Source organism: Marinobacter sp. tcs-11 (genome assembly GCF_002049515.1).
In the GTDB taxonomy this organism is placed as follows: Bacteria; Pseudomonadota; Gammaproteobacteria; order Pseudomonadales; family Oleiphilaceae; genus Marinobacter; species Marinobacter nauticus.
In genome coordinates, this window is the sequence record NZ_LLYU01000028.1 from 1 (window position 1) to 44,434 (window position 44,434).

At 57.3% G+C, this 44,434-nt stretch carries 48 protein-coding genes; 26 read left to right on the forward strand and 22 right to left on the reverse strand.

Annotation, left to right across the window (positions count from 1 at the left end; all coding sequences use genetic code 11):
• The first annotated feature begins 233 nt into the window (after positions 1-233).
• The 6 genes from ARC85_RS18285 to ARC85_RS18310 all read left to right on the forward strand — a co-directional run bounded on the left by ARC85_RS18285 (position 234) and on the right by ARC85_RS18310 (position 4,761).
• The gene (locus ARC85_RS18285) at positions 234-662 is read left to right on the forward strand and encodes an SRPBCC family protein (protein ID WP_022992924.1); all 429 of its coding nucleotides are present in this window, start codon (positions 234-236) and stop codon (positions 660-662) included.
• Between the two features lie 164 nt (positions 663-826).
• Positions 827-1,627, forward strand: coding sequence for an oxygen-binding di-iron domain-containing protein (locus tag ARC85_RS18290; protein WP_114433562.1), 801 nt, complete (start codon positions 827-829; stop codon positions 1,625-1,627).
• A gap of 120 nt (positions 1,628-1,747) precedes the next feature.
• Positions 1,748-2,473, forward strand: coding sequence for a YebC/PmpR family DNA-binding transcriptional regulator (locus ARC85_RS18295; RefSeq protein WP_011785624.1), 726 nt, complete (start codon positions 1,748-1,750; stop codon positions 2,471-2,473).
• A gap of 53 nt (positions 2,474-2,526) precedes the next feature.
• A complete protein-coding gene (locus ARC85_RS18300) occupies positions 2,527-3,258 on the forward strand; it encodes a glutamine amidotransferase (RefSeq protein ID WP_286715732.1) in 732 nt (243 codons plus the stop codon).
• Positions 3,259-3,354: 96 nt separating this feature from the next.
• Positions 3,355-3,756 carry a PA2779 family protein gene (locus ARC85_RS18305; protein ID WP_502688022.1) on the forward strand — a complete coding sequence of 134 codons (402 nt, stop codon included), beginning with the start codon at positions 3,355-3,357 and terminating at the stop codon, positions 3,754-3,756.
• A gap of 6 nt (positions 3,757-3,762) precedes the next feature.
• Positions 3,763-4,761: a PA2778 family cysteine peptidase gene (locus ARC85_RS18310; protein WP_278349970.1), complete on the forward strand. Its 999-nt coding sequence runs from the start codon at positions 3,763-3,765 to the stop codon at positions 4,759-4,761.
• A 7-nt stretch (positions 4,762-4,768) separates the two neighbouring features.
• Here ARC85_RS18310 and ARC85_RS18315 read toward each other — a convergent pair whose 3' ends face one another.
• Complete coding sequence (locus tag ARC85_RS18315) at positions 4,769-5,440, reverse strand: class I SAM-dependent methyltransferase (protein ID WP_278349969.1); 672 nt, start codon at positions 5,438-5,440, stop codon at positions 4,769-4,771.
• A 199-nt stretch (positions 5,441-5,639) separates the two neighbouring features.
• Here ARC85_RS18315 and ARC85_RS18320 point away from each other — a divergent pair, with 199 nt between their 5' ends.
• The 3 genes from ARC85_RS18320 (at position 5,640) to ARC85_RS18330 (ending at position 9,687) form a co-directional block, all read left to right on the forward strand.
• On the forward strand, positions 5,640-6,662 hold the full coding sequence (locus ARC85_RS18320) for a helix-turn-helix domain-containing protein (RefSeq protein ID WP_011785629.1): 1,023 nt from the start codon (positions 5,640-5,642) through the stop codon (positions 6,660-6,662).
• A gap of 243 nt (positions 6,663-6,905) precedes the next feature.
• Entirely contained in the window at positions 6,906-8,729 is a 1,824-nt protein-coding gene (locus tag ARC85_RS18325) for a choice-of-anchor D domain-containing protein (RefSeq protein WP_286715734.1), read from the forward strand.
• Between the two features lie 97 nt (positions 8,730-8,826).
• Positions 8,827-9,687 (forward strand): DUF6160 family protein, encoded by an 861-nt coding sequence (locus ARC85_RS18330; RefSeq protein ID WP_011785631.1) that lies wholly within the window; start codon positions 8,827-8,829, stop codon positions 9,685-9,687.
• Positions 9,688-9,712: 25 nt separating this feature from the next.
• Here ARC85_RS18330 and ARC85_RS18335 read toward each other — a convergent pair whose 3' ends face one another.
• A complete protein-coding gene (locus ARC85_RS18335) occupies positions 9,713-10,708 on the reverse strand; it encodes a CobW family GTP-binding protein (protein ID WP_153741261.1) in 996 nt (331 codons plus the stop codon).
• Between the two features lie 74 nt (positions 10,709-10,782).
• On the opposite strand from ARC85_RS18335, the gene thpR reads away from it, so the two are divergent.
• On the forward strand, positions 10,783-11,319 hold the full coding sequence (thpR, locus tag ARC85_RS18340; RefSeq protein WP_286715736.1) for an RNA 2',3'-cyclic phosphodiesterase: 537 nt from the start codon (positions 10,783-10,785) through the stop codon (positions 11,317-11,319).
• 4 nt (positions 11,320-11,323) lie between these two features.
• Here thpR and ARC85_RS18345 read toward each other — a convergent pair whose 3' ends face one another.
• Positions 11,324-11,548, reverse strand: a complete 225-nt coding sequence (locus ARC85_RS18345; protein WP_011785634.1) for a putative signal transducing protein — start codon at positions 11,546-11,548, stop codon at positions 11,324-11,326.
• An 81-nt stretch (positions 11,549-11,629) separates the two neighbouring features.
• On the opposite strand from ARC85_RS18345, the gene ARC85_RS18350 reads away from it, so the two are divergent.
• Positions 11,630-12,679: an alpha/beta hydrolase gene (locus ARC85_RS18350; RefSeq protein ID WP_286715737.1), complete on the forward strand. Its 1,050-nt coding sequence runs from the start codon at positions 11,630-11,632 to the stop codon at positions 12,677-12,679.
• Positions 12,680-12,694: 15 nt separating this feature from the next.
• On the opposite strand, the gene ARC85_RS18355 is transcribed toward ARC85_RS18350, so the two are convergent.
• The 3 genes from ARC85_RS18355 to ARC85_RS18365 form a co-directional block, all read right to left on the reverse strand.
• The gene (locus tag ARC85_RS18355) at positions 12,695-13,171 is read right to left on the reverse strand and encodes a DUF4442 domain-containing protein (protein ID WP_286715738.1); all 477 of its coding nucleotides are present in this window, start codon (positions 13,169-13,171) and stop codon (positions 12,695-12,697) included.
• Between the two features lie 120 nt (positions 13,172-13,291).
• Positions 13,292-13,873 carry a CPBP family intramembrane glutamic endopeptidase gene (locus tag ARC85_RS18360; RefSeq protein ID WP_286715740.1) on the reverse strand — a complete coding sequence of 194 codons (582 nt, stop codon included), beginning with the start codon at positions 13,871-13,873 and terminating at the stop codon, positions 13,292-13,294.
• A gap of 3 nt (positions 13,874-13,876) precedes the next feature.
• Positions 13,877-14,731 carry a crotonase/enoyl-CoA hydratase family protein gene (locus ARC85_RS18365; RefSeq protein WP_011785638.1) on the reverse strand — a complete coding sequence of 285 codons (855 nt, stop codon included), beginning with the start codon at positions 14,729-14,731 and terminating at the stop codon, positions 13,877-13,879.
• A 71-nt stretch (positions 14,732-14,802) separates the two neighbouring features.
• Between ARC85_RS18365 and ARC85_RS18370 the strand changes: the two genes are divergently transcribed.
• Positions 14,803-15,774 (forward strand): ribonuclease Z, encoded by a 972-nt coding sequence (locus ARC85_RS18370; protein ID WP_222179867.1) that lies wholly within the window; start codon positions 14,803-14,805, stop codon positions 15,772-15,774.
• Here the strand turns inward: ARC85_RS18370 and ARC85_RS18375 are convergent, their stop codons facing one another.
• Positions 15,775-16,098 (reverse strand): antibiotic biosynthesis monooxygenase family protein, encoded by a 324-nt coding sequence (locus ARC85_RS18375; RefSeq protein ID WP_022992939.1) that lies wholly within the window; start codon positions 16,096-16,098, stop codon positions 15,775-15,777.
• A gap of 82 nt (positions 16,099-16,180) precedes the next feature.
• Here ARC85_RS18375 and ARC85_RS18380 point away from each other — a divergent pair, with 82 nt between their 5' ends.
• Positions 16,181-17,014, forward strand: a complete 834-nt coding sequence (locus ARC85_RS18380; protein ID WP_286715741.1) for a M90 family metallopeptidase — start codon at positions 16,181-16,183, stop codon at positions 17,012-17,014.
• 3 nt (positions 17,015-17,017) lie between these two features.
• Here the strand turns inward: ARC85_RS18380 and ARC85_RS18385 are convergent, their stop codons facing one another.
• Positions 17,018-17,251, reverse strand: coding sequence for a hypothetical protein (locus ARC85_RS18385; RefSeq protein WP_114433582.1), 234 nt, complete (start codon positions 17,249-17,251; stop codon positions 17,018-17,020).
• A gap of 24 nt (positions 17,252-17,275) precedes the next feature.
• Between ARC85_RS18385 and ARC85_RS18390 the strand changes: the two genes are divergently transcribed.
• Entirely contained in the window at positions 17,276-19,468 is a 2,193-nt protein-coding gene (locus tag ARC85_RS18390; RefSeq protein WP_286715742.1) for an OsmC domain/YcaO domain-containing protein, read from the forward strand.
• On the opposite strand, the gene ARC85_RS18395 is transcribed toward ARC85_RS18390, so the two are convergent.
• A complete protein-coding gene (locus ARC85_RS18395) occupies positions 19,465-20,358 on the reverse strand; it encodes a diacylglycerol/lipid kinase family protein (RefSeq protein ID WP_286715744.1) in 894 nt (297 codons plus the stop codon). The genes ARC85_RS18390 and ARC85_RS18395 overlap by 4 nt on opposite strands.
• Before the next feature lie 82 nt (positions 20,359-20,440).
• Here ARC85_RS18395 and ARC85_RS18400 point away from each other — a divergent pair, with 82 nt between their 5' ends.
• Positions 20,441-20,719 carry an Rdx family protein gene (locus tag ARC85_RS18400; protein ID WP_114433588.1) on the forward strand — a complete coding sequence of 93 codons (279 nt, stop codon included), beginning with the start codon at positions 20,441-20,443 and terminating at the stop codon, positions 20,717-20,719.
• A gap of 141 nt (positions 20,720-20,860) precedes the next feature.
• Positions 20,861-21,604 carry a class I SAM-dependent DNA methyltransferase gene (locus ARC85_RS18405; protein WP_222197950.1) on the forward strand — a complete coding sequence of 248 codons (744 nt, stop codon included), beginning with the start codon at positions 20,861-20,863 and terminating at the stop codon, positions 21,602-21,604.
• 32 nt (positions 21,605-21,636) lie between these two features.
• Here the strand turns inward: ARC85_RS18405 and ARC85_RS18410 are convergent, their stop codons facing one another.
• Positions 21,637-22,140, reverse strand: coding sequence for a copper chaperone PCu(A)C (locus tag ARC85_RS18410; protein ID WP_278349953.1), 504 nt, complete (start codon positions 22,138-22,140; stop codon positions 21,637-21,639).
• A gap of 66 nt (positions 22,141-22,206) precedes the next feature.
• Positions 22,207-24,513 (reverse strand): putative bifunctional diguanylate cyclase/phosphodiesterase, encoded by a 2,307-nt coding sequence (locus tag ARC85_RS18415; RefSeq protein ID WP_273030282.1) that lies wholly within the window; start codon positions 24,511-24,513, stop codon positions 22,207-22,209.
• Between the two features lie 236 nt (positions 24,514-24,749).
• Between ARC85_RS18415 and ARC85_RS18420 the strand changes: the two genes are divergently transcribed.
• Positions 24,750-25,469, forward strand: coding sequence for a tellurite resistance TerB family protein (locus tag ARC85_RS18420; protein WP_273030284.1), 720 nt, complete (start codon positions 24,750-24,752; stop codon positions 25,467-25,469).
• A gap of 45 nt (positions 25,470-25,514) precedes the next feature.
• Here the strand turns inward: ARC85_RS18420 and ARC85_RS18425 are convergent, their stop codons facing one another.
• A complete protein-coding gene (locus ARC85_RS18425) occupies positions 25,515-25,853 on the reverse strand; it encodes a zinc ribbon domain-containing protein YjdM (RefSeq protein ID WP_222534707.1) in 339 nt (112 codons plus the stop codon).
• Between the two features lie 40 nt (positions 25,854-25,893).
• Entirely contained in the window at positions 25,894-26,175 is a 282-nt protein-coding gene (locus ARC85_RS18430; protein WP_502688023.1) for a histidine phosphatase family protein, read from the reverse strand.
• A gap of 298 nt (positions 26,176-26,473) precedes the next feature.
• Between ARC85_RS18430 and ARC85_RS18435 the strand changes: the two genes are divergently transcribed.
• From ARC85_RS18435 to ARC85_RS18460, 6 genes are all read left to right on the forward strand, one after another.
• Positions 26,474-26,926 carry a YaiI/YqxD family protein gene (locus ARC85_RS18435; RefSeq protein WP_286715746.1) on the forward strand — a complete coding sequence of 151 codons (453 nt, stop codon included), beginning with the start codon at positions 26,474-26,476 and terminating at the stop codon, positions 26,924-26,926.
• A 79-nt stretch (positions 26,927-27,005) separates the two neighbouring features.
• On the forward strand, positions 27,006-28,793 hold the full coding sequence (locus tag ARC85_RS18440) for an ABC transporter ATP-binding protein (RefSeq protein WP_286715747.1): 1,788 nt from the start codon (positions 27,006-27,008) through the stop codon (positions 28,791-28,793).
• Positions 28,794-28,876: 83 nt separating this feature from the next.
• The gene (locus ARC85_RS18445) at positions 28,877-29,650 is read left to right on the forward strand and encodes an ABC transporter ATP-binding protein (RefSeq protein ID WP_286715749.1); all 774 of its coding nucleotides are present in this window, start codon (positions 28,877-28,879) and stop codon (positions 29,648-29,650) included.
• Positions 29,640-30,566: an iron-siderophore ABC transporter substrate-binding protein gene (locus tag ARC85_RS18450; protein ID WP_273030291.1), complete on the forward strand. Its 927-nt coding sequence runs from the start codon at positions 29,640-29,642 to the stop codon at positions 30,564-30,566. Before ARC85_RS18445 ends, ARC85_RS18450 begins: the two co-directional genes overlap by 11 nt.
• A complete protein-coding gene (gene fhuB, locus ARC85_RS18455) occupies positions 30,556-32,586 on the forward strand; it encodes a Fe(3+)-hydroxamate ABC transporter permease FhuB (RefSeq protein WP_273030293.1) in 2,031 nt (676 codons plus the stop codon). The genes ARC85_RS18450 and fhuB overlap by 11 nt, the downstream gene beginning before the upstream one ends.
• A complete protein-coding gene (locus ARC85_RS18460; protein WP_273030294.1) occupies positions 32,573-33,334 on the forward strand; it encodes a (2Fe-2S)-binding protein in 762 nt (253 codons plus the stop codon). Before fhuB ends, ARC85_RS18460 begins: the two co-directional genes overlap by 14 nt.
• 178 nt (positions 33,335-33,512) lie before the next feature.
• Here the strand turns inward: ARC85_RS18460 and ARC85_RS18465 are convergent, their stop codons facing one another.
• Entirely contained in the window at positions 33,513-35,678 is a 2,166-nt protein-coding gene (locus ARC85_RS18465; RefSeq protein ID WP_286715751.1) for a TonB-dependent siderophore receptor, read from the reverse strand.
• A gap of 213 nt (positions 35,679-35,891) precedes the next feature.
• Here ARC85_RS18465 and ARC85_RS18470 point away from each other — a divergent pair, with 213 nt between their 5' ends.
• Positions 35,892-37,019 (forward strand): PQQ-dependent sugar dehydrogenase, encoded by a 1,128-nt coding sequence (locus ARC85_RS18470; RefSeq protein WP_286715753.1) that lies wholly within the window; start codon positions 35,892-35,894, stop codon positions 37,017-37,019.
• A 3-nt stretch (positions 37,020-37,022) separates the two neighbouring features.
• Here ARC85_RS18470 and ARC85_RS18475 read toward each other — a convergent pair whose 3' ends face one another.
• Positions 37,023-37,436, reverse strand: a complete 414-nt coding sequence (locus ARC85_RS18475; protein ID WP_226597818.1) for a GFA family protein — start codon at positions 37,434-37,436, stop codon at positions 37,023-37,025.
• 86 nt (positions 37,437-37,522) lie between these two features.
• Positions 37,523-38,290 (reverse strand): glutathione S-transferase N-terminal domain-containing protein, encoded by a 768-nt coding sequence (locus ARC85_RS18480; protein ID WP_286715754.1) that lies wholly within the window; start codon positions 38,288-38,290, stop codon positions 37,523-37,525.
• Between the two features lie 249 nt (positions 38,291-38,539).
• Between ARC85_RS18480 and dacB the strand changes: the two genes are divergently transcribed.
• Positions 38,540-40,111: a D-alanyl-D-alanine carboxypeptidase/D-alanyl-D-alanine endopeptidase gene (gene dacB / locus ARC85_RS18485; RefSeq protein ID WP_286715756.1), complete on the forward strand. Its 1,572-nt coding sequence runs from the start codon at positions 38,540-38,542 to the stop codon at positions 40,109-40,111.
• Between the two features lie 74 nt (positions 40,112-40,185).
• Here dacB and ARC85_RS18490 read toward each other — a convergent pair whose 3' ends face one another.
• The 3 genes from ARC85_RS18490 to ARC85_RS18500 form a co-directional block, all read right to left on the reverse strand.
• Positions 40,186-40,323 (reverse strand): fasciclin domain-containing protein, encoded by a 138-nt coding sequence (locus ARC85_RS18490; protein ID WP_286715758.1) that lies wholly within the window; start codon positions 40,321-40,323, stop codon positions 40,186-40,188.
• Between the two features lie 5 nt (positions 40,324-40,328).
• On the reverse strand, positions 40,329-40,478 hold the full coding sequence (locus ARC85_RS18495) for a hypothetical protein (protein WP_286715760.1): 150 nt from the start codon (positions 40,476-40,478) through the stop codon (positions 40,329-40,331).
• Positions 40,479-40,573: 95 nt separating this feature from the next.
• Positions 40,574-40,834, reverse strand: coding sequence for a DUF2798 domain-containing protein (locus ARC85_RS18500; protein WP_286715762.1), 261 nt, complete (start codon positions 40,832-40,834; stop codon positions 40,574-40,576).
• Positions 40,835-40,988: 154 nt separating this feature from the next.
• Between ARC85_RS18500 and ARC85_RS18505 the strand changes: the two genes are divergently transcribed.
• Positions 40,989-41,855 (forward strand): DUF6279 family lipoprotein, encoded by an 867-nt coding sequence (locus tag ARC85_RS18505; RefSeq protein WP_286715764.1) that lies wholly within the window; start codon positions 40,989-40,991, stop codon positions 41,853-41,855.
• Between the two features lie 72 nt (positions 41,856-41,927).
• Here ARC85_RS18505 and ARC85_RS18510 read toward each other — a convergent pair whose 3' ends face one another.
• The 3 genes from ARC85_RS18510 to ARC85_RS18520 form a co-directional block, all read right to left on the reverse strand.
• A complete protein-coding gene (locus ARC85_RS18510) occupies positions 41,928-42,698 on the reverse strand; it encodes an SDR family oxidoreductase (protein WP_286715765.1) in 771 nt (256 codons plus the stop codon).
• Positions 42,699-42,712: 14 nt separating this feature from the next.
• Complete coding sequence (locus ARC85_RS18515; RefSeq protein WP_286715766.1) at positions 42,713-43,402, reverse strand: histidine phosphatase family protein; 690 nt, start codon at positions 43,400-43,402, stop codon at positions 42,713-42,715.
• Positions 43,402-44,434 (reverse strand): phosphotransferase family protein (locus ARC85_RS18520; protein ID WP_286715768.1); only part of this gene is annotated, 1,033 nt, incomplete at its 5' end. The genes ARC85_RS18515 and ARC85_RS18520, both read right to left, overlap by 1 nt.

Consider the following 44,434-nt stretch of genomic DNA (forward strand, 5'->3'; position numbering starts at 1 on the left):
CGGGCGGTGAACTGCAATCCGCTTGCCTGGGGCATGACTTCGATCCCTGAAGATTATGTTGAACTGACTCATCCTGAGCAGTCCCGATTATAACCACCAGCCTCCGGAATACCAACCAACAAACCGGTGGCCTGTTTTAACCAGTTCTCAGTGATGAAAACCCGCGCCTGCGACTTTTGTTGAACCCGGTGAACGGTTAACCTTGAACACCGTCTAACAACAAGAGCAGCACCATGGCACAGTACACCATTGAAATTGATGAAACTTTCGATGTCCCCAGGCGCAAGGCTTTTGCCGTTTTTGCCGACCACCACCGCTTCGGCAAACTGGTCGGGGCACCGGTCAAGCGTATCAAGGACAGCGACCAGGCAGACCCCAACGGCATTGGCTCGGTTCGCAAGATCGGCATTGGCCCGCTGTCTCTTGAGGAAACCGTACTCGGTTTTGAACCCGACTCTCTGATTGAGTACACCATCAGCAGCATCAGCCCTTTGCGTAATCACCTGGGGCGTATTCTGTTCTCCGATGCAGGCGAAGGAAGAACCCGTATTCAGTACTCCATCCGTTTTGAGGATATTGTGCCGTTTACCGGCAAAGCGGTTCAGGTCGCGCTGGAAAAGGGATTACGCCGTGGTATCAAACGCCTGCCGTCAATGGCGTAAGCCTGTGGGAGCGCAGGCAACAATCGGTTACTTGATGAATATCAGATAATTGACCTGAGGCAATAATTCATATTTATCAATTCTGTACTCTCCCGCGCAGTTTGCAATATCCGGCCATCAGGCATGCCTGTGGCTGAACACCTACTGTTCTGCGGGAGACCGAAATGGCGGCAGCACCGATTGTTCTCTTCGACAACGGACACCACAAGTGCCTGATGTTCGATTCCCTGGTAACCGGCGAGGGCGTGCAGTCCAACCAGTTCCTGATTGTTGATGGCAAACACGAAGCCCTGATCGACCCCGGCGGAGACCTGACCTACACCCCACTCTCCGTCGCAGCGTCCAAGTACATGAACATCCGCGATATGGACTATGTCTTCGCGTCCCACCAGGACCCGGACATCATCGGCGCCATCGACCGCTGGATTGTTCACACCCGCGCAAAAATCGTTACCTCAAAGCTGTGGGCACGCTTTCTGCCTCACCTGGTGTCCAGCTACGTCACCAACCAACTCAGCGGCAGCGTCTACGACCGCATCGTCAGTATTCCTGACGGCGGCGCCAATGTGAGGTTCGGGGAGACTTATCTGCAGTGCCTGCCGGCGCATTTCATGCACTCGGTCGGTAACCTTCAATTCTACGATCCGGTCTCAAAAATCCTGTTCTCAGGTGACCTCGGCGCGTCCATGGGCGGAGAAGACGACCACCAGCCGGTGAAAGATTTCGACAAACACATCCCGAACATGATCGGCTTCCACCGCCGTTACATTGCTTCCAAGAAAGTCTGTCGTCTTTGGGCCAACATGGTTCGAGACATGGACGTGTCGATGATCGTGCCCCAGCATGGCAAGCGCTTTGAAGGCCCGGTTATGATTGATCGCTTCCTTAACTGGGTCAGCGATATGGATTGTGGCATTGATCTGGTATCCCAGGACAACTATCGCCAGCCGGTGGACTACGTGTAACAACCCGGTGCCGCAGGGACGCGGAACCACCTCCTGGCAAAAGCTGCGAAATCAGGCCTGTTGCAATCCGCTCAGGTTCAGTAAAATCCGCCTTTTCACTGAACCCTAGAGGCAGCGAATATGGGCAGAGCCTACCAAAACCGCAAAGAATCCATGGCCAAAACGGCCGCCGCGAAAACCAAGGTTTACAGCAAGTACGGCCGCGAGATCTACATGGCCGCCAAGGCTGGTGGCATCGACCCGCAAGCCAACCTTTCCCTGCGCGGGCTGATCGAGCGGGCCAAGAAAGACCAGGTGCCCACCCACGTTATTGAAAAAGCCATCGACAAAGCCAAGGGTGGTGCAGGCGAAGACTATGCGCCGGCCCGCTACGAAGGCTACGGCCCGGGCAACTGCATGGTCATCGTGGACTGCCTGACCGACAACCCGAACCGCACCTTTGGCGATGTTCGCCTGGCGTTCACCAAAACCAAGTGCAAGATCGGCACCCCGGGCGCCGTGGCCCACATGTTTGATCACTGCGCCATCTTTGCATTCGCCGGCCAGGATGAAGAAGCCGTACTGGAAGCCCTGATGGAAGCCGACGTGGACGTTACCGACATCGAAAGCGAAGACGGCAAAATCACGGTATTCACCCCGAACACCGAATACGCCAAAGCCAAACAGGCTCTGGAAGCCGCGTTTGAAGGCATTGAGTTCGATGTGGACGAGATCCAGTTCCTGCCAAAAACCACCACCGTGGTAGAAGGCGACGACATCCCGATGTTCGAGAAATTCCTCGACATGCTTAACGATCTGGACGACGTACAGAACGTATTCCACAACGCAGAACTGCCGCAGGAATAACCTCTGCTGGCAAAGTGTAGTCACAGCGGCGCGACAGGGCGGAGGTAGCAGGCGTGGAAAAGCCAAAGGTTATTATCCTGAAAACAGGCTCAACCTACCCGCAGATACGGGATCAGTTTGGTGATTTCGACGCCTGGTTCCTCCGCAACCTCAACGGTGATCTTGACGTTACCGTGCTGGATGCCGTGCAAACGCCACCCGCGTCTGCTCCCAGCGACTGGGCTGGCATCGTCATTACCGGCTCGCCGGCAATGGTCAGCGACAAAGCGCCCTGGAGCGAAGAAACCGCCCGCTGGATAAAACAGGCCGTCGAGGCCAAGGTTCCACTTCTCGGAGTCTGCTATGGCCACCAGTTGCTGGCCCATGCCATGGGTGGCAAGGCAGACTACCATCCGAAAGGCCGCGAGACCGGCACACACACCGTACGATTGCTCGACAGCGCCAGCTCAGACCCCCTGTTCAGTCAGTTGCCGGCAGAATTCCCCGCCCACCTGACCCACAAGCAATCCGCAATTGAGCTCCCTCCGGGCGCTGTACTGCTGGCCAATTCGGCCTTCGAGCCACACCAGGCGTTCAGGGTTGGCGAACATGCCTGGGGCGTGCAGTTTCATCCGGAATTCACCGATGCAATCATGAAAGCCTACCTCGAAGTCCAATACCCGGACATCGTTGCCGAAGGCCTGGACGCCCAGAGCCTGCTGCAGGGTGTTCGTCCTGCACCTGACGCCAATCACTTGCTGAAGCTTTTCGCTGAGTACCTGAACGCCCGCACAATGACCAAATAGTCATGGAACCCGCGCGGCTGTGTGAACGTTTTGTATGTTGAATGAGTACAGATCGCTATCTACTGTACTGGAATACAACTGAGAAAGGAGCCTCACATGAACGGTATCAGACAGCACTTAAGAAAGTTCTCACTGGCCATGGCCGTACTCCTCGCGTTTGCGACCACCTTCTCCATGTCCGCCAACGCAGGCATGGTGGGTACCGGCGAGCTGATCCAGCAGCAACAGGTGGATCTGGACAGGCAACAATTGCTGGAGATGCTTGACGACCGGGGCGTGAAGGCAAAACTCCAGGAACTCGGCGTGAATGAAGCCCAGGTTGAAGAGCGCATCCAGAATCTGACCCCGACGGAACTGGCCGAGTTTGAACAACAACTGGCCGAAGCACCAACCGGCGAAGGTGTTGTCGGTATCATTGTTCTGTTCCTGCTGGTGTTCATCATAACCGATATGCTCTGCGCGACGGATCTGTTCCCCTTCGTGAAATGCATTCGCTGATCCCCAATGCAGCAGATGAACAGCCGTCTTAAATTGACTATGGCCGTCGCTCTGACGGCCATAGTGCTTCTGGCCGGGTGTGCATCAACACCAGACTGGCCTGTCTCTGCCCGGGACAACACCAAACCGGTTTACCCGGAAAAGCTGCTGGAACAGGTGCCCTTCTATCCGCAGGAGAAGTACCAGTGCGGTCCCGCCTCTCTGGCCATGATGCTGAACGCACAGGGGCTGGCGACCAATCCGGACATTCTGAAAGAGCTGGTCTACCTGCCGGGCAAGGAAGGCTCCCTGCAAGTGGAAATGGTTGCCGGCGCACGGGCCCACGACATGCTGGTGTACCGTTTGGAACCGGAACCAGAGGCCATTCTGGCCGAGGTTGAGGCCGGAAATCCGGTCCTGGTTATGCAGAATCTTCGTCTGAGCTGGTGGCCGCAATGGCATTTTGCGGTGGTGGTGGGCTACGACAGCACGGAACAGGTCTTCATCCTGAACACGGATACACGGCGCCACTATGAAATGCCATACAAGGTGTTTTACAACACCTGGAGCAAGGCTGAGCGATGGGCTGCAGTCATTCTGCCCCCCGATCAAACACCCGCAAGTGCTGAAATGCTGCCCTACCTCCAGGCGGCCCACGATCTAGAGACAACAGGCCACACCCGGGCGGCCCAGCGAGCCTACCAAACTGCCATCACGAGATGGCCCGAGCAGCCCACACCGTTAATGGCAAACGCCAACCTGCAGTACCAGCTAGGTCATTTTCAGAATGCCGTGGGCAGTTTCCTGAGGGTGGTCGAGAAGTTCCCCGGGTTCTCCGAAGGCTGGAACAACCTCGCCATCGCACTCAACGATGCAGGCTGTCCGGCTAGAGCCAGACATGCCTCCGAGTGTGCGGCCAGGCTGGCACCGAAACGGTTTAAACCGCTACAGGATGAGGCCCGATCAAACGCGGCAGATGCCGCCGCCTGCCCCCAGATTCCTGCCTGCCCCTCAAACGCCCACTAACAGGCGGTCACAGGGATTTTCGCAGGAGCACAACGTCTTTCACGGGAATCTCCAGATCCCAGCCATAATGCTGGGCCAGCCAGCGGAATGTCTGCTCACGGTAGAACACCACATGGGTGGGATCGCGCCGATAGTGCCAGTTATCGAAACGGGCATCGTCGGTCTGGAAGCAAGTCATGATACCCAGGCAGCCTCCGGGCCGGAGCAGGCTGTCCAGCATGCGAAACACTTCGGCTGGATGATGCAGATGCTCCACAACCTCGGTACAGGTAATAACATCGTATTGCCGATCCAACGCGGCGGCGTCCGGGTAAAAGAACGGGTCATATAAAGTCATATGCAGTCCCGCTTCCTCAAGCATTCTGGCTAATGCCGGGCCAGGGCCACAGCCGAAGTCCAGCCCCTGCGCTCCGGGTTCAACATACCCCAGCAGAGGCTTGGCCAGCTTTGAAAGAAAACGCCGGTAGCCGGGATCGTCCGCATTGTTGTTGTGCAATTCATAGACGGCTCGCTCCCGGGAGCCGGACAGCCGACACTCGGAGGCCATCACCGTGGCTTCACACTGGCCACAACGGAAATACGTTTGCTGCCCCACTTCACGAAACGGCACCAGTTCAGCGTTTTCACACACCGGGCAGCGCGCTTCCTGCTGCGCGGACGATTGCGGTCTTTCGATCATGAACGTTTCAACCTGACAAAAGTTTCATTGTCATATCCGGCCATGCGGCGAATTTGTGACCGGATGCGTAAAAGCGCCCATCGTGCGCTGCCTATACTGGCGCCGAACAGAGAGGAGTCGGCTTGTACCTCTTGAATGATAACAACAGTTCAATTCAAGACTAAATGCCCGGGAACTGCCCCGGCTCAGAGACCGGAACATGGAAACGTCATCTGAACTCGCACTGGAAGTGCCGATCGTCTCGGCTCGCTATGCCCGCCGTTTTGTCCGTTTTATGGAACATCGCGGTGTAAAGCGGCATACCATTCTTGCCAATACCGGCATCACCGACGACATGCTGAATAACCCGGACGCCAGCTTGTCCATGCATCAGGTCATGGATTTGCTGCGCCAGGCGGATTGGCTGATGACCGACGAGCGCGCGGCGTTCGAATTTGGCCAGCAACTGGACCTGCCCAGTCACGGCCTGCTCGGGTTCGCCATGTTGGGCCAGGAAAATCCGCGACGCCTGGTGAGCATGATCGTGCAATACCTGCGCGTTGGCCTGCCACTGATGGACATGGAACTGGAATCGACCGGCTCTACATTCCGCATCCGGCTCATCGATACCTGGGGCGTAGAGGACTTGAGACCCTGCCTGACGAAGATCTATATGGGCAGCATTCACCGTATCTCCTGCCAGGTTTGCAGCCATTTCCACTTCCAGTTTGATTTTCCGTCGTCTGCCTCACTGGAAGACTGGCAGTTGCTGGCCCCCGGGTGCGAGTTCGAATTCGATGCACCGGTTGCTCAGGTAACCATGCCACTGAAAGGTTCACCAATTCCGAAAAGCGAGGCGAACCTGGAGTTCTTGGTAGCCCGTACCCGATGCCATCGAAAACCAGGCAATCTGGAAGCCGACGAGACCGCCATGCAGGTTCGCGAACTGATCATGAGCCAGCCCGGCCGTCCCTGCACCACCGAAAACATCGCCCGGCGCCTGGACATCAGCCCGCGCACCCTGCGCCAGCATCTTGCCAGCGCCGGCACCTCTTTCAGAGAACTGCGCAACGAAATTCGTGAAAGCTTCGCCACCCTTTATCTGAAAGACACCAACGTACCGTTGGAGTCGATCTCCGAGAAGCTGGGGTTCAGTGACCAGGCCGGTTTTACCAAAGCCTATCGGTCCTGGACGGGCAAAACCCCCGGCGACGTTCGGCGGCAAGCCCGCTCAAAAAAGTGAACACAGCTCACTTTTCGTTTTGACACCGTTCACGGTTTAGACAATCCCTTCGCCCCTCTCCGCTTTGAACAAAAACGGTGCCGCGACAAGCAATGACCCGCGGCACCCTCTCCCCGTCTAATAACGCTGCACTCATACGTGAACACGTATGGCAAAGGGATCTTTGCAAGTCCGATTGAGCAGTCCTTATCGGTGTTGTCTGCAACCCACTACAACAAATAACGACGTACAGAGGACGAACTCATGAAACTCAGGAACCTCAATACGAGTGTCCGCAAGCTCGGCCCCGCGATTGCCGCGGCGGCTTTGATGGCGGGAGGCGCAGGTAATGCCTCCGCCGAACAAGTGTCCACCGAGCTGGCATTTGAGTGCCCGTTTCCACTCATCGGTGATCAACCGATCCGTGCCACCATCAGTGCTGATATTCCTTCGGCAGCATCAGTGGGAGAAACGATACCGGCCTTCACCGTAGACGCGATCACCGTTGTCAACGACGATGCCCGCACCGGCCTGAAACTGGTTCAATCAGCCACTCTTGAAGGGGTTGCCACCAGCTTCAACAGCGTTACCACACCGGGCAGAACGGTAGAGCAGATCGTCACTCTTGATATACCACCGACACCGGTTCCGGAAACCTCCGGCGAATTCAATGTCCCGGCTACCGGCACTTCACCGGAATTCCTGGTTACCGCAGATGATGTCGGCGAACTGGAAATCAGGGTAGGCGCTCTGCGGCTGGACCTGATCGCGCGCACCGCCAACGGCGACATCGCACCCGCACCAATCGGCGAAATCACAACCGACTGTGTTCAGCTGCCGGATCAGAACAACCTGCTTCAGACAGTGACTGTAGGCGGAGACGTTGTTGAAACACCACGCATCAGTATTACCCCTGAAGACATCAGCTTTGGATCAGTACAGGCTGGCCTCAGTGCGCAGCAGAGTGTGACCATTACTAACACCGGCAACACCGGCCTTGGCCTCAGCAACATCTTCATTGATGGAACCGACGCCGATGTATTCACTGTCACCAATCAGTGCGGCTCCAGCCTGGCGCCCGAAGCTTCATGCGCTGTCGACGTAACCTTTGCTCCAAGCACCGAAGGTACTCGCAACGCTACTCTGACCATCGAATCTACCGATCCGGAGAACGAGTCTGTAAGCGTTCCGCTCTCTGGCAAGGGAACTCTGGCACCCACTCCGGAAATTTCGGTAACGCCGGAATCCGTTGATCTGGGTCGCGTTCTGTCAGGCACCAGCGCAACTGCACAGGTTACCGTAGACAACAACGGCAACGCTGCTCTGCAGATTGACAGCATCACCCTGACTGGCGCCAATGCGGCGGACTTCATTCAGACCAATGACTGTACAACGGTCGCCGCAGGTGAAAGCTGCACCGTTGATCTGAACTACACCGCCGGGGCACCGGGTGTAAGCAACGCAACGCTTGTCGTTCGCTCCAACGACCCGGAAACTGCGGAAACCTCTGTCAGCGTCACAGCCGAGTCTTACGAGGAACCGACCGGAGGTTCCGAGCTGGAGCTGCTGCTCGGTCTGCAGGGCTCTACTCTGATCAATGCAACCGGAGGCACCCTGCCGCTGAACGGTTCCATTGCCACACTGCTGGACATTGCCTCAGGCACCTTTGAAGCCGATCTGGAAGTACTGCCTACCTCTGGCAACTTCTCCATCAAACTGCTTTTCAGCAAGATCAATGCGGCAGCCAACGTGGAGTTTGAGCAGGCAGAGGTTACCACCGGCACACTTGTGAATGGCAAGTTGACCGCAAATTCCAAGCTGTATGTGAAAGTACCCAAGGTTGCCATCAAGCTTGGCTGGCTGCCAGTTCGCATCGGTGGCGGTTCCGAGTGCCAGACCCGTGAACCGATCAACATCGAACTCAAATCCGTTGAAGGCTCTAACTTCTCCCCGGCAACGGGCGGCGAGGTCAGCGGCGTCTACGAACTGGGCGCTCTGGAGAACTGCGGGCTGCTCACCAGCTTGCTCAACCAGTTCATGACTGGCCCGGGCAACACCATCAACCTTGAGCTCACTCCGCAATTCTGAGGAATTCCGGCATCGCCGGAAGCAGGTTCACGGCTGGCACTAGCTGGCCGTGAACCTTACACGCAGTAAAAACAAAATCAAAAAAAGGAACAATGCAATGAAAAGCCTGAAAAGAAATCTGCTAGCACTGGCTATCATCGGCGCGCCGTTTGCCGCGCAGGCAGAACTTAAACCAATCGACGATGCTCAGATGGGCAGCATCACCGGTCAGGCCGGTGTCACCATCGAGCTCGAAACCAAAGTAAACATTGGTGAATTCAGATATACCGATGAAGGCTCTCTCGCCATCAAGGACATCAGCATCGGCGGTGCTGGCGCCGGCTATGAGGATGAGATGTTCAAAGACATCGAGATTGGCAGAAGCCTGGCCTTCAAGGATTACACCGACCTGATCGACAATATCAAGATCGAGATCGACGTTGCCGCGGATGGCGACGCCATCATCAACGTACTGCCAATCACCGCAGCTCCTATCGATTTTGGCGTGACAACCGGTGAATGGAGCCTGCAGGGCAACACAGACTCCACGCTGCTGGCAAGCAACTTTTCAATGAGAGGTATCTTCAACAAGGTCGGCATCACCGTGGATACCGCGACCGACAAGCTGACCCTGGACACAAAGGTCGGTATTTCCGATCTGGATATCGATGTCGACTTCCTCGCGATCGGTATTCGTGACCTGCAGCTCACCAAGAATACCTATCTCGAAAAGGTTGCTGACAAAGCAACTGGCGGCAATGGCCCGACCATTCTGGATGCCGCCGCGGATATCGTTGTGGAGGTCTATAAAGACCAACGCTTCGGCAGCTCGGACGATTCCCTGGCGATTGATCTGCAACAGTTTGACGCAGACATGAAGATTGGCCAGGTTCTGGTGGGCGGAACCAGCATCGGTTCCCTGACACTGGACAACCTCTCAGTGCAGAACACCCGCATGAGAATCTACGGTCACCAGTAATGCACCGAGGGCCCGTTCCGGGCCCTCACTCTGCCAACCCGGCGGCGCGTTTCATTTCCAGATCCAGATCGCTCTCTGCCAAGGGCTCTGAACTGATCAATTCAATCCGCGATTGTTCTCCCGGCTCACAGGGCTGAACGGTCAACGCACCTTCCACCTGATTGATCACTCGCCAGCCATCCAGGGTATGCACAACGGCCTTGAACCGCACCAGGCGTTCGTCCATCGCCGTTGCCAGAAGAGACGCCTCCGAGAATTGAATTTCCGGGTGGATGCGCCAGCCCAGACTGTAATGCCCATGACCACGGTTGGTCATCCGCTGCCAGGGCTGGTCGTCCAGAGACGGTGCCGGGGGGCGAAGATCAAGCGCAGCCCGCTGTTGATGAGCATCCGGGCTGGATACCGGCTGACGCTCCATCTCACCGTCCAGCCACCCGGGCGCCAAATGTCCCTGGCTTGTCGTGTAAACGGCACGCTTCGTCAGGGGCAGCGTGGCAATCCAGTCCTCAAACGCCGAGAGTTGCTGTGCCGTGCACAGATCCGATTTGTTGGCGACCAGAATATCGGCAGCTTCGATCTGATCCCGGAACTGCACATTCTCAAGCACCTTCGGGTTCTCGAGCTTGCGTGGATCCACCAGAGTAATCACCGGCCCCAACGCCAGGACACCCTGATAATGCTCTCCGGTCAGGGTATCGAGAATCTGGGAAGGATGACCAAGGCCCGTGGGCTCAATCAGCAGACGATCCGGCTTGGCTCTGGCAATCAGCTGGTTCAGGCCGATCTGCATGGGCAGCCCCGCGACGCAGCACATGCAGCCACCCGGCACCTCGCGCACCACCGCCCCCTCGGTCTCCAGGATGGCACCGTCAATGCCCACCTCGCCGAACTCGTTCACCAGTACCGCCCAGGTTTCCCCTTCCGGCTTCTGGCGTAGCAGGTCCAGAATGGCAGTGGTTTTGCCAACGCCAAGAAACCCCAGAATCAGGTTGGTGGGAATCGGTCGGGAAATGCTGGACATAATTCGGGCCTCAAAAACGTTATACTATAACAACATTGACCAGACCGGGCTACGTCCCGACTAAGGAGGAGTTTATGCCAAGACTGTTCTTCGGGCTGGAAATTCCTGAGTCGATCAAGACCAGCGTCTTAACGGTAAAAACTGACATTAACGGTGCCCGCTGGCAAAGCGAAGCCCAGCTTCACCTAACCCTGGCGTTTCTGGGAGAGGTGGAGAGCGAACAGGTAACCCAGGCTCGGGATAACGCCAGAAAGGTGGCCCATACGCCTTTTGAGCTGGAAGCCGCCGGGCTGGGTTGCTTCGGCAAGGAGGAGAGCCCGAAAATCCTCTGGGCGGGGGTCTCTCACGAGGATGAACTGAGGGAACTGCAACGCACCCTTGCCCAAGGGCTCACCAACGACGGCTTCACTCTCCAGAATCCTTCATTCAAACCTCACATCACACTGAGCCGCTTTCGGGCTGGCGCAGGCTCGGTGGCCGGGCTGATCGAGCACTACCAGAGGACCCGGTTTGGCAGTTGGTCGGTTCAGGACTTTGCGCTGTTTGAAAGTACTCCAGGCCAGAGCGGCTCTGTCTATACCGTGCTGGAACGCTATCCGTTAAACGCCTGAAGCTTCAGGATTGCTCAAGCCGGTTTGCCTCGTAGTCCTCAATCAAGGCTCTGGCGAGAACCCAGTCCTCGTCAGCCACATGCACATTGGTAAAGCCGGCAGCGCCGATTTCGCCCAGTGCACCCTGCAGGTAATGCCCGCCAACGTGCGCCTCTATGTGATTGGCCCTCAGCAGGCCAGCTATGATGTGAGCTTCGGTAATATCCCGGGCCCGATAGGCTATTTGCAAAACGGCGTACTCCTATATGCTTAACGCTGTTTCGACTATAGTCGTCCCAATGCCCTGTGTCTCGCGCCCCAAGGATTGTCCATGCTCTGGTTTCTGCTCGCTGTCGTTACTCTTGTTGTCCTGATCACATTGCTGATCTTCCGGGTAAAGGATCTTTCCGAGTACGACGGCCAGGACTGGGTTATGAAGGAGGTTGCTCCAAACCCGGCTCATGATGAGGTCATAGAACGCATCAAGGACATGGGGCGCGCCTCCCGCGGCCTGAAAGGCAAAGCCCGGCTGATCGCCCTCCGCAATCACCTGGACAGCCTGGGTGAAGGCGTGGATATCGAATCGGACATCCGGCATCAGGATCATCCGCGTGGCGAATGGATACTGTCGCCCGGGGCAGATCCCCGCCGACGTGTGCTCTATATTCACGGCGGTGCCTGGGCTGCTGGCAGCCCTCGCAGTCACCGGGCGATTACCGACCGTTTTTCCCGGATTGCCAATGCTGCCGTTTTTGCGGTTGATTACCGGCTCATGCCCGAACACCGGTTCATGGATGGCATTCGGGACTGCCGCCAGGCCTATGCATGGTTGCTGAATCATGGCCCGGACGGCGAAGCGCCTGTCGACTTCATGGTGGTTGCCGGAGATTCAGCGGGCGGCAGCCATACCCTGTCTCTGCTGGCGTGGATTCGCGACAATGGCCTGCGGCAGGCCGATGCCGCCGTTGCCCTGTCACCCTCCACGGATCTCACTCTTACGGCGCCGAGCAATCGAGAGAATATCCGCACGGACCCACTGCTGGGCCCGGTGTTTGGTGGTTTGTCCAAAATCCCGCTGCCCGTGTTGTGGTGGGGCACACTTGCCGCGTTCAGAATCTCTCCTACCAATCCGGCTGCATCACCTCTGCGGGGTGAGCTTAACAAGCTGCCACCCGTGCTTATCCACGCAAGCACCACAGAAATGCTTCTGGACAACGCCACGCGTTACGCTGCCAAGGCAAAAGCCCAGGGTTCACCGGTGGAGCTTCACACCTGGCAGAACATGGTGCATGTATGGCACATCTTCACGCCACTTCTGCCCGAGGCAGACGAGGCGTTTGAAGACATCGCGGTGTTTCTTCAGAAAGTGGAACAGCAATAGCAGCTGGTGCCGGCGCTACTCAGCCGGCTTTCGCCTGACGTACAGCACCTTATGGACTCGGGCAACGACCGTTCCTGCCTCGTCCACAACCTCGACATACCACTCCGGCAGGTACTTGTCGCCGTCAGCGGTGGCTTCGCGTATTTCCTCGAGACGCGCATCGGTCAGCTCGAAGCGGGCCTTTACCAGGCCCTTGCCGGGGCGGATAAAATCAATACTCGCGGACTTGTCCCACACGATGTAATCGTTGCCCAGTCGGCGCATCAGTAACAGCATATACATTGGGTCAACCATGCTGTAGAGAGATCCGCCGAAGTGCGTGCCCACGTAGTTGGTGTTGTACCAGTGCTGACGCATTTCCACCGTTGCAGAGCTGAAGTCATCAGCAATGTGAGTGACTTTAATACCTGCCCCCAGATAAGGGGCGAAAGTTGAGAGCACTCGGCGCATGGCGCCGGCACTGGCAAACCAGCGGCGAATCGTCGAATTCATGGCAACATCCAAACGGTTGAGAATCAGTTTCACGACTGTGTAGCTGGCTATCTTCTTACAGCCACACCGCGTTTTCAACGAAAATTCATACGACCGTTTGAATTTTTTAGACTGGAAACATCAAGGCTTCACATCGAACCACTGGGGATAGTTCAGCAGGCAGTACAGCGCGAGCATGTCGTATACCGCATGCCAGACCATCACCAAGGGCAGGCTGCCCCAGAACTGGTAGGCACCACCAAGAATCAGTCCAAGACCCGTTGCCACCAGAAAATAGGTAAACGACACATAGTGCACCAACCCGAACAACACAGAGGCCGCCAGTAAGGCTGTCCAGGGCCCGGTGTGCTGCATTAGCCAGCCCTGCACTGCACCACGGAACAAGAGCTCTTCCCCCACCCCGGCGAGCAGGCACAAGGTCAGCAATACCGGCCAGCGATAACTCGCCGCGAAACGGTAAAGGGCCTGCATTTGCGAACCAAGATCATCAGGGAACAGCCAGGAGAGCTGAGTCAGCAGCAATAGCACAAGGTAGGTGGTGCCAGCGCCCAGGATCCCATACAGCAGGATTTCCAGCAGATTCAGGCCGTTCAGCATTAACGGAATATCGAACAGCCAGATCGCGATCCAGCCTACCAAACCAATACCGCCCTGAAACAGCAGGGCGGCGGTGGTGGATAGTTTGACGCGACCTTGGGCCATAACTCAGTTTTCGAACAGGCCCTTGACCGGGAACAGGTCGTCGTAGGCGGGCGCCTGCTTCTGGGCCTTGGCCTGGAAGGATTTCATCATGTCCGTGGGGCGGAACATGCCGGACTGCCATGTGGCCATGTAGCGGAGGCTGTCTTCTACGCTGTGATCGCGGCTGAAGTTGATCATTTCTTTGCAGCCGGTCACCGCCAGCGGCGAATTGGCAGCGATCTGGGCGGCAATGGACATCACGCCCTCAAGCATCGCTTCCTGAGTCTCGTATACCGAGTTCACGAAACCCAGGCGATGGGCTTCTTCAGCACCGAATTTGCGGCCCGTATAAGCCAGCTCACGCACCACGCCCTCAGGCATCAGTTTAGGCAGCCGCTGCAGCGTGCCCACATCAGCTGTCATGCCCAGCTCGGTTTCCTTGATGGTGAAATAGGCATCGGAGGTGCAATACCGGCTGTCAGCAGCGCACACCAGGTCCAGAGCCCCACCAATACAGCCCCCGTGCACGGCAGCCAGCACGGGCAGACGTACTTTCTCCAGAGAGCTCAGAGTATCCTGCAGCTGCAGTACGACTCTTCGCAGGTTCTCCGCCATACGGCCAGGGTCACCACTCATGGGCACGGATTTCGGATCCGAGAACACGCCCAGATCCATGCCTGCGGAAAAGTGCTTTCCAGTCGAGGAGATCACAATCACCCGGGCATCGGTATTGGCTTCAATGTCCTGAACGCAGCGCGGCAGCTCCAGCCAGAATGCCTTGTTCATGGTATTCAGCGCCTCGGGGCGACTGAACTGAACGTGGGCGATGTGGTCTTTTACTTCAATATTGAAACTTTCGTAGTTGGCGAGTTCAGACATGATGGATCCCGTATCATCTGAGAGCATGGTTTCGTATTATTAGGGTGCACATTACCGCGAAACGAGGCACGATGGAATTCACTTTCCTTGGCACATCGGCCGGAACACCAACCCGGTCACGCAACGTCACCGGCCTGGCGCTTTGCCTCTCGGGGCCCAAACCCTGGTATCTGGTGGACTGCGGTGAAGGCACCCAGCACCAGCTGATGCGCACACGGTATTCGGTGATGCAGTTGCGCGCCATTTTCATCACCCACATCCATGGTGACCACATCTTCGGGCTACCGGGCTTGCTTACCAGCGCTTCCATGCTGGGTCGCACCGAGCCTCTGGACATCATCGCGCCGCCACAGGTACGCCGGTTTATCGATGCGGTCATCGAAAACAGTGACTCCAGCCTGAGTTATCCGTTGAACTTCATCAACTCGGAAGCTCCGGGTTTTTACTGGCAGGATGACCATTTGGGTGTTACCAACGTGGCGCTTTCACACCGGGTACCTTGCCGGGCCTACGTATTCACAGAGCGCAACCTGGAACGTCAGCTGCAAAAGGAGAAACTGGTTGCTGATGGCATAGAGCCTGGCCCTCAATGGGGTGACCTGCAGAAAGGCAAAGATGTTCTACTGGATGATGGGCGCCTGCTGCGTAGCGACGATTACACTCACATTCCCAGAACCGCGCGAAAAATCATTGTCGGCGGTGACAACGACACCCCGGAACTGCTGAAAAATGCCTGCCAAGGCACCCACGTCTTGATTCACGAGGCCACCTACACCCAGGATGTCGCAGACCGGGTTGGCCCCTGGCCACAGCACAGCTCGGCGCAGCAGGTGGCCCGGTTCGCACAGGCAACGAAGCTGCCCAATCTGGTACTCACCCACTTCAGCTCCCGCTACCAGTCCGCCCCGGGTGGCACACCGCACATCAATCAGCTTGCCGCCGAGGCGTTGCAGCATTACAAGGGCCACCTTTTCCTGGCCCGGGATTTTGACACCTACCGTCTGGAGAAAGACTTCCAGCTACACAAAGGTGATCACAGCTAATCAGTCGCTATTCTGGCCTGGCGGCAGTACCACCCATTCAGGGTCTTCAAATTCACCCAAAGGCCGAATCTCCACAAACGGAGCAGCGCTTTTAATGATCTCCGCGATCCTCGGGTCCTTCCGGGCATCCATGGCATCGCGGTCGGCCTTGCTGTCCCAGCTGGCGATAGCGATCAACTTGTTCGGCTCACCAATCTTTCGGTGTAGTTCGGTACCACGGGCACCGGGCGCCTGCTGAATCAGCTCACTGGCCCGGACCCAGGCATCGGCATACTCCTCGGCAGAGTGCCCGTCTTTCACCGTGACCTCGAAAATATACTTCATCGCATTCTCCTCACTCCTATGGATCTTCGTGGTTCGCCGAAGCTTGCGGTAGACTGGCCGGACATTCACAGGGAAGTCACCAATGTCCGCACCGCTTGTTTTTGCAGTTATCGCCATCGCCCTCATTGGTGGTTCGCTGTTCTATTTGTTTTTCTACCGCAACTGGCGACGCCGGCGCGAACTGCAACAACCGTTCCCTGCACTCTGGAGGCACCACCTTCAGGAAAATGTGCCGCTCTATAATCGGCTCTCCGACAGCCACAAAACCCGGCTGGAGAATCTGGTTCAGCTCTTTATCTCGGAGAAGGAATTCTACGAATGTGCCGGTTTTGAAATCGATGACCGGGTGCGAGTGACCATTGCCGGTCATGCTTGCCTTTTACTGCTTGAACGCGGGTTTTACGAATACGATGACGTTAAAAGCATCCTGGTCTATCCCGATATTTACCGGGTACAGGACACCGAGAGCGATGGCCTCGTGGTCAGCACCAGTGACGAAACCCGGGCCGGAGAGGCCTGGTCCCACGGCCGGGTAATTCTGGCCTGGAGCCAGTGTGAACAAGCCATCGCCAATCCTCATGGCCCGCACAATGTGATTCTCCATGAATTCGCCCATCAGCTGGACTACCTGGATGGCACCGCGGACGGCGCGCCACCACTGAGCGGCGATGAGGCGGCGCACTGGCAGAAAACCATGACCGAGGCCTGGGACCACCTGCAACACCGGCTGGAACACCACCACAAACCCTGGCTGGACCCGTACGGCGCCACCGAACCGGCCGAGTTTTTCGCGGTGCTAACCGAGGCCTTCTATCAACAACCGCAGCACTTGAAGCGTGAACAACCTGACGTTTACGCTGCCCTGTGCCGATTTTACCGGATCGAACCGGAGCACATGCGCGCCCACAAGCCTTGACGATCAGCCGCCAAGGCCGTCTCCCTTGACGCCAAGACGATCCAGATACAGATGCAGCTCTTCCTCGCTGATATTCACGTATTCCAGTACCCGGCCATAGAGCATCACGGTAGGTACATTGCGCCCGCCTAACTCCTTCTGGGTTTCGCTCAGGACGTAAAGTATCGTCCGTTCCGTTTTTGTGAGACCATCCCGCGCATCGGGGATCACCTCGTCTATTCCGCGTAAACTGCTCATATTTCTGAATCCGGTAAACTGCCCATGGAAATCAAAGTCAATTATCTCGACAACCTGAGGCTTGAGGCCAAGTTTGACGATTTTACCGTCATCTCAGACCAGCCCGTCCGCTACAAAGGCGATGGCTCGGCGCCCGGCCCCTTTGACTACTTCCTGGCCTCATCCGCCATGTGCGCAGCCTACTTTGTGAAGGTTTACTGCAATGCCCGGGATATCCCCACAGACAACATCCGGCTGTCGCAAAATAACATTGTAGACCCGGAAAACCGCTACAAGCAGATTTTCAAGATTCAGGTGGAACTGCCGGAAGACATTTCCGACAAGGACCGCCAGGGCATCATCCGCTCGATCGACCGCTGCACCGTGAAAAAAGTGGTGCAAACCGGCCCGGACTTCCAGATCGAAGTGGTGGAGAACCTGGACGAAGACGCCCAGGCCCTGCTCACCGCAGCCCCGAGGGGCGACGGCAACACCTATATTGAGGGCAAGGATCTGCCCCTGGAGCAGACCATTGCCAACATGACCGGCATCCTCTCGGATCTCGGCATGAAGATCGAGATTGCCTCCTGGCGCAATATTGTGCCCCACGTGTGGTCCCTGCACGTGCGCGACACCGCGGCCCACATGTGCTTCACCAACGGCAAGGGCTCTACTAAAGAAGCGGCCCTGTGCTCGGCCCTGGGCGAGTTTATCGAGCGGCTGAACTGCAACTTCTTCTACAACGACCAGTACTTCGGCCAGGACATCGCCAACAGCGAGTTCGTGCACTACCCGAACGAGAAATGGTTCCAGCCAGGCCCGGAAGGCGAGTTGCCGGACGGCATTCTGGATGACTACTGCCTGGAGATTTTCAACCCGGAGGGCGAACTGCTGGGCACCCACCTGTTCGATACCAACTCCGGCACGCCGGAGCGCGGTATCTGCAGCATTCCCTATGTGCGCCAGTCAGATGGAGAAACGGTTTACTTCCCCTCCAACCTGATCGAGAACCTGTACCTGAGCAATGGCATGAGCGCCGGTAATACCTTGCAGGAAGCGCAGGTGCAGTGCCTGTCCGAGATCTTCGAGCGGGCAGTGAAAAAAGAAATCATCGAAAACGAAATCGCCCTGCCGGATGTGCCGGACAGCGTGCTGGCCAAGTACCCGGGGATTGTCGAGGGCATCAAGGCCCTGGAAGAACAGGGTTTTCCGGTACTGGTGAAGGATGCCTCTCTGGGCGGTCAGTTCCCGGTGATGTGCGTCACCCTGATGAACCCGAAAACCGGCGGTGTGTTTGCTTCCTTCGGTGCTCATCCCAGCTTCCACGTTGCCCTGGAACGCAGTCTGACCGAGCTGCTGCAAGGTCGCAGCTTTGAAGGTCTGAACGATCTGCCGGCGCCCACCTTCAACTCCATGGCGGTGACCGAGCCCAATAACTACGTTGAACACTTTATCGATTCCAGCGGCGTGGTGTCCTGGCGGTTCTTCAGCGCCAAATCCGACTACGATTTTGTCGAGTGGGATTTCTCCGGCACCAACGAAGAAGAAGCCGCCACCCTGTTCGGCATCCTCGCGGACATGGGCAAGGAATGCTACATGGCGGTGTTCGAAGATCTCGGCGCTCCGGTCTGCCGAATCCTGGTGCCGGGCTATTCCGAGGTGTATCCGGTGGAAGACCTGGTGTGGGACAACACCAACATGGCCCTGGCATTCCGCGAAGACATCCTCAACCTGCACCGTTTGAGTGAAGACGAGCTGACCGACCTGGTGCAGCGCCTGGAAGAGGCCGAGCTGGATGTATACATGACCATCGTCACCCTCACCGGCATCGAATTCGATGAAAACACCGTGTGGGGCCAGCTCACCATTCTGGAACTGAAACTGCTGATCTACCTGGCCCTGGGCGAGCTTGAAGAGGCCCAGGAGCTGGTGGAGATGTTCCTGCAATTCAATGACAACACCGTTGAGCGCGGCCTGTTCTACCAGGCCATGAACGCAGCCCTGGAAGCCACGCTGAATGAAGAACTGGAGTTGGAAGACTACCTGTACAACTTCCGCCGGATGTTTGGTGACGAGGTAATGGATGCCGTCGTCGGCTCCATCAACGGCACGGTGCGTTTCTACGGCCTTGAAGAAACCGGCATGGACCTGCGCGGCCTGGACCGGCACCTGAAGATGATCGAGAGCTACAAAAAGCTGCACGCGGCCCGGGCCCGTCAAGCCGGCATCTCAGTCTAACCCGCTGCCGGTTGCTCGCCGGTATGCACTACCCTCTTGCCAATCACCCGGATAGCGCCCGGCCGGCACGTCGCCCGAAAGGGCGTTTTGCCGGCCACGTCGCCATCCACCGTTACCGTCTTGGCGCGGGTGGTTTCTACGTGGCACCACTTGCCCTTGATCTGGATGACGGTACTGGTTCGGCGCGGCGTCTTGCGGTTCAGGCGCACCATCAGAAATGCAAGTAACAGCTGCGGCAACGGGCGCGGTTTAACGGCAATGACATCCAGCAAGCCATCGTTCGCAGAGGCCTCCGGTATTTCATGGCCGCCACCGAAATAGGCCCCCGTGGCAACCGCAATCGATAGCCAGCGACCACCCAGATTAGAGCGATCAGTACGAATATGGGCGTGGAATCCCCGCTGGGCGCCCAGTTGTCGGAACAGTGTGGCAATGTAACTGAACTTTCCAAAAAGCTTTTTGGTGGGTGAACTGGCCTGGCGTGAAGGCAAAGTGCCCAGGCCAATGTGGGCCACGTTGAGATAGATGCGGTCATCAAACTCCGCCACATCAATCATCTCGGTGCTACCGTCCGCCACCAGACGGGCCACCTCTGCCGGTTCAGACGGAATACCCAGGTTGCGAGCAAAATCATTAGCGGTTCCCGAGGGAAGAACCGCGAGAGTCGCGCCGGTGCGCAGGCAAAGACCGGCCACACCGTTCACAGTGCCATCCCCACCCGCGGCCAACAGTACGTCGTTGCCAGTCACCAGGCGCAGCCACTGTTCAGCCTCATCCAGCCTGCACTCGGTTACGTTCTCGATGCCCTGCTCGCGCAGATAGGGCAACCAGAAATCCGCATTGCGGCCACCATCACCGGAACCGGGGCTATCCACCAGCCAATACGCCATACCATTCCCTCTGGAGAAAGAAACTGTCCCTATCATTTGATAGCATGGCTGATCGATTTCTTCATGCAGGAAGCATTACCGTATGGCAACGCGCATCACTCTCCATTACTGCACCGGCTGCAACTGGATGCTGAGATCCGCCTGGATGGCGCAGGAACTGCTGACCACCTTTGACGGCATGATTGACGAGCTCACCTTGAAACCCGGCTCCGGCGGCATCTTTGAAGTCTGGGTAAACGATACCCGGATCTGGTCACGCAAGGAGCAAGGGGGGTTCCCCGATATCAAGCAACTGAAGCAGCTGGTGCGGGATCAGATCGCCCCGGAGCACTCACTGGGGCACTCAGACAAGCCGGTGTAGTACATCTACGAGGGTGGCTACCCGCTCCCGCATCTTTTCGCTACCATACGCCACCCTCAAAACGCCCGCCCGCTGTGCCAGGCCCGCCTGCAGCTGCTGTTCGCCAGAGGTGATCCAGTTGATTTCTGCAGAGGCTTTCCCGTGTCCATCAATGCCTTATACACCGACTTGTCGGGCTATTACGACCTGATGTGTGCCGATATCGATTACCCGGCCCAGAGTCGCGGGGTTCAACGATTACATCAGCTATTTGGCAATGGCGGCAGGCGTCATCTGGATCTGGCCTGTGGTACCGGGCCGCACATCCGGCATTTCCTGAACCTCGGTTACCAGTGCGAAGGGCTGGATATTAATCAGCCCATGCTGGATGTAGCCGAGGAGCGTTGCCCGGAAGCCGTCTTCAGTGTTCGGGATATGTGCGAATTCCGGTTTGATAGTCCATTTGATCTGATTACCTGCTTCCTGTACTCCATTCATTACAGCGATGGTATCGAGAAGCTTCAGGGCTGTATCGAAAGCGCCCACCAGGCGTTATCAGCCAACGGATTGTTCTGTTTCAATGCCGTAGACAAGACCCGAATCAACAACAATCTGTATGTCTGTCACTCCGCCCGGCACGATGGCAGTGAGTTTACCTTTAGGTCTGGCTGGCATTACGTTGGCGGTGGTGAACGGCAGTCGCTCCGGCTGAGCATTGATCGCACCACCAACGGCATCAGTGAATCCTGGCAGGATGAGCACCCCATGGTAGCACTGAGCTTTCGGGAGCTGGCCGCCCTGTTGGAGCCCTGGTTTGACGTGACCATCTTCGAACACGACTACGAACGCATCGTGCCCTGGGATGGCGAATCCGGAAACGCAATCTTTGCCTGTGTAAAGCGTTGAGCGTTACCGGAGTTCACTGAGAGTAATAGAGGCTAGTGCTTCATGCCGGCATGGTCGTTCATCGCCGGGGCACCGTCCAGTGGACGCACCATCAGTTCGATATCCAGGTCTTCCGCGGCATCAAAATCCAGTCTTACCGGAATTTTCTCGCCCTCAACCAGGGGCTCGGGCAGCTTTTCCAGCATCAGGTGATAGCTGTGAGGTTTTAGCTCTACGGTTTCTCCGGCGGGTATCACCAGGCCGCCGTCTACCGGCTGCATGCGCATCACGCCCTCATGCATGGAGGTTTCGTGGATGGAAACATGGCCGGCTCTTGGCGTTTCTGCGCCCACCAGAGTGATAGCCTGATCACTGTGGTTGGTGATGGTCATATAACCCACGCCCATCGGGGTGCCAGGCGGTGTTGGACGGCTCCAGGGGTGGTCGATTTGTATTGGACGGCTCTGGTGGTGGTTACCGTGTCCGTGATCAGCGGCAAATGCGGCCGGGGCGAACAGGGCTGCGCCCAATGCCAGAGCAATCAGGGGTTGTTTCATTCGGCGTTCCTTGTTTTCTGACAAATATCACTACTGTAGCGGCCGGCTCCGACCACTTCAAAGCCATCAGGAGCGACGAATGGTCGCAGGGATATTGTCCGTGTTTGCCGTGTCAGTGAGCACCTGACGAACGTCTGCCATAGGCACCGGCCGGCTGAAATAGTAACCCTGGAAGCGCAGGCAGCCCATTTTGATCAAGGCCTGGGCCTGAGCCTGCTCTTCTACACCCTCAGCGATCAGACTCATGTTGTGGCTGCGGGCAATGGCGACGATGCTGCGCACCATATTGGCGGCTTTTTCATCTTCAACAATACCGTCCACAAAGCTTTTGTCGATTTTAAGCTCATCCAGAGGTAACTGGCGCAGCAGGCTGAGGGAAGAATAGCCGGTTCCGAAATCATCCATGGCCAGGCGTATACCGTGGCTTCTCAGGTCGCAGATAGTTTGCAGCACCTGATCGAAATTGCCCATGAACAGCGTTTCGGTAATCTCCAGAACCAGAGAGGACGGCGAGACATCGTGGGTTTTCAAGGCGTTCAATACTGTATCCACGAAGCCTGGCTGGCAGAACTGAATCACCGAGATGTTGATGGCCAGATCCAGCGGCTGTTTCACCTTGTCTATCAATTGCCGGAATTCCCTCAGGCTGGTGTCCAGCACGAAGTTACCCAGAGGAATCATCAGGCCGCTTTTCTCGGCCACATCCACGAATTCTGCCGGCGAAACGAATCCCAACTCTTCATCCTGCCAGCGCACCAAAGCCTCCAGACCAATGGTTTCGCCTGCATCGTTCACCTGCGGTTGGTACACCATATAGAGAGCATGAGAGGCCAGGCCATAGCGCAGCCTCTGTTCCACGTTCAGCCGCCGTAGATAAGCGGTTTCCATTTCTGCCTTGTAGACGCAGACGGCATTCCGGCTTTGTTTGGCCTCATACAACGCCAGGTGGGCACTACGAATCAGCTTGCTGAGGGAGTCTCCGTCTTCGGGGTACCGGGCCACCCCGACACTCGCGCCCACCTGCAGACGAAGCCGGCCCACTTCGAAGATTTGGGCCAGATCTTCTACCAGTGCCCGGCAGGCATCGGTCAACGAGGGGATGTTGGTATTGGGGGTAACGATGGCGAATTCATCGCTCCCGAGCCTCGCCAGATCGTCGTGTCGTTCCGCCAACCGCTCAAGTCTTCGCCCAAATTCCACCAGGGTGTGATCCCCGTACTCCAGCCCAAAGCGGTCATTGATGCCACTGAAGTTATCAATGTTGATCACCACCAGACTGAACGGCCTCGCCTGAGAAAGCCTGCCTTCCAATCGATCCAGGAGCCCGGCGCGGTTTAACAGGCCGGTGAGATCGTCATGTCGAGCCCGGTACAGCAACTCTTCCCGACGCTCTCCCTCGGCACGATCAATAACCCGGAACAACAGGTAGAGCAACCAGGCACCCAGTACAAAGCCAATCACGTAGGGTACGAGGGTACCCATAAAATCGCGGTAAAGAGGGGCAAAACGCGTCTCGGACACTGTCCAGATCTGATACCGAGCGTCGAAGGTGGCGGCTGTCAGATAATCTCGCTGGTCGCGGGTCATATGAAAAGAAACCGCCTCCGGACTGGCCATGATATCGGCCATGGTCTTTCCGGTTCCCTCCTCGAAATCACGCCGCTGTGCGCTCAAACGCTCCTCGTTGACCTGCGAGGCAGAATATCGCTCAGGCGTTGCGCCCTCTCGCGACATAAACTGGACGTATTTGTCTGCCTCCCGAAACAGGATGACACTGTCCTCGGGACCATCGTGCAGATCCTGCCCAAGAACTGAACCTTCGGCACCGATCTTCAGTCCGGCCGTCATTACTGCAACCACAGAACCATCGTCCGCTCGCAAGGCCTTTCGTATCGGGATCAACCAGGCACCGAGCGCATCCATATAATAAGTACGCCCTACCACCATCACATCCGACTCAAGGGCTTGCCTGAAACCTTCTGCGGTACTGGGGTTCTCCAGGAGATTGGGCAGGCGGCTGGTGTCCATATTGGTGCTGATACGAACCAGCGTGCCGTCCGGGCGAGCCAGGCCAAAACCTACGAGGGCCGGGTTAACCGAAAGGATATTGTCCAATAAAGGCATTTCCCTCCGCTCTTCCAGCGGTTCGCCACTGTCGAGGAGTTCGCGCCCCACGACATCAAGCACCAGCTCCTGAGTCCGGAACAGACTGTGAACGGATTGGGATATGAGCTCAGCTCTGGACAATTGATGCGCAGTTTCATCAGACAGGGTCTCCCGCCAGCGCTGCTGGAGAGACACCCCTAAAAGCGCAACGCCGACGATTACGATCAGAAAATACAGCGTCCAGATATTGCTTTTCAGAGCCGCCAAGTAGTCAGTCCATTTGTCCCGGTGAATGGGTTAATTTCGCTAACCATGATTATAGGATGACGTTGCAAATACGCACCCTGTTTTGACACAACCTTACCAAAAAAGATGATGCCAAAAGGAACTTTGCCGTCGTTATCCAGACAATCTGTTCATCTGGCGTTCATGCCGGATAGGGTTTACTGAGGCTAGAATCAAAATCAAAGCCAACGGCAACCAGGCGGAAAAGGAGCCAGACAATGAATGTAATGTCAGTGCTGAACCAGATCATGAACCAGGCCCAGGGCGGTCAGTCCCGCCAGGGCAGCCAGGGTGGAATGGACGTAAACCAGATGATGGGCAACCTTGGCAGCCAACTGTCCGGAGGTAAAGGCGGCAGTGGCATTGATGTAAAAAGCCTGTTGGGTGGCGGAGCACTGGGATTGATGCTGGGCTCCAAGCGTGGCCGCAAAATGGGCGGCAAGGCACTGAAGTATGGCGCCCTGGCCGGTGTCGGCGTACTGGCATGGAAAGCCTATCAAAACTACCAGAGCACCAATCAGGGCCAGGCACAGCCCGCCCCGGTGCAACAGGGCCAGCCCCTTGAGCAGTTGCAGGGAGCTGACCAGGAGCGTCGTGGACTGGAAATTCTCCAGGCCATGATTATGGCCGCCCGCGCCGATGGCCATATCGATGCCAATGAAAGACAACTACTGACTCAGGAGATCGAGCGGCTGGGCCCGGACGACGAACTCCAGGCCTGGATCCAGCAACAGTTCGATGCGCCACTGGATGCCAGCGCTTTGGCACGCAACGCCGATTCGCCCCAGGCAGCCCGGGAAATCTACGTCGTCAGCGCCGTGATGATTGACGAACAGAACCCGATGGAGCGTGCCTGGCTCGAACAACTGGCCGGTGCCCTGAAGATAGAACCCAATCTGGCCAGGGAGCTTGAACAACAAGTGCTGGCTGCCAGTTAATCAATCACAGCAGACGGCACCGGACTCCCCGGTGCCGAATCCAAGTCAGGCCTTCTTCACAAACTCCGACTTGAGCTTCATGGCCCCCACACCATCAATCTTGCAATCAATGTCGTGATCGCCATCCACCAGGCGGATGTTCTTGACCTTGGTTCCCACCTTCACCACCAGGCTGGAACCCTTCACCTTCAAATCCTTGATTACGGTGACGGTATCGCCATCCTGCAGCTCATTGCCATTGGCATCACGGACTACCTTGCCTGCTTCAGCCGCTGCCTGCTCGGCCTCCGTCCATTCATGGCCGCATTCCGGGCACACCAGCTGAACGCCATCTTCGTAGGTATATTCAGAATTACACTGCGGGCAAGGAGGCAACTGAGACATTATCATTTCCTGTTAATTGAATGAGCACAGGATTATACCACTATCGCCCCGGCACCACCCTCGCCTCAACAATTCCATGCTCTGCCAGAAACGCTTTCCACGCCCGGGCTTGCTCACGCCCCGTGTCGTTCAGGTTCCTCTGGGTACCACAATCTCCAAGAACAAACCCGGCTGGATCGCCGGTGCCTGGAGCCAGGGCATGACGCAGCATCAAAACGGCTCGCCCCTCTTTGAGGGCAGTCCATGCGGAACTGTCAGACGCAGACAATGGTGACGCAGCCAAGGTTGTCGCTATCACCAGCAAAAAAGCCAGGATTTGCATGATTCATCTCCAGGTATCTCTTGCGCCTCAACAAGCGATTATTACCGCGGCCAGACGGCGTGTTCAGGGATGGCTTCCAAAAAATTTCGGAGGCCATGGATGGCCGGAGAGAAGCGCTCAGGGATGAGCTAGTAGCGGTTTTTTGGAAGCCATCCCTGAACATGCCATGCACCATCGCCCCGACATCTCCCCAGCCAACCTCCAACGGCCTATTAGCCAATACGCGGAACCAAACTAACAGGCTCACCCCATGAAAGGTTAAACTGACCAACAGCCAAACCAACGAAGGAAAACCGAAATGCCAATCTGGGTCGACGCCGATGCCTGCCCCGTTCCCATCCGGGAAATTCTCTGCCGTGCCGCCACGCGCTGGCAAATCCAGACCACCTTCATCGCCAACCACGCCATCAGTCTGCCACCAAGCCCTCACATCAGCCGCCGACAAGTCCCCCATGGCTTCGACGTTGCAGACAACGAAATCATGGACCAGATGAGCAAAGGCGATCTGGTTATTACCCAGGACATTCCCCTGGCCGCCGAAGCCATCGAGAAAGGCGCAGACGTATTCAACCTCCGTGGGCAGGCCTTCACCAAAGAAAACATCCGCCAGCGCCTTGCCATGCGCAACTTCATGGAAGAAATGCGTAGCGCCGGCCAGGTAACCGGCGGGCCGGCCCCGTTCAGCCAGGGAGATCGAAAAGAGTTTGCCGACCAGCTGGATCGGTGGCTGCAAAGAAACGCACGCAAGTGAAAATGATTCTGTTTTAATAAATGAAAGAATCCGCTACCCTTCCCGCCTCTGATAACCAGACAGCAGAAGGAAGCGGAACATGACCACACGCGCCCAGCACACCAGCAGCTTTGCCGCTCTCGGCCGCCTGCTTCGATACGCGCGTGGTTACCGGCGCCAGATCATCGCCGCCACCACCTGCTCCATCATCAACAAGCTCTTCGACATTGCTCCGGAAATACTGATCGGCGTCGCCATTGATGTGGTGGTGAATCAGGAGGAAAGCTTTGTCGCCGGCCTGGGCTTTGAAACCGCGCAGGAGCAAATCACCATCCTGGCGGTGCTCACCTTCTTCATCTGGGCGGGCGAGTCGCTGTTTGAGTACCTGTTCCAGATTCTCTGGCGTAACCTGGCCCAGCGACTACAGTCCGATCTCCGGCAAGACGCTTATGAACACGCCCAGCGTCTGGACATGAGTTTCTTTGAGGCGAACAGCTCCGGGCAACTGGTCGCCACCATGAACGACGATGTAAACCAGCTGGAGCGTTTCCTGGATGGCGGCGCCAATGCCATGATCCAGGTAGCGGTTACCGTAGTAGCTGTGGGTGCCGTGTTCTTTGTGCTGTCGCCACTGATTGCCCTGCTGGCGTTCACACCGATTCCCCTGATTATCTGGGGCGCCTTCTATTTCCAGCGCAAAGCCGGTCCGCTGTACGCAGACGTAAGGGAGAAAGTAGGCGACCTCTCCAGCCGCCTGGCCAACAATCTGGGTGGCATCGCCACGATCAAGAGCTTCACCGCCGAACAGCGGGAAGCCAAACGCCTGAAGGACGCGAGCGAAGCCTATGTTGATGCGAACCGCCGCGCCATTCGTATCAGCTCCGCATTCATTCCGGTCATTCGAATGGCCATTCTGGCAGGCTTCCTGGCCACCTTTACCGTTGGCGGCATGATGGCGCTGGAGGGCAGCCTGAACGTCGGCGCATACGGGGTTCTGGTGTTCCTCACCCAGCGCCTGCTCTGGCCCCTGACCGGCCTGGCGGAAGTGATCGATCTGTTTGAACGGGCCATGGCCAGCACCCGGCGGATACTCGATCTGCTCTCCGAACCGGTAAACGTTCGGGATGAAGCCGGCAAGACACTCGAACAGCCAGTACGTGGAAAGGTCTCATTCAACCAGGTGAGCTTCCGATACGCCGGCAGCGGCGCAGGCATACAGGACATTACCCTGAACGTTCCTGCAGGCAATACCCTGGCATTGGTAGGCGCCACCGGCTCCGGCAAGTCCACGTTGATCAAGCTGTTGTTGCGGTTCTACGACCCCTCCCATGGCGACATCCGGATTGACGGCCAACCGATCCGGGAGGTGAGCCTGAAATCCCTGCGCGATGCCATTGGCCTGGTCAGCCAGGATGTTTACCTGTTTGAGGGCAGCATCCGCGACAACCTTGCCTATGGCAAACCCGATGCCAGCGAAGAAGAGATCATTGATGCCGCCCGTACTGCCGAGGCCTGGTCCTTTATTGAGGCGCTACCGGAAGGCCTGGACACACCAGTAGGTGAACGAGGCATTCGCCTGTCCGGCGGCCAGCGTCAAAGGCTGTCCCTGGCCCGGGCGCTGCTGAAGAATCCACCCATCCTGGTGCTGGACGAAGCAACCAGTGCCGTGGATAACGAAACCGAAGCCGCCATCCAGCGCTCGCTCAGGCGCATCGGCCATAATCGCACGGTGATCATGATTGCCCACCGGCTTTCCACCATTGTAGATGCCGATACCATCGCCGTGGTTGAGAATGGCCGGATTGTCGAGGAAGGCGACCACAACAGCCTGATCCACAATAACGGCGCCTACGCCGCACAATGGCGCGTGCAAACAGGTCAGGCGTAAGAAGGTAATGCTGCTTACCACTTATTATTGATAGGTATTCGCATTTAGATTATCCTGCCACCCACATAAACAGGGGAATCTGAATGTCCGCGTTTTTCGAAGTCCGCGACCTCGCTGTCCACATTGGCAGCACGGCTATCCTTCATAACATTAGCCTGGCCTTTAACGAAGGCCAGGTAACCGCCCTGCTTGGCCACAACGGCTCGGGCAAATCCACATTGCTGAAAACACTGGCCAGACAGATTCCGGCCTGTGCCGGTGAGGTCAGGCTTGAGGGTAAAACCGCGAAAAGCCTCGGCGCCCGCGCCTTTGCCCGGATTGTCGGCTACCTGCCCCAGCACCCGCCCGGCACCGATGGCCTGACGGTCCGGGAACTGATCGCGCTGGGCCGCTACCCCTGGCGAGGCCCGCTTGGCCGCTACAGCGATGCGGATTACGCGCTGATTGATCAGGCGATTGCCGACACAGACCTTAAACCTTTTGAACACCGCGCTGTCGATACCCTTTCCGGTGGTGAACGCCAACGGGCCTGGATTGCCATGTTGCTGGCCCAGCAAACCCGCTGCCTGCTGCTGGATGAACCCATCTCCGCCCTGGATGTGAAGCACCAGGTGGAAACGCTGCGTCTGGTGCAGCGCCTTGCCAGCCAGCGAGAACTGACCGTGATTGTGGTACTGCACGATGTCGATCTGGCCTCCCGCTTCTGCGACCGGTTGGTAGCCCTGAAAGCGGGCCAGGTGGTGGCCGATGGCACGCCGGCGGAGATCATGGACAGCCAGATTCTGGAGTCCATCTACAGCGTCCCCATGGGCGTGATGGAGCGGGCACCGGGGCAATGGGTTTCCTATGTCCATTAACCCAAAAGCTATCATGCTTGGCGCTCTGCTCCCGTTATTGCCAATTGCAGGAACGGCCCAGACCTGGCAACACGAAGGCGGCACGCTAACCCTCGACGCCCCCCCTGAACGCATTGTCGCGCTGAACTGGGCCGCCACCGAATCCCTGCTATTGCTGGGCATCTCCCCCGTTGGCGTGGCCGATAAGGCCGGCTACGCCACCTGGGTTCAGGAGCCGGAACTGCCTGAGGGTGTTGCCAATGTCGGCACACGGGTCGCTCCCAGCCTCGAGGCGATTGCAGAGCTGAAACCCGATCTGATCGTCACCAGCACCGAAATGGCTCCGGCGGCCGAACTGTTGGAACGAATTGCGCCCACCTACGTCATCAGCGTGTACAAAAAAGGCGCTCGACCGTACGACAAGGCCCGGGAAATGCTGACAACCCTGGGCGAAATCACCGGCCGAAAAGATCGCGCCGAGGCGGTAATGGCGGATATCGAACAAACCCTGAACCAACAGCGGAAACGGCTGGAGCAAGCCGGCATCACCGACAAGCCGGTAGCCCTGGTGAACTTTCTGGATGACCGCCATGTACGCATCTATGCCCCCAACGGCCTGTTCCAGACTGCCCTGAAAAGCCTTGGGCTAACCAATGCCTGGCAACAGCCGGGCAACTATTGGGGATTTTCAGCCATAGGCCTCGAGTCTGTGGCGGATGCCAGGAACAGCCGCATCGTGGTGATAGACCCCCTGGTGCCGGGGCTAGCCGACAGTCTGGCCAACAGCCCGTTCTGGACCTACCTGCCACCAGTGCGAGACGAGGAGATCTACCGGATTCCTGCTGCCTGGCCTTTCGGTGGCGTATACCCGGTGAAACGCCTGGCCGTTGCCCTGACCAACGCTCTGGTGGAAGGGGGCAGCGACAATGTCCGTTGAGTCTACCCTGCGCGTTTCCAATCGCCCAGAAATTCCCGCCAGGCTGCCCGTTGCAGTCGCTCTACTCTGGCTGGCCGCACTGGCCACCAGCGCCTTGCCCTGGCTCGATCAGCTACAGCTTCCACAACTTATATCGGCGTTCTGGACGTTTGATGGCAATAACTACGCCTCCGTTTTGGCCCACTTCAGCTGGGCACCGAGGGTCTCCATCGCGATACTGATTGGTTGCGCGCTGGGGCTGGCCGGAGCCGTTACCCAGCAGGTGCTGGGTAACCCACTGGCTTCACCCACCACTCTGGGCGTGGAGGCCGGGGGCCAGTTTGGCATCACCCTTGCTACCTTATTCGCTCCGGGCTTGCTCGCCTTCAGCCCCGACCTGGCCGCCGTGGCCGGCGGCTTGCTCGCCATCGGTCTGGTCATCCTGCTGACCTGGCGGCTCGGCTTCTCGCCGGTCACCGTGATTCTGGCCGGGCTGGTTGTCACCTTCTTTCTGGGCGCCATCAATATGGCATTCCTGCTGCTGAAAGGTGAATGGCTCGGCAATCTGTTTATCTGGGGTGCAGGATCCCTGGTGCAAAACAACTGGGCGCCCTTCTTTGATCTGCTCCCCCGGGTACTGGTTATTGCGGCTTTGATGGTGGCCCTGATGCGTCCGTTACAGCTGCTTCAGCTCGGCCAGGCATCGGCAAACTCACTGGGGGCGAAGGTGTCCCTGCTTCGTGCTGTTGCACTGTTTCTGGTGGTGATCATGAGCTCACTGGTGGTCAGCCGGGTGGGCGTGGTCGCCTTTGTGGGGCTGGCTGCACCAGTACTGGCGAGGCTTCTGGGGGCCAGAAGCCTAACTGAACGACTGCTATGGAGCACCCTGGCAGGTGGCGGCCTGCTGTTGCTGGCCGACACCCTCGCCCACTGGGCCACCACCTGGGATGGCGGGTCTCTTATACCCACCGGTACGACCACCGCACTCATTGGCGGGCCAATCATTCTTCTGGCCCTGCAAGGCTTCCGCAACACCCATCATATGCCCGGTCAGGACAGCAGCCCCGCGGGGTTTCTGCCCCGCCGGCGACATCCCGCAATGGTCGCCGCAGCCCTGTGCTCGTTACTGGCCCTGACCATCATTCTCTCCATGGGCTGGTCTCCGGGCCTTGAAGGCTGGAACTGGACGCCCGTAGCACAGTGGACAGACGCGTGGGTATGGCGGGGCCCGAGATTGATGGCCGCCATCCTGGCCGGAATGGCGCTGGGTATGGCCGGCACCCTGATTCAGCGGATGACCGGCAACCCCATGGGCAGCCCGGAACTGCTGGGCATCAGCGGCGGAGCAGCGTTAGTGATGGTAGTTCTGGTTCTGACCGGGCTGGAGATTGGCCGGCTTGGCCAACTGGCCGCCGCCACGGTGGGTGCCGCCGGCGCCCTGGGGCTGTTACTGCTGCTGGCCCGCAAGCACCACTTCGCAGGCAATCAACTGTTGCTTGGCGGCCTGGCGCTGTACGTATTCATGGATGCCGGCCTGAGGCTGGTAATGGCCTCTGGCGGCACCGTTGCCTCTCGCCTGCTGAACTGGATGTACGGTTCAACCTGGCTGATCTCGGAATCTGAAGCCTTCGGTTTACTGGCACTGGTGGTCAGCCTCGGTGCTTTGCTGTTGCTTGCCCTGCGACCGCTTACGCTGTTGCCGCTGGGTGAAACATCGGCTTCGTCCCTCGGCCTGAGGGTACCGCGGGCACGGCTTCTGCTATTGGTGCTGGCTGCCGTGCTTACAGCAGCGTCGACTGTGGTCATCGGTCCATTAAGCTTCGTCGGGTTGATCGCCCCGCACCTCGCCCGGGTACTGGGACAGCAGACCGTGGGCCGGCAAATGCTGGTCGCGGCCCTGGCCGGCGGACTACTGCTCTCCTTGGCAGACTATCTGGCCCGGGTTCTGGTGTATCCCAATCAGCTACCCGCCGGGCTGCTGGCAGCCCTGGTCGGCGGTTTGTACTTCCTTTGGGGGTTGAGCCGTCATGGTCGCGCTTGAGACAGGAACGCAGTGGCTGGCGGATTATCACAATCTGTTGGCCCGCCACAGCCTTGATGGTAATGCGCTACTGAGCAACGCATTGACACCCGCCAACCGCGAACAATCCGCGTTGTTTTCCCTTGCCCAGCTACTGGCAAATCCAGACCTTCTGCAACTACAGATCCGCGAGGATTATCCGGATGCCGATCATCCGAGGCTCCGCAAGGCGCGGCTTTCTGTCCTGCATCAGAGCCTGGCACTTCAGATTATCGGACCATTGGTGATCCGGCTGTTCAGGGATGGCAGCAGTGCTGCACTCGATCCCCGGCGGGTTTTCCTGTGCCCGACAACATCAACACCAGCGGACCCGTCTCGCTGGCAATATGCGGCCAGTGAACAGGAGATCCTGGAGCCTGAGGCGTTCATAAGAATTCTCAGTGAACAGATGCAAGACTGGTACGGTGTGTTCCGGCAGCATTTCGGGGTTAGTCCAGGGGCCTACTGGAGCAGTGTCGGGCTGGCGTTGGGTGCGCCCTATTCGGTGGTGTGGAACCGGGTTAATCCGGCAGAGTTGTGTAAACAGGCCGGTAGCTGGCTGGCGCAGTTCAAATGCGAGGCCAACCGATACATTGACTGGATTCCGGCAGAATTCAGCCAACAGTGGTGTGCCATCCCTCAGCGCAAAGGGTGCTGCCTCAAATATTTATTGCCCGGAGGTGGCTATTGCGGGACGTGTGGGATCTATCGGAAAGAGCGAATCAGCTAGCTCCAACCATCGAAGCCAGTATCACTCCCAACGCAATCAATCCTATGACGGCACCTGAACCTGCCGCCAACTTCAATCCATCCAGTATTTCCTGTTCCGGATTCATGCTCGCTCTCCTTGAGGCTTGAACGACAAAATCCGGGGCAGCCAGCGCAGCGCCGACTACCCCACCCTGTGATTAATACACCCAGGAAACGGTCAGGCTGGCATTGGCCGGCTCACCGTAGAAACCTTGGGCCCACTGCAAACTTTCGAGATATTTCTCATCGGTGACGTTGTTCACGTTCAAGGTCGCATTCCAGTGTCGGGCAAAGTCATAGCTGGCCATCAGATCCAGCACGGCGTAACTATCCTGCCTGGTAACGATGGTCTCACCTGCATTTGGCCCTGTGGTAGCAACGCCCTGCTCCTTTGTGATTTCAGACTGCCAGCGGATCTTGCCTCCCAGTTTCAGCCCCTCAAGACCCAACACTTGCCAGGTGCCTCGAAGTTGCGCCATATGCTCAGGTACAAACAACCTTGCTCCGCCACCATCCTTATCTTCAATATCCACGTAGGTGTAGCCAAAGAACACCTGAACACGGTCAGTCACATCCCCTACCACTTCAGCCTCGACACCTCGACTGGTCAAACCATCCACAGCGGTGTAGTAAGAATCGGCGCCGACCGGGAACGTGCCCGCCTCCTCTGCCACATTCTTCTGCTCCGTCTGGAATAGTGCCAGGGTGGTGTTTACCCGATCATCCTGAAACTCACTTTTCAGGCCCAGCTCATAGTTGACCCCGTCAATAGGATCCAGTCGATCACGATTGATGTCCACCTCAGTCTGGGGAGTGAAAATCTCGGTATAGCTGGCGTAGACCGAGTGATCGTCATTGATGTCGTAGATCAGACCTGCGTATGGTGTTTCTACGGCATCGTAGCTGCTTTCCTTGGTCGCTCCGTAGCTTTCGCCCTTGTTATCCAGCCAGGTCAGACGGAGCCCTGTAATGGCGGTGAGTTGATCGGTCAGCGACCAGCGAGCGGCAGCATAGGTGGACGTTTCGCGGTCAGTCCAGTCAGAGCCGTCAACACCATTATCAAAAGCTGGCTTGGGGTAGTTGCCATCCCACTCATTCAGCGGTGGCAATGGATTCCCGATACCGCGGCCATAGCGGGACTCGTCCACCGTCTCTGAGCGAGACCAGGATGCGCCCAACACCAACTCATGAGTACGACCAGCCAGCTGGAACGGACCGGTAGCGTATGCATCTACTACCCACTGCTCTACATCCAAATCGTATTGGCTGGGATAAGCTTTAAGCCCCTCTCCTGTTTGGCGATCTGGCGTACCATACTGGTAAAAGAGCTCGGACTCGCTTTCGTTCTCCAAACGGAACACCGTGCCCGTGGCTCTCCAGCCGCCGGCAAGCTCCTGGCGCAATTCAACAAAGCTGTTGTGCTGGGTGTTGTCCCAGTAGGACCAGTCTGAAGCCGTGCTGGTTGAACGCGCAAAATCCGTCGCTGAGCCATCGGAGTAGAACAGAGGCAGCGCACCCCACAACGGACTGTCTGTATCAGACGTCTGAATGGCGTGGCCAAGAGTTAGCAACGTGGTATCGGTCAGGTCTGCTTCCAGCACCCCGTAGAACATCTGCTTTTCGTTGTTATACCGGTCAAGGTAGGAGCCTTTGTCCTCATAACCGGCAACCACCCGGCCGCGCACCGCACCGGATTCAGACACGGCACCGGAAACATCACCGACAATCCGTTTTTTGTCCCAGGAACCACCAGTCACCGCAACCGAGGCATTGGTGTCAGCGGTTGGGCGCTTGCGGATAAAGTTGACTGTGGCGGCCGGGCTGCCGGAACCGGTCATCAAACCGTTGGCGCCCCGAACCACCTCCACGCGATCAAAGAAGGCGGTGTCCAGCTCACCCTGAACGTTGTCATATACCGCCGGCATGCCAACACCGTCGTACTGGAAGTTGTTGATATCGAAACCACGTGAGGTGTAGTACGTGCGGTCTGTTTCCACCGACTCTACGGTGACACCGGTGGTGCCTTCCAGAACATCGTTAATGTCGTTCTGGGCGAAATCGTCCATCTGTTCGCGGGTAATGACCGTGACGGCCTGGGGGACCTCCCGGTGTGACAGCTCCATCTTCATGGAGGTTGTGCTGGCTCCGCTAATGTAACTCTCCGTCGCTTCCGAGGCCACCTGGCCACGGCTTGCGGTAACATCCAGGGCTTCCAATGCCTTCGGTTCGCTGCCCTGCGCTGCTGCCAGTCCTGGCAGAGTCGCACACATCATGGCAGTGATCAGGGTTTTTCTTCTAAATCGGGGCTCCGGATTCAGAGACATCTAACGGCTCCTTGGTTGATTAAGACCACGTCATTTTTAAACCCCACTATGTTAATGCGAATGGTTTAGATTTGAAACACCAAATGCAAATGATCCGAAATTATCGCGAAACTCTATATCTCCAGAGGCTCGCATCGGCCGCAATACCACGACCTGCTATGGTTATTGCAGGTGCTGAAGATCTCTAAGAACAACAGAGAGGCGGAGACGGATATGTTCAAGCGCAAATTCTGGAAGTGGCCTCTGGCCAGCCTACTGGTCTCGGCAGCCCTGGCCACACAGGCAAACCAGACCTTTCAATCTGATAAGGCAGACTTTCATCTGGAAACCGTAGCCGCGGGGCTGGAACACCCCTGGGCCATCGCTTTCCTGCCCGACGGATCTGCACTGATTACCGAAAGGGAAGGCCGTTTGCGAATTCTGGAAGATGGGCAACTTCGCAGTGAACCAGTCAAAGGCCTGCCGGAGCTAGTCGTTTCGGGCCAGGGTGGTCTGCTGGATGTACTGCTGCATCCGGATTTCGAGGCTAACCGGCTGTTATTCCTTAGCTACGCGCATCGTAATCGCGAGGGCATGACCACACGGGTTGCCCGGGCAACTCTGGCTGACAACTCTTTGCAAGATGTCGAGGTGATCTTCGAGGCTCTTCCCCGCTCAAACACCAGCCGGCACTTCGCAGGCCGGATGCAGTTTGATCGCGACGGCAATCTATACATCTCAGTCGGTGACCGGGGTGAAATGGATCGTGCTCAGGATACCGCAGACGATGCCGGTGGCGTTCACAGAATCACCATCAGCGGTGAGCCGGCAGAGGACAACCCCTTTGCCGATCAAAGCGGCTTCAACGCGTCTTTCTTCACCTATGGCAACCGCAACATTCAGGGTATGACCCGGCACCCACAAACCGGTGAGATCTGGAGCCATGAACATGGCCCCCGGGGCGGCGATGAGGTCAACGTCCTTCGCGCGGGTAATAACTATGGCTGGCCCAAGGTCACCTACGGCATTGACTACTCGGGCCTGCCGATCTCCAGTCGTACCACGATGGAAGGCATCACAGAACCACTGCATTACTGGGACCCATCCATTGCGCCCTCTGGCATGGCGTTCTACACCGGAGATCTGTTCCCTCAGTGGCAGGGCGATCTTTTTGTCGGCGCCCTGAAGCTTCAGAAACTGGTGCGGTTGTCCCTGGACGGAGAAAAAGTTATCGAGGAGGAAGATCTGCTCACCGACCTGGGTGAACGTATCCGCGATGTGCGTATGGGGCCAGACGGCGCACTCTGGCTGCTGACCGACTCCGATAACGGCAAGGTATACCGGATAGTGCCGGCGGATTGAGGCTCAGTGCGGATCGTTGGTTCTTTCGGTTTTTTCGAACTGCGGAAGGTTGTCGGTGATCTCGAACCAGTCGGATTTCGACCCCACATAAACGTGCTGGGCCGCCTGTTTTCCCAGCGGCTCATTGATCACACCAATGCGCAGCCGGAGAATGCCCGGAATAGCGTCGACCCTGCTGTAAAGAGGGCTTCCGCAACGGCTACAGAAGGCCCGGTACTTACCGGGCCTGGATTCAAATTCGGTGATCCGGTCTTCACCGGCCGTAAACCGGAACCGGACAGCCTGAACCGGCGCACTGGCCGAAAAGGCACTGCCATGATTGCGACGGCACTGGCTGCAGTGGCACAGCGCCACGGGCCCTATTGGGCCATCGTATTCAAACTGGATATCGCCACAAAGGCACTGGCCGGTATACATAACGCTCCTGACTACGCGAAAACTCACTGTTCGCGCAGATGATACCGGCTGGCAGCCGGATTAGCAGCCCCGGTTCCGCAAACTCGTCACCCGTAGGTTTTTTCCAGATAAGCAAGAATGCGAGCCGATTCAAACAACCCCTCCCCGGTATTGGGATCTTCCAGATAGGGCACCTGCACCCGGCCGTGTTGTTGGAAAAACGCGTCCCGCTTGCCGCCCGGGATTGGCCGATAGGGGCCGGGTTTGATGCGCTGCCGGGCCGGTCCTGCTTCTGTCCAGTGTTCCTTGCCCAGATTATGCAAGGTGTACGGAATCTCGTTTTCGCAGAGTCGTTCCCGAATCAGGCGCGAGAACGGACTGCCTTCGAAACTCCACAAGTGAAGTCCCTGCTCAGGCCGCCGGGCTGGCCGCGCTCGCATTCCGCGAAGTTCACTGGCTCCGGAGCCCGCAGCACCGAGCGCCGGTTGCCAAGGACGGCTCTGGTAGTAGCGAGGCACGGAACGATTAGCATACTGGCGGAACAAATACTCGATAATCGCCTCGGATTCATACAGCACTTCGCCGGTGTTGTGGTCATGCAGCAGGGGAAACTGCTGTTTGCCCCCCAGGGTCTCGGCTTCCGGGCGGAATACCCGACCACCCTTCGGGCAGGGTCGAATCTCAACGTCCAGATGCAATGCCGTCAGCACCTCACGAACACGTCGGCAGTATGGACAAGCTTCAATGTCATAGAGAACCAGCGGCTTATCAGGTTGCGGAACAGCCTTGATAACCAGGCACCCGCGCCAGGCTGCAAAAGAAGAAGTGGCAACCGATTCCAGCACATTCACCTGATGCTTCAGCGTTTTTAACATGATCGTTCCCTTGTTTTCGTCATTTTCTGCATTGTCCCACAGGAGAATCTGTGCCCATTGGCCCGCTGGCCCCTGGGCTGGCGTCATACTAACTCACTGATTCTTCAGGCCACTTACTCGATGTCACAAAAACTCAATATAAACAAAGACTCTACTGCCATTTTTTAACGTCATGTATAGCTTTTCTGCATAGTACATACGCACAGAATGGGCTATTGTACAAAGAGAACACAACAACGAGTTCCGGTCATGAATATTCAGGGGTTGCAGGCAGGCAAAGGCCTTGCCACAGGCAGATTTGCGTCAGGAGCAGTGGCGCTGGCCATCGCATTGGCCAGCGCCCCGCTCGGCCAGGCTCTCGCTCAAGAGCAGACCTCTGCGGAGGAGGCTTTTGCCAGCTCCCGTCACTGGGCCAGCCAGATCCGAAGTTACGCCAGCAAATCCCTGAACAGCGATGAAGCCTTGAGTGTTGCCGCCATTCCCCTGAACGGCCCTGGCATTGAGCAGTATGTAAACGCTGACACACTGATGAGCCCGGGCTCCATCATGAAGCTGGTAACCACCTATGCCGCCCTGGAACTCCTGGGCCCCACCCACCACTGGAATACCGATTTCCTTACAGACGGCATGATGGTGGGCGACAGCCTGAAAGGAAACCTCTACGTACGCTTCGGTGGCGACCCCAAACTGACCCTGGAACGGCTCTGGAGCACCCTGCGTGAACTCAAGAGCATGGGCATCAACCGTATTGAAGGCGATCTGGTCCTGGATGGCAGCTATTTCCGGGTCGACGGCGGTTTCCCGACGTTTGAGGATAACGGCGATAACCCCCACGCGCCCTTTCTGGTGGAACCCTCCGGCTATCTTACCAACCTGAATCTGCTGCATTTTCAGGTGCGCGCCGATGAGCGTGGCACACAGGCCTGGACAACCCCGGATCTGGGCGAAGTCTCCATTGATAATCGGGTAACGGCGTTACCGGAAGGTCCCTGCCCTGCCCGCAGCCGGTTTGACTGGGAGCCGGTATTTCATGAAAACCATCAGGTAACGGTGCGGGTAACCGGGCAGTTACCGCAAGGCTGCCGCAGCACCACCTACCTGTCTCTGCTACCGCACGAACGGTACTCGGCCTCAGTGATTCGCTCCGTGCTGTCTGAAATGGGCCTTATTATCAGTGGCGGCGACCGCTTTGAGAGCACACCAGAAGACGCACGGCTGGTCATGCGCACCACCTCACCAGATCTGGTATCCATGGTGCGAGACATCAACAAATGGAGCAGCAACGTCATGGCCCGCCAGATGCTGCTGACCATTGGCGCCGAGTTCCGCAAGGAAGATGACAAAGACGACCGGGTAGCCGGTATCCGCACAGTGTACGAATGGCTGGAGAATATGGGCATCAACACCGCAGGTATGGTGATTGACAATGGCGCCGGGCTCACCCGCCATGGTCGCATCACGGCCCGGCAAGGCGCCCAGATACTGCAACAGGCCTGGGACAGCCCCTACGCCTCCGATCTGATGGCCTCCATGCCCATTATCGCCATGGACGGGACCATGGCGCGCAGGCTTCGCAACACCGGTATGGATGGCGAAGGCCGCATCAAGACCGGTTATCTGGAGAATGTTCGTTCAATCGCGGGGTTCACCCGCGACGATAACAACACTACCTGGGCCATTGTCGGTATGGTGAACAACGACCCGGCCTGGAACGGCCAGGCGGTTCTGGATCGTGTGCTTTATTCTCTGCATTTCCGGCCACCGGTGGGGATGACCCTATCCCAATCTGCCGATGAAAATCCGGCATCTTCTATTCAATAAGCCAGTATAAAAAGGCCGGCTACAACAGCCGGCCCAATACTCATGTTTTGAACAATGACACAGTAGTTCATCTACTAGTCGACGGTATAAATCACCTTATCAATCACATGAATCACGCCGTTCGACGCTTCAACATCGGCTTCGACGACGGTACTGCCCTCGATAACCAGAGCGTTGTCCTGTATATCAACGTTCAAGTTGTTGCTGGCCAATGTTGTTACAGTTCCGCGATGGACGGATCGGTTTCAAGAACTGCAGCTTCCAGAATCGTCGTGTTTTCATTCTCAACAGCGATTTCCAAAATTCTTTGCGTTGCAGCATCAGTAGTGCCGTTATCATCGTCATCAAGCCAACAACCGGATAGCATGACACTGCCCGCTAAAACCATCGGTAAAGCGTATTTACAGTTTTTACATTACAGCGAACAATTGTAAGGTTAACTACAGCGATACAATGGCTTTATCAGTCTGACCGGCGTTCTTTGGAAAACAATCGGGGCATGGTCCAGTCCGCCATTTTGCCTGCCATTGGTGCGATAAAGCTGACCAGCGGGAAGGCCACTGTCCAGGCCACCACAAATGCTGCGCCCCAGCGATGGAAAAATCCGTCAGTCAGGCCGGTGTTGATCAGGGTGATAATCCCGGACATCAACAGCGACATGATGCCGGACATGTAAAAGGCAAAAACAAACTGGCGCACACGCGTTTGCTTGTAACTGGACATGTTTTCCTTCCCGGTTTTAACGTATGGAACACTGCCGAATCCATTCAGGCGACCGCAGCGTAGGAGAAAAGACGCGGCCACCGATGCTGGATCGCAACATCTTAGTGAGCATGCAACATTTTTCCATAGAGCTTTTTACCAAGGAGCACAGGTAATGGATGCCCCAACGCCCGGAACACGACGCGCCCGCTGGATCGTCGGGCTGGTGTTACTGACGTTTTTGGCGGGCTGCAGTCAGACGCGCCTGGCCTACCGCTACGCCGACTGGGGCGTCGTCTGGTGGGTGGAGGATTACATCAGCCTGACCGGTGAACAGGAAGCTCAGTTGAGTCAGGATCTGGAGGCGCTCAGACAATGGCATTGCTCGGCAGAGTTGCCCCGTTACCAGCAATGGTTGACAGTCCTCAAATCAGATCTGGCGGAAGGGACGCCGAGCGAGGCCACGGTTCTGTTCCACAAGGAACAACTCATGGACTTCTTACCCGAATTGTTGGAACGGGCCACTCCGGTAGCCGTCAATCTGCTGTCTTCGCTGTCGGATGAACAGGTAACGCAACTTGCCGAAAACATGGCGGAGAACCAGCAGGAGCTGGAACAGGAAATGCTGGAGGGATCACCCGCTCAAACCGCACAGGCACGTTCTGAACGGACTATTGAGCGTATTGAACGATGGCTTGGCGAACTGAATCAGCAACAGCGGGCCATCGTCGAAAGCTGGTCAGCGGATCGTGGCCGGCAAACGGAAATCTGGTTAACAGGGCGGAGAAACTGGCAATTGGCATTGCTCGACACGCTGGAGAGACGACGCCAGGCCGGCTTTGCTGAACAGGTGAACGAGTTGCTGGTTCACTCAGAGCGCGCCAGAGGAGCGGAATACCAGGCCATGCTGGCCGAAAGCCGGGTGGCGATGGCCGGCTTGATGCACGATCTTCTGCAGGCTGGAGATACCCGGCATCAGGATCACCTGCTGGCCAGGGCCAGTGAGCTGAAAGGAGATTTTGCAGCGCTGACCTGCAGCTAAACACGGATCGCGATACCAAAAAAGGGCCGGATGAACCCGTATCATCCGGCCCTTTTTGCGTCTCGATCTGTGTCAGACCGTCAGGTAACCACCATCCGCATTAATGCAGGCTCCAGTGGTATAGCTGGAAGCGTCAGACACCAGGTACAGCACAGTACCCGCCATCTCATCGGGTGCCGCCACACGCTTCATCGGGATGTGGGCCATGGCCTGCTTCTTGATGGCCTCATTGGTGGTCAGGGCGCTGGCAAATTTGGTATCGGTCAGGCCCGGCAACAAGGCATTCACCCGCACATTCTGCTGGCCCAGCTCCATGGCGAAAGATTTGGTCATGGAAATCACTGCTGCCTTGGTCACCGAATAGATGCCCTGGAAGTGGCCGGGGTTTACGCCGTTAACCGACGCCACGTTCACAATGGAACCACCACCGTTCTTTTTCATCAGCTGAGCGCCACGGGCGCACATGAAGAAGTAACCACGGATGTTCACGTCTACGGTTTTGTGGAAAGCACCCAGGTCGGTGTCTTCCACCGGACCGAAGTATGGGTTGGCGGCTGCGTTGTTCACCAGGATATCCAGTTTGCCGTGCGCTTTGGCGATGTGCTCCCACACCGCTTCAATCTGGTCCATCTCGCCAATGTGGCAGGCGAAGGCTTCGGCGCTGCCGCCGTCTTCACGGATGCTGCTGGCCACGGCCTCACAACCGTCAATCTTGCGGCTACTGACAATCACGTGAGCACCGTAATGAGCCAGCGTACGGGCGATGCTCTCGCCGATACCGCGGCTGGCGCCGGTTACCAGGGCGACTTTGCCAGTCAGGTCGAACATGTTTTTGTTGCTCATGGAATTCCCTCAGCTTATCGGAATGTCACCAGGGCGGGGTCTTCCGCTTCCAGGTGGCTATAGTTGTTGAATACGGCCAGGCTGCGCCGGGGGCCGGAATACAGAATGCGGGACACGCTGGTGTTGGCAATCACATTGTTCATCTCCAGCGCCTTGCGGTCTGACAGTTCAAGCAGGCGCTGGGCAATGACCGCAATGGGGCCGCCAGAGGTGGACACAATCACATCGGCACCATCGGCCAGTTCAATCAGCTGATCCAGTGCATGGCCAACCCGCTGCCGGAATCCGTTCCAGGTTTCGCTGTATTCCTGGTCGAACTCGCCACTCACCCAGCGGGTCACTGCCTTCTCGAAAGCCTGCTGGAAGGCTCTAGCAGGTTTGGGAAAGCTGGCGAGGTCCCGCGCCATCACCTGTTTATCCGCCCATTCCGGGCGCAGGCGCTCCACCACTTGCAGGTGATCGAATTCGTTCAGGCCTTCGAGCACCTGCATGCCCGGCAAGGCCGTGCCATAGCCGGTGGCGATGGCCTCTACGGTTTCGCGATGCCGCTGCAGGTTACCGCCAAAAATGGCGCCGGGTTCTACCTTGTCCGCCAGCCAGCGGCCCAGAATCCTGCCCTGCTCCCAGCCTCGCGGCGAGAGCTGGTCGTAGTTTTCCTTACCGAAACTGGCCTGACCGTGGCGCACCAGATAAATCGTGGCCATTACAGGGTGCTCTCGCTAATCAGGCGCTGGCACCGTTTCTCCAGATAGTTGGCGGCGTGGCCAAAGGCGGCGAAGCGCTTGTCTTTGGTCTGGCCGTGATAAAAGCGGTAGTAGATTTGCTGGATGATCACCGCCAGGCGGAACAGTCCGTAAATTTCATAAAAGTCGAACTTTTCCGCCCGGAAGCCGGATTTCTCCATGTAGTAGTCCACCACTTCTTTACGAGTCAGCATGCCCGGCCGGTGCGTGGGCTGGCGCCGCAGCATCTGGAACGGGCCTTCGTCGTCGGCTTCGATCCAATAGGCCAGACTGTTGCCCAGGTCCATCAGCGGATCACCAATGGTGGCCATTTCCCAGTCCAGCACGCCAATCACTTCAAACGGGTTGTCCGGGTTCAGCACCACATTGTCGAAACGGTAGTCGTTGTGAATAACCACCTGAGCGATGTCATCCGGCATCTTATCGTTCAGCCAGGCCATGACCTCTTCGAAGTCACCGACATCGTCGGTACGGGCCTTGCGGAAGCGGTCGCTCCAGCCACCAATCTGCCGCTGAACGTAACCCGAGCCCTTGCCCAGCTTATCCAGACCAGCGGCCTTGGCGTCCACTGTATGCAGATCCACCAGCTTGTCGATCACGTTCAGGCACAGCTTGCGAGTGTCTTCAGCGCTCAGCTCGAAATCCCTGGGGAAGTCCTGGCGCAGAATGATGCCCTTGAGCCTCTCCATCACGTAGAAGTCGCAACCCAGTACGCTGTGATCGTCGCAAATCGCAACAATGTTGGGCACATAGGGATAGGCTGGCTTCAATGCCTCCATCACCCGCGCTTCCCGCAGCATGTCGTGGGCGGACTTGGCGATCTTGCCGAACGGCGGCCGGCGCAGCACGTAGGAATGGTCGCCATAATCCACCTGATAAGTCAGGTTAGACGCACCACCGGGGTACTGCTTGATCCTCGGCTGGCCTTCCAGGCCCGCAATGGCCTGCTTCATGAACCGGTCAACAGCACCAACATCCAGCTCCTCGCCTTCG

What these genes read in the sequence shown, in the direction of transcription:
- ARC85_RS18400 (WP_114433588.1), top strand. Translation starts at nt 20,441, where the DNA reads ATGGCAACGCGCATCACTCTCCATTACTGCACCGGCTGCAACTGGATG.
- ARC85_RS18295 (WP_011785624.1), top strand. Translation starts at nt 1,748, where the DNA reads ATGGGCAGAGCCTACCAAAACCGCAAAGAATCCATGGCCAAAACGGCC.
- ARC85_RS18310 (WP_278349970.1), top strand. Translation starts at nt 3,763, where the DNA reads ATGCAGCAGATGAACAGCCGTCTTAAATTGACTATGGCCGTCGCTCTG.
- ARC85_RS18445 (WP_286715749.1), top strand. Translation starts at nt 28,877, where the DNA reads ATGTCCGCGTTTTTCGAAGTCCGCGACCTCGCTGTCCACATTGGCAGC.
- ARC85_RS18500 (WP_286715762.1), bottom strand. Translation starts at nt 40,834, where the DNA reads ATGTCCAGTTACAAGCAAACGCGTGTGCGCCAGTTTGTTTTTGCCTTT.
- ARC85_RS18425 (WP_222534707.1), bottom strand. Translation starts at nt 25,853, where the DNA reads ATGTCTCAGTTGCCTCCTTGCCCGCAGTGTAATTCTGAATATACCTAC.
- ARC85_RS18465 (WP_286715751.1), bottom strand. Translation starts at nt 35,678, where the DNA reads ATGTCTCTGAATCCGGAGCCCCGATTTAGAAGAAAAACCCTGATCACT.
- ARC85_RS18350 (WP_286715737.1), top strand. Translation starts at nt 11,630, where the DNA reads ATGCTCTGGTTTCTGCTCGCTGTCGTTACTCTTGTTGTCCTGATCACA.
- ARC85_RS18460 (WP_273030294.1), top strand. Translation starts at nt 32,573, where the DNA reads ATGGTCGCGCTTGAGACAGGAACGCAGTGGCTGGCGGATTATCACAAT.
- ARC85_RS18325 (WP_286715734.1), top strand. Translation starts at nt 6,906, where the DNA reads ATGAAACTCAGGAACCTCAATACGAGTGTCCGCAAGCTCGGCCCCGCG.
- ARC85_RS18370 (WP_222179867.1), top strand. Translation starts at nt 14,803, where the DNA reads ATGGAATTCACTTTCCTTGGCACATCGGCCGGAACACCAACCCGGTCA.
- ARC85_RS18385 (WP_114433582.1), bottom strand. Translation starts at nt 17,251, where the DNA reads ATGAGCAGTTTACGCGGAATAGACGAGGTGATCCCCGATGCGCGGGAT.
- ARC85_RS18480 (WP_286715754.1), bottom strand. Translation starts at nt 38,290, where the DNA reads ATGTTAAAAACGCTGAAGCATCAGGTGAATGTGCTGGAATCGGTTGCC.
- dacB (WP_286715756.1), top strand. Translation starts at nt 38,540, where the DNA reads ATGAATATTCAGGGGTTGCAGGCAGGCAAAGGCCTTGCCACAGGCAGA.
- ARC85_RS18505 (WP_286715764.1), top strand. Translation starts at nt 40,989, where the DNA reads ATGGATGCCCCAACGCCCGGAACACGACGCGCCCGCTGGATCGTCGGG.
- ARC85_RS18410 (WP_278349953.1), bottom strand. Translation starts at nt 22,140, where the DNA reads ATGAAACAACCCCTGATTGCTCTGGCATTGGGCGCAGCCCTGTTCGCC.
- ARC85_RS18315 (WP_278349969.1), bottom strand. Translation starts at nt 5,440, where the DNA reads ATGATCGAAAGACCGCAATCGTCCGCGCAGCAGGAAGCGCGCTGCCCG.
- ARC85_RS18435 (WP_286715746.1), top strand. Translation starts at nt 26,474, where the DNA reads ATGCCAATCTGGGTCGACGCCGATGCCTGCCCCGTTCCCATCCGGGAA.
- ARC85_RS18330 (WP_011785631.1), top strand. Translation starts at nt 8,827, where the DNA reads ATGAAAAGCCTGAAAAGAAATCTGCTAGCACTGGCTATCATCGGCGCG.
- ARC85_RS18335 (WP_153741261.1), bottom strand. Translation starts at nt 10,708, where the DNA reads ATGTCCAGCATTTCCCGACCGATTCCCACCAACCTGATTCTGGGGTTT.
- ARC85_RS18395 (WP_286715744.1), bottom strand. Translation starts at nt 20,358, where the DNA reads ATGGCGTATTGGCTGGTGGATAGCCCCGGTTCCGGTGATGGTGGCCGC.
- ARC85_RS18515 (WP_286715766.1), bottom strand. Translation starts at nt 43,402, where the DNA reads ATGGCCACGATTTATCTGGTGCGCCACGGTCAGGCCAGTTTCGGTAAG.
- thpR (WP_286715736.1), top strand. Translation starts at nt 10,783, where the DNA reads ATGCCAAGACTGTTCTTCGGGCTGGAAATTCCTGAGTCGATCAAGACC.
- ARC85_RS18420 (WP_273030284.1), top strand. Translation starts at nt 24,750, where the DNA reads ATGAATGTAATGTCAGTGCTGAACCAGATCATGAACCAGGCCCAGGGC.
- ARC85_RS18375 (WP_022992939.1), bottom strand. Translation starts at nt 16,098, where the DNA reads ATGAAGTATATTTTCGAGGTCACGGTGAAAGACGGGCACTCTGCCGAG.
- ARC85_RS18355 (WP_286715738.1), bottom strand. Translation starts at nt 13,171, where the DNA reads ATGAATTCGACGATTCGCCGCTGGTTTGCCAGTGCCGGCGCCATGCGC.
- ARC85_RS18290 (WP_114433562.1), top strand. Translation starts at nt 827, where the DNA reads ATGGCGGCAGCACCGATTGTTCTCTTCGACAACGGACACCACAAGTGC.
- ARC85_RS18365 (WP_011785638.1), bottom strand. Translation starts at nt 14,731, where the DNA reads ATGTCTGAACTCGCCAACTACGAAAGTTTCAATATTGAAGTAAAAGAC.
- ARC85_RS18285 (WP_022992924.1), top strand. Translation starts at nt 234, where the DNA reads ATGGCACAGTACACCATTGAAATTGATGAAACTTTCGATGTCCCCAGG.
- ARC85_RS18390 (WP_286715742.1), top strand. Translation starts at nt 17,276, where the DNA reads ATGGAAATCAAAGTCAATTATCTCGACAACCTGAGGCTTGAGGCCAAG.
- ARC85_RS18380 (WP_286715741.1), top strand. Translation starts at nt 16,181, where the DNA reads ATGTCCGCACCGCTTGTTTTTGCAGTTATCGCCATCGCCCTCATTGGT.
- ARC85_RS18495 (WP_286715760.1), bottom strand. Translation starts at nt 40,478, where the DNA reads ATGCTATCCGGTTGTTGGCTTGATGACGATGATAACGGCACTACTGAT.
- ARC85_RS18510 (WP_286715765.1), bottom strand. Translation starts at nt 42,698, where the DNA reads ATGAGCAACAAAAACATGTTCGACCTGACTGGCAAAGTCGCCCTGGTA.
- ARC85_RS18470 (WP_286715753.1), top strand. Translation starts at nt 35,892, where the DNA reads ATGTTCAAGCGCAAATTCTGGAAGTGGCCTCTGGCCAGCCTACTGGTC.
- ARC85_RS18360 (WP_286715740.1), bottom strand. Translation starts at nt 13,873, where the DNA reads ATGGCCCAAGGTCGCGTCAAACTATCCACCACCGCCGCCCTGCTGTTT.
- ARC85_RS18430 (WP_502688023.1), bottom strand. Translation starts at nt 26,175, where the DNA reads ATGCAAATCCTGGCTTTTTTGCTGGTGATAGCGACAACCTTGGCTGCG.
- ARC85_RS18450 (WP_273030291.1), top strand. Translation starts at nt 29,640, where the DNA reads ATGTCCATTAACCCAAAAGCTATCATGCTTGGCGCTCTGCTCCCGTTA.
- ARC85_RS18320 (WP_011785629.1), top strand. Translation starts at nt 5,640, where the DNA reads ATGGAAACGTCATCTGAACTCGCACTGGAAGTGCCGATCGTCTCGGCT.
- ARC85_RS18475 (WP_226597818.1), bottom strand. Translation starts at nt 37,436, where the DNA reads ATGTATACCGGCCAGTGCCTTTGTGGCGATATCCAGTTTGAATACGAT.
- ARC85_RS18305 (WP_502688022.1), top strand. Translation starts at nt 3,355, where the DNA reads ATGAACGGTATCAGACAGCACTTAAGAAAGTTCTCACTGGCCATGGCC.
- ARC85_RS18440 (WP_286715747.1), top strand. Translation starts at nt 27,006, where the DNA reads ATGACCACACGCGCCCAGCACACCAGCAGCTTTGCCGCTCTCGGCCGC.
- fhuB (WP_273030293.1), top strand. Translation starts at nt 30,556, where the DNA reads ATGTCCGTTGAGTCTACCCTGCGCGTTTCCAATCGCCCAGAAATTCCC.